Source organism: Sinomonas halotolerans (genome assembly GCF_039615075.1).
GTDB classification, from domain to species: domain Bacteria; phylum Actinomycetota; class Actinomycetes; order Actinomycetales; family Micrococcaceae; genus Sinomonas; species Sinomonas halotolerans.
On the sequence record NZ_JBDFRB010000005.1, the window covers coordinates 1 to 54,603 of the forward strand.

The 54,603-nt window shown below is 72.7% G+C and carries 57 protein-coding genes and 3 rRNA genes (1 of these 60 only partly in view); 24 read left to right on the plus strand and 36 right to left on the minus strand.

The window, feature by feature from the left end; all coding sequences use genetic code 11:
• Positions 1-170 precede the first annotated feature (170 nt).
• The 6 genes from ABCQ75_RS07080 to ABCQ75_RS07105 all read left to right on the plus strand — a co-directional run bounded on the left by ABCQ75_RS07080 (position 171) and on the right by ABCQ75_RS07105 (position 7,875).
• Positions 171-1,692: ribosomal RNA gene (locus ABCQ75_RS07080) — 16S ribosomal RNA — on the plus strand.
• Positions 1,693-2,188: 496 nt separating this feature from the next.
• A 23S ribosomal RNA gene (locus tag ABCQ75_RS07085) occupies positions 2,189-5,333 on the plus strand.
• A 167-nt stretch (positions 5,334-5,500) separates the two neighbouring features.
• Positions 5,501-5,617 (plus strand): 5S ribosomal RNA (gene rrf / locus ABCQ75_RS07090).
• The 16S, 23S and 5S rRNA genes sit together here, the layout of an rRNA operon.
• Before the next feature lie 432 nt (positions 5,618-6,049).
• Entirely contained in the window at positions 6,050-7,216 is a 1,167-nt protein-coding gene (locus ABCQ75_RS07095) for a WD40/YVTN/BNR-like repeat-containing protein (RefSeq protein WP_345884248.1), read from the plus strand.
• A gap of 2 nt (positions 7,217-7,218) precedes the next feature.
• Positions 7,219-7,503: a MoaD/ThiS family protein gene (locus tag ABCQ75_RS07100; protein WP_345884249.1), complete on the plus strand. Its 285-nt coding sequence runs from the start codon at positions 7,219-7,221 to the stop codon at positions 7,501-7,503.
• Positions 7,504-7,686: 183 nt separating this feature from the next.
• Entirely contained in the window at positions 7,687-7,875 is a 189-nt protein-coding gene (locus ABCQ75_RS07105) for a hypothetical protein (protein WP_345884250.1), read from the plus strand.
• On the opposite strand, the gene ABCQ75_RS07110 is transcribed toward ABCQ75_RS07105, so the two are convergent.
• Positions 7,872-8,873: an IS481 family transposase gene (locus tag ABCQ75_RS07110; protein ID WP_345884251.1), complete on the minus strand. Its 1,002-nt coding sequence runs from the start codon at positions 8,871-8,873 to the stop codon at positions 7,872-7,874. The two genes, ABCQ75_RS07105 and ABCQ75_RS07110, sit on opposite strands and share 4 nt — an antisense overlap.
• 274 nt (positions 8,874-9,147) lie before the next feature.
• Between ABCQ75_RS07110 and ABCQ75_RS07115 the strand changes: the two genes are divergently transcribed.
• Positions 9,148-9,633: a VOC family protein gene (locus ABCQ75_RS07115; protein WP_345884674.1), complete on the plus strand. Its 486-nt coding sequence runs from the start codon at positions 9,148-9,150 to the stop codon at positions 9,631-9,633.
• A 32-nt stretch (positions 9,634-9,665) separates the two neighbouring features.
• On the opposite strand, the gene ABCQ75_RS07120 is transcribed toward ABCQ75_RS07115, so the two are convergent.
• The 3 genes from ABCQ75_RS07120 to ABCQ75_RS07130 are packed head-to-tail and all read right to left on the minus strand — an operon-like array spanning position 9,666 to position 11,558.
• Positions 9,666-10,106: a hypothetical protein gene (locus ABCQ75_RS07120; protein WP_345884252.1), complete on the minus strand. Its 441-nt coding sequence runs from the start codon at positions 10,104-10,106 to the stop codon at positions 9,666-9,668.
• Positions 10,099-11,079, minus strand: a complete 981-nt coding sequence (locus tag ABCQ75_RS07125) for a hypothetical protein (RefSeq protein WP_345884253.1) — start codon at positions 11,077-11,079, stop codon at positions 10,099-10,101. The genes ABCQ75_RS07120 and ABCQ75_RS07125 overlap by 8 nt, the downstream gene beginning before the upstream one ends.
• On the minus strand, positions 11,076-11,558 hold the full coding sequence (locus ABCQ75_RS07130) for a hypothetical protein (RefSeq protein WP_345884254.1): 483 nt from the start codon (positions 11,556-11,558) through the stop codon (positions 11,076-11,078). Before ABCQ75_RS07130 ends, ABCQ75_RS07125 begins: the two co-directional genes overlap by 4 nt.
• Before the next feature lie 190 nt (positions 11,559-11,748).
• Here ABCQ75_RS07130 and ABCQ75_RS07135 point away from each other — a divergent pair, with 190 nt between their 5' ends.
• Positions 11,749-11,991, plus strand: a complete 243-nt coding sequence (locus ABCQ75_RS07135) for a hypothetical protein (RefSeq protein WP_345884255.1) — start codon at positions 11,749-11,751, stop codon at positions 11,989-11,991.
• Here the strand turns inward: ABCQ75_RS07135 and ABCQ75_RS07140 are convergent.
• On the minus strand, positions 11,958-12,641 hold the full coding sequence (locus ABCQ75_RS07140; protein WP_345884256.1) for a hypothetical protein: 684 nt from the start codon (positions 12,639-12,641) through the stop codon (positions 11,958-11,960). The genes ABCQ75_RS07135 and ABCQ75_RS07140 overlap by 34 nt on opposite strands.
• A 137-nt stretch (positions 12,642-12,778) precedes the next feature.
• Between ABCQ75_RS07140 and ABCQ75_RS07145 the strand changes: the two genes are divergently transcribed.
• The 5 genes from ABCQ75_RS07145 to ABCQ75_RS07165 all read left to right on the plus strand — a co-directional run bounded on the left by ABCQ75_RS07145 (position 12,779) and on the right by ABCQ75_RS07165 (position 17,442).
• Positions 12,779-13,624, plus strand: a complete 846-nt coding sequence (locus ABCQ75_RS07145) for a hypothetical protein (protein ID WP_345884257.1) — start codon at positions 12,779-12,781, stop codon at positions 13,622-13,624.
• A gap of 127 nt (positions 13,625-13,751) precedes the next feature.
• Positions 13,752-15,047, plus strand: coding sequence for a hypothetical protein (locus tag ABCQ75_RS07150; protein ID WP_345884258.1), 1,296 nt, complete (start codon positions 13,752-13,754; stop codon positions 15,045-15,047).
• Positions 15,044-15,394: a hypothetical protein gene (locus ABCQ75_RS07155; RefSeq protein WP_345884259.1), complete on the plus strand. Its 351-nt coding sequence runs from the start codon at positions 15,044-15,046 to the stop codon at positions 15,392-15,394. The genes ABCQ75_RS07150 and ABCQ75_RS07155 overlap by 4 nt, the downstream gene beginning before the upstream one ends.
• Before the next feature lie 53 nt (positions 15,395-15,447).
• Positions 15,448-16,467: a hypothetical protein gene (locus ABCQ75_RS07160; RefSeq protein ID WP_345884260.1), complete on the plus strand. Its 1,020-nt coding sequence runs from the start codon at positions 15,448-15,450 to the stop codon at positions 16,465-16,467.
• Between the two features lie 30 nt (positions 16,468-16,497).
• A complete protein-coding gene (locus tag ABCQ75_RS07165; RefSeq protein ID WP_345884261.1) occupies positions 16,498-17,442 on the plus strand; it encodes a hypothetical protein in 945 nt (314 codons plus the stop codon).
• Here ABCQ75_RS07165 and ABCQ75_RS07170 read toward each other — a convergent pair.
• Genes ABCQ75_RS07170 through ABCQ75_RS07210 form a run of 9 tightly spaced genes read right to left on the minus strand, consistent with a single transcriptional unit; the run spans position 17,415 to position 25,241 of the window.
• On the minus strand, positions 17,415-17,666 hold the full coding sequence (locus ABCQ75_RS07170; protein WP_345884262.1) for a carbon storage regulator: 252 nt from the start codon (positions 17,664-17,666) through the stop codon (positions 17,415-17,417). The two genes, ABCQ75_RS07165 and ABCQ75_RS07170, sit on opposite strands and share 28 nt — an antisense overlap.
• 33 nt (positions 17,667-17,699) lie before the next feature.
• Entirely contained in the window at positions 17,700-19,757 is a 2,058-nt protein-coding gene (locus ABCQ75_RS07175; protein WP_345884263.1) for a flagellar biosynthesis protein FlhA, read from the minus strand.
• An 8-nt stretch (positions 19,758-19,765) separates the two neighbouring features.
• Positions 19,766-20,938 (minus strand): EscU/YscU/HrcU family type III secretion system export apparatus switch protein, encoded by a 1,173-nt coding sequence (locus ABCQ75_RS07180; RefSeq protein WP_345884264.1) that lies wholly within the window; start codon positions 20,936-20,938, stop codon positions 19,766-19,768.
• A gap of 16 nt (positions 20,939-20,954) precedes the next feature.
• Positions 20,955-21,713 (minus strand): flagellar biosynthetic protein FliR, encoded by a 759-nt coding sequence (locus ABCQ75_RS07185; protein WP_345884265.1) that lies wholly within the window; start codon positions 21,711-21,713, stop codon positions 20,955-20,957.
• An 11-nt stretch (positions 21,714-21,724) separates the two neighbouring features.
• Complete coding sequence (gene fliQ / locus ABCQ75_RS07190; protein ID WP_345884266.1) at positions 21,725-22,000, minus strand: flagellar biosynthesis protein FliQ; 276 nt, start codon at positions 21,998-22,000, stop codon at positions 21,725-21,727.
• Entirely contained in the window at positions 21,997-22,977 is a 981-nt protein-coding gene (gene fliP / locus ABCQ75_RS07195) for a flagellar type III secretion system pore protein FliP (protein ID WP_345884267.1), read from the minus strand. The genes fliQ and fliP overlap by 4 nt, the downstream gene beginning before the upstream one ends.
• On the minus strand, positions 22,974-23,573 hold the full coding sequence (locus ABCQ75_RS07200; protein WP_345884268.1) for a flagellar biosynthetic protein FliO: 600 nt from the start codon (positions 23,571-23,573) through the stop codon (positions 22,974-22,976). The genes fliP and ABCQ75_RS07200 overlap by 4 nt, the downstream gene beginning before the upstream one ends.
• Before the next feature lies 1 nt (position 23,574).
• Positions 23,575-24,372, minus strand: a complete 798-nt coding sequence (fliN, locus tag ABCQ75_RS07205) for a flagellar motor switch protein FliN (RefSeq protein WP_345884270.1) — start codon at positions 24,370-24,372, stop codon at positions 23,575-23,577.
• A 2-nt stretch (positions 24,373-24,374) separates the two neighbouring features.
• Positions 24,375-25,241 (minus strand): flagellar motor switch protein FliM, encoded by an 867-nt coding sequence (locus ABCQ75_RS07210; protein WP_345884272.1) that lies wholly within the window; start codon positions 25,239-25,241, stop codon positions 24,375-24,377.
• Positions 25,242-25,481: 240 nt separating this feature from the next.
• On the opposite strand from ABCQ75_RS07210, the gene ABCQ75_RS07215 reads away from it, so the two are divergent.
• Positions 25,482-25,874 carry a hypothetical protein gene (locus tag ABCQ75_RS07215; protein WP_345884274.1) on the plus strand — a complete coding sequence of 131 codons (393 nt, stop codon included), beginning with the start codon at positions 25,482-25,484 and terminating at the stop codon, positions 25,872-25,874.
• Between the two features lie 92 nt (positions 25,875-25,966).
• A complete protein-coding gene (locus ABCQ75_RS07220; RefSeq protein ID WP_345884275.1) occupies positions 25,967-27,610 on the plus strand; it encodes a signal peptidase I in 1,644 nt (547 codons plus the stop codon).
• Here the strand turns inward: ABCQ75_RS07220 and ABCQ75_RS07225 are convergent.
• From ABCQ75_RS07225 to ABCQ75_RS07315, 19 genes are all read right to left on the minus strand, one after another.
• Positions 27,536-28,345: a flagellar motor protein MotB gene (locus ABCQ75_RS07225; RefSeq protein ID WP_345884277.1), complete on the minus strand. Its 810-nt coding sequence runs from the start codon at positions 28,343-28,345 to the stop codon at positions 27,536-27,538. The genes ABCQ75_RS07220 and ABCQ75_RS07225 overlap by 75 nt on opposite strands.
• Positions 28,342-29,121 (minus strand): motility protein A, encoded by a 780-nt coding sequence (locus ABCQ75_RS07230; RefSeq protein WP_345884279.1) that lies wholly within the window; start codon positions 29,119-29,121, stop codon positions 28,342-28,344. Before ABCQ75_RS07230 ends, ABCQ75_RS07225 begins: the two co-directional genes overlap by 4 nt.
• Position 29,122: 1 nt before the next feature.
• On the minus strand, positions 29,123-29,383 hold the full coding sequence (locus tag ABCQ75_RS07235; protein WP_345884280.1) for a flagellar FlbD family protein: 261 nt from the start codon (positions 29,381-29,383) through the stop codon (positions 29,123-29,125).
• A 132-nt stretch (positions 29,384-29,515) separates the two neighbouring features.
• Positions 29,516-30,688, minus strand: a complete 1,173-nt coding sequence (gene flgF / locus ABCQ75_RS07240; protein WP_345884282.1) for a flagellar basal-body rod protein FlgF — start codon at positions 30,686-30,688, stop codon at positions 29,516-29,518.
• Between the two features lie 77 nt (positions 30,689-30,765).
• A complete protein-coding gene (locus ABCQ75_RS07245; RefSeq protein ID WP_345884284.1) occupies positions 30,766-31,221 on the minus strand; it encodes a flagellar hook assembly protein FlgD in 456 nt (151 codons plus the stop codon).
• 88 nt (positions 31,222-31,309) lie between these two features.
• On the minus strand, positions 31,310-32,644 hold the full coding sequence (fliK, locus tag ABCQ75_RS07250; RefSeq protein WP_345884286.1) for a flagellar hook-length control protein FliK: 1,335 nt from the start codon (positions 32,642-32,644) through the stop codon (positions 31,310-31,312).
• Positions 32,641-33,435, minus strand: coding sequence for a C40 family peptidase (locus ABCQ75_RS07255; protein WP_345884288.1), 795 nt, complete (start codon positions 33,433-33,435; stop codon positions 32,641-32,643). Before ABCQ75_RS07255 ends, fliK begins: the two co-directional genes overlap by 4 nt.
• On the minus strand, positions 33,432-33,911 hold the full coding sequence (locus tag ABCQ75_RS07260) for a hypothetical protein (RefSeq protein ID WP_345884290.1): 480 nt from the start codon (positions 33,909-33,911) through the stop codon (positions 33,432-33,434). The genes ABCQ75_RS07255 and ABCQ75_RS07260 overlap by 4 nt, the downstream gene beginning before the upstream one ends.
• A complete protein-coding gene (locus ABCQ75_RS07265) occupies positions 33,908-35,353 on the minus strand; it encodes a FliI/YscN family ATPase (protein WP_345884292.1) in 1,446 nt (481 codons plus the stop codon). Before ABCQ75_RS07265 ends, ABCQ75_RS07260 begins: the two co-directional genes overlap by 4 nt.
• Positions 35,350-36,012, minus strand: coding sequence for a FliH/SctL family protein (locus tag ABCQ75_RS07270; protein ID WP_345884295.1), 663 nt, complete (start codon positions 36,010-36,012; stop codon positions 35,350-35,352). Before ABCQ75_RS07270 ends, ABCQ75_RS07265 begins: the two co-directional genes overlap by 4 nt.
• Positions 36,002-37,033 (minus strand): flagellar motor switch protein FliG, encoded by a 1,032-nt coding sequence (fliG, locus tag ABCQ75_RS07275; RefSeq protein ID WP_345884297.1) that lies wholly within the window; start codon positions 37,031-37,033, stop codon positions 36,002-36,004. The genes ABCQ75_RS07270 and fliG overlap by 11 nt, the downstream gene beginning before the upstream one ends.
• Positions 37,030-38,646: a flagellar basal-body MS-ring/collar protein FliF gene (gene fliF / locus ABCQ75_RS07280; protein WP_345884298.1), complete on the minus strand. Its 1,617-nt coding sequence runs from the start codon at positions 38,644-38,646 to the stop codon at positions 37,030-37,032. Before fliF ends, fliG begins: the two co-directional genes overlap by 4 nt.
• Positions 38,646-38,951, minus strand: coding sequence for a flagellar hook-basal body complex protein FliE (gene fliE, locus ABCQ75_RS07285; RefSeq protein ID WP_476749545.1), 306 nt, complete (start codon positions 38,949-38,951; stop codon positions 38,646-38,648). The genes fliF and fliE overlap by 1 nt, the downstream gene beginning before the upstream one ends.
• A gap of 32 nt (positions 38,952-38,983) precedes the next feature.
• Positions 38,984-39,376: a flagellar basal body rod protein FlgC gene (locus tag ABCQ75_RS07290; RefSeq protein WP_345884302.1), complete on the minus strand. Its 393-nt coding sequence runs from the start codon at positions 39,374-39,376 to the stop codon at positions 38,984-38,986.
• Entirely contained in the window at positions 39,373-39,717 is a 345-nt protein-coding gene (locus ABCQ75_RS07295) for a flagellar basal body rod protein FlgB (RefSeq protein WP_345884303.1), read from the minus strand. The genes ABCQ75_RS07290 and ABCQ75_RS07295 overlap by 4 nt, the downstream gene beginning before the upstream one ends.
• A 102-nt stretch (positions 39,718-39,819) precedes the next feature.
• On the minus strand, positions 39,820-40,149 hold the full coding sequence (locus tag ABCQ75_RS07300; RefSeq protein ID WP_345884305.1) for a hypothetical protein: 330 nt from the start codon (positions 40,147-40,149) through the stop codon (positions 39,820-39,822).
• Entirely contained in the window at positions 40,142-40,543 is a 402-nt protein-coding gene (gene fliS / locus ABCQ75_RS07305; protein ID WP_345884307.1) for a flagellar export chaperone FliS, read from the minus strand. Before fliS ends, ABCQ75_RS07300 begins: the two co-directional genes overlap by 8 nt.
• The gene (gene fliD, locus ABCQ75_RS07310) at positions 40,540-41,931 is read right to left on the minus strand and encodes a flagellar filament capping protein FliD (RefSeq protein WP_345884309.1); all 1,392 of its coding nucleotides are present in this window, start codon (positions 41,929-41,931) and stop codon (positions 40,540-40,542) included. Before fliD ends, fliS begins: the two co-directional genes overlap by 4 nt.
• Positions 41,932-42,087: 156 nt before the next feature.
• The gene (locus tag ABCQ75_RS07315; RefSeq protein WP_345884311.1) at positions 42,088-42,924 is read right to left on the minus strand and encodes a flagellin N-terminal helical domain-containing protein; all 837 of its coding nucleotides are present in this window, start codon (positions 42,922-42,924) and stop codon (positions 42,088-42,090) included.
• 156 nt (positions 42,925-43,080) lie between these two features.
• On the opposite strand from ABCQ75_RS07315, the gene ABCQ75_RS07320 reads away from it, so the two are divergent.
• Positions 43,081-43,281, plus strand: coding sequence for a ribbon-helix-helix protein, CopG family (locus tag ABCQ75_RS07320; RefSeq protein ID WP_345884313.1), 201 nt, complete (start codon positions 43,081-43,083; stop codon positions 43,279-43,281).
• Positions 43,278-43,652 carry a type II toxin-antitoxin system death-on-curing family toxin gene (locus ABCQ75_RS07325; RefSeq protein WP_345884314.1) on the plus strand — a complete coding sequence of 125 codons (375 nt, stop codon included), beginning with the start codon at positions 43,278-43,280 and terminating at the stop codon, positions 43,650-43,652. Before ABCQ75_RS07320 ends, ABCQ75_RS07325 begins: the two co-directional genes overlap by 4 nt.
• A 10-nt stretch (positions 43,653-43,662) precedes the next feature.
• Here the strand turns inward: ABCQ75_RS07325 and ABCQ75_RS07330 are convergent, their stop codons facing one another.
• Entirely contained in the window at positions 43,663-44,451 is a 789-nt protein-coding gene (locus tag ABCQ75_RS07330; RefSeq protein ID WP_345884315.1) for a sigma-70 family RNA polymerase sigma factor, read from the minus strand.
• Positions 44,452-44,656: 205 nt separating this feature from the next.
• Between ABCQ75_RS07330 and flgN the strand changes: the two genes are divergently transcribed.
• The 3 genes from flgN to ABCQ75_RS07345 are packed head-to-tail and all read left to right on the plus strand — an operon-like array spanning position 44,657 to position 47,509.
• Entirely contained in the window at positions 44,657-45,157 is a 501-nt protein-coding gene (gene flgN / locus ABCQ75_RS07335) for a flagellar export chaperone FlgN (RefSeq protein WP_345884316.1), read from the plus strand.
• A 13-nt stretch (positions 45,158-45,170) separates the two neighbouring features.
• The gene (gene flgK, locus ABCQ75_RS07340) at positions 45,171-46,631 is read left to right on the plus strand and encodes a flagellar hook-associated protein FlgK (RefSeq protein WP_345884317.1); all 1,461 of its coding nucleotides are present in this window, start codon (positions 45,171-45,173) and stop codon (positions 46,629-46,631) included.
• The gene (locus tag ABCQ75_RS07345) at positions 46,628-47,509 is read left to right on the plus strand and encodes a flagellin N-terminal helical domain-containing protein (protein WP_345884319.1); all 882 of its coding nucleotides are present in this window, start codon (positions 46,628-46,630) and stop codon (positions 47,507-47,509) included. The genes flgK and ABCQ75_RS07345 overlap by 4 nt, the downstream gene beginning before the upstream one ends.
• Before the next feature lie 25 nt (positions 47,510-47,534).
• Here ABCQ75_RS07345 and ABCQ75_RS07350 read toward each other — a convergent pair whose 3' ends face one another.
• Together ABCQ75_RS07350 and ABCQ75_RS07355 are read right to left on the minus strand one after the other, a co-directional pair.
• A complete protein-coding gene (locus tag ABCQ75_RS07350; RefSeq protein ID WP_345884321.1) occupies positions 47,535-48,740 on the minus strand; it encodes a type II toxin-antitoxin system HipA family toxin in 1,206 nt (401 codons plus the stop codon).
• Positions 48,740-48,937 (minus strand): helix-turn-helix domain-containing protein, encoded by a 198-nt coding sequence (locus ABCQ75_RS07355; protein WP_345884322.1) that lies wholly within the window; start codon positions 48,935-48,937, stop codon positions 48,740-48,742. Before ABCQ75_RS07355 ends, ABCQ75_RS07350 begins: the two co-directional genes overlap by 1 nt.
• A 295-nt stretch (positions 48,938-49,232) precedes the next feature.
• Between ABCQ75_RS07355 and ABCQ75_RS07360 the strand changes: the two genes are divergently transcribed.
• From ABCQ75_RS07360 to ABCQ75_RS07375, 4 genes are all read left to right on the plus strand, one after another.
• The gene (locus ABCQ75_RS07360; RefSeq protein ID WP_345884324.1) at positions 49,233-50,525 is read left to right on the plus strand and encodes a Re/Si-specific NAD(P)(+) transhydrogenase subunit alpha; all 1,293 of its coding nucleotides are present in this window, start codon (positions 49,233-49,235) and stop codon (positions 50,523-50,525) included.
• The gene (locus ABCQ75_RS07365) at positions 50,525-50,875 is read left to right on the plus strand and encodes an NAD(P) transhydrogenase subunit alpha part 2 (protein ID WP_345884326.1); all 351 of its coding nucleotides are present in this window, start codon (positions 50,525-50,527) and stop codon (positions 50,873-50,875) included. Before ABCQ75_RS07360 ends, ABCQ75_RS07365 begins: the two co-directional genes overlap by 1 nt.
• Positions 50,872-52,254, plus strand: a complete 1,383-nt coding sequence (locus tag ABCQ75_RS07370; RefSeq protein WP_345884328.1) for an NAD(P)(+) transhydrogenase (Re/Si-specific) subunit beta — start codon at positions 50,872-50,874, stop codon at positions 52,252-52,254. The genes ABCQ75_RS07365 and ABCQ75_RS07370 overlap by 4 nt, the downstream gene beginning before the upstream one ends.
• 143 nt (positions 52,255-52,397) lie before the next feature.
• Positions 52,398-54,603: the 5' portion of an HAD-IC family P-type ATPase gene (locus ABCQ75_RS07375; protein WP_345884330.1), read on the plus strand. The gene runs 479 nt beyond the window's last position; 2,206 of the gene's 2,685 nt are visible here — the first part of the coding sequence; it begins with the start codon at positions 52,398-52,400; its stop codon lies off the right edge, out of view.

Below are 54,603 nucleotides of genomic sequence, written 5' to 3' on the forward strand. Positions count from 1 at the left end.
TCTGTTGTTTGAGAACTCAATAGTGTGCCAAGTTCGTTGATGCCATTTTTTTGGTTGATACATTGGGCGGCCTGCCCACCCCCGTGGGTGTGGTCGTCTTGTTTTTGCCAGTTTTGGATTTGCTGGCCGGGGTGGGCGTTTTCCCGTCTGTCCGGCTGGTTTCTGTTTTTTTGACGGAGAGTTTGATCCTGGCTCAGGATGAACGCTGGCGGCGTGCTTAACACATGCAAGTCGAACGATGAAGCCCTTTCGGGGGTGGATTAGTGGCGAACGGGTGAGTAACACGTGAGCAACCTGCCCTTGACTCTGGGATAAGCCTGGGAAACTGGGTCTAATACCGGATAGTACTCCTCATCGCATGGTGGGGGGTGGAAAGCCTTGTGCGGTCTTGGATGGGCTCGCGGCCTATCAGCTTGTTGGTGGGGTGATGGCCTACCAAGGCGACGACGGGTAGCCGGCCTGAGAGGGTGACCGGCCACACTGGGACTGAGACACGGCCCAGACTCCTACGGGAGGCAGCAGTGGGGAATATTGCACAATGGGCGGAAGCCTGATGCAGCGACGCCGCGTGGGGGATGACGGCCTTCGGGTTGTAAACCCCTTTCAGTAGGGAAGAAGCGCAAGTGACGGTACCTGCAGAAGAAGCGCCGGCTAACTACGTGCCAGCAGCCGCGGTAATACGTAGGGCGCGAGCGTTATCCGGAATTATTGGGCGTAAAGAGCTCGTAGGCGGCTTGTCGCGTCTGCTGTGAAAGCCCGGGGCTCAACCCCGGGTCTGCAGTGGGTACGGGCAGGCTGGAGTGCAGTAGGGGAGACTGGAATTCCTGGTGTAGCGGTGAAATGCGCAGATATCAGGAGGAACACCGATGGCGAAGGCAGGTCTCTGGGCTGTAACTGACGCTGAGGAGCGAAAGCATGGGGAGCGAACAGGATTAGATACCCTGGTAGTCCATGCCGTAAACGTTGGGCACTAGGTGTGGGGGCCATTCCACGGTTTCTGCGCCGCAGCTAACGCATTAAGTGCCCCGCCTGGGGAGTACGGCCGCAAGGCTAAAACTCAAAGGAATTGACGGGGGCCCGCACAAGCGGCGGAGCATGCGGATTAATTCGATGCAACGCGAAGAACCTTACCAAGGCTTGACATGTGCCGGACCGTCCCAGAGATGGGGCTTCCCTTCGGGGCCGGTTCACAGGTGGTGCATGGTTGTCGTCAGCTCGTGTCGTGAGATGTTGGGTTAAGTCCCGCAACGAGCGCAACCCTCGTTCCATGTTGCCAGCACTTCGGGTGGGGACTCATGGGAGACTGCCGGGGTCAACTCGGAGGAAGGTGGGGACGACGTCAAATCATCATGCCCCTTATGTCTTGGGCTTCACGCATGCTACAATGGCCGGTACAAAGGGTTGCGATACTGTGAGGTGGAGCCAATCCCAGAAAGCCGGTCTCAGTTCGGATTGGGGTCTGCAACTCGACCCCATGAAGTCGGAGTCGCTAGTAATCGCAGATCAGCAACGCTGCGGTGAATACGTTCCCGGGCCTTGTACACACCGCCCGTCAAGTCACGAAAGTCGGTAACACCCGAAGCCGGTGGCCCAACCCCTTGTGGGAGGGAGCCGTCGAAGGTGGGACTGGCGATTGGGACTAAGTCGTAACAAGGTAGCCGTACCGGAAGGTGCGGCTGGATCACCTCCTTTCTAAGGAGCCCCTCGCATCTGGGGTGCCGGCCTGCACAGGCCGGTGCGTCCGGTGCCAGGTGAATGCCCGCTGCGGGAGCGCATGTCTTCCGGTGGGTGCTCATGGGTGGAACGTCAACGGATTCGTGGCCCGTGCCCTGCACGGTGTGCCCTGTGCGCCAGTACGCCCTCCCCGGCCTTGTCGGGGTGGGCTGGAGAGCGCGGGGGTGCCCGGGTGGGGGTGGGGTCCTTGGCACGCTGTTGGGTCCTGGGGCAACAGCCCTGGTGGCTGCCTTCCTGGGCTGCGGTGCGCTGTGCGCGCGCCGTGGTGCGGGTCGAGTGGTTTGTTGTTTGAGAACTGTATAGTGGACGCGAGCATCTAGCAATTTCTTCTGCCGCGTCGCCGTTTGTCCCTGTTCCCGGGCGTGTCCCGGGGCCGGGGCGGGGTGGCGCGGTGTTGTTTTGCCGAATTGAATTTGTAGGGCGCCCCGTGTGGGTGTCCTTGGTTTTCTTCTGTGTTGAAGTTTCCAAGGGCGCACGGTGGATGCCTTGGCATCGGGAGCCGATGAAGGACGTGGGAATCTGCGATAAGCCTGGGGGAGTCGATAACCGGACTGTGATCCCAGGGTGTCCGAATGGGGAAACCCCGCCATGCGCCGAGAGGTGGTGTGGTGACCTGCCGTTGAACGCATAGACGGTGTGGGGGGAACGCGGGGAAGTGAAACATCTCAGTACCCGCAGGAAGAGAAAACAACAGTGATTCCGTCAGTAGTGGCGAGCGAACGCGGATGGGGCCAAACCCGGCGTGCGTGATACCCGGCAGGGGTTGCGCGTCGGGGGTTGTGGGGCTCTGCTTCGGTCATCTGCCGGTGGCCGGGGGTGTGGTGCAGGAGTGTAGGCGAACGGTCTTGAACGGCCGGCCGGAGAGGGTGTGAGTCCCGTAGCCGTAACGCTTGTCTGCCGCCCTTGCGGATGTCCCCAAGTAGCACGGGGCCCGAGGAATCCCGTGCGAATCTGTCAGGACCACCTGATAAGCCTGAATACTACCCGATGACCGATAGCGGACCAGTACCGTGAGGGAAAGGTGAAAAGTACCCCGGGAGGGGAGTGAAACAGTACCTGAAACCGTGCGCCTACAAACCGTCAGAGCCGGCTGCGCCCTTGGGCGCTGTACCGGTGATGGCGTGCCTTTTGAAGAATGAGCCTGCGAGTTAGTGCCATGTCGCGAGGTTAACCCGTGTGGGGGAGCCGTAGCGAAAGCGAGTCTGAACAGGGCGTTCAGTGGCGTGGTCTAGACCCGAAGCGGAGTGATCTACCCATGGCCAGGTTGAAGCGACGGTAAGACGTCGTGGAGGACCGAACCCACTTCAGTTGAAAATGGAGGGGATGAGCTGTGGGTAGGGGTGAAAGGCCAATCAAACTCCGTGATAGCTGGTTCTCCCCGAAATGCATTTAGGTGCAGCGTTGCGTGTTTCTTGCCGGAGGTAGAGCTACTGGATGGCCGATGGGCCCCACAAGGTTACTGACGTCAGCCAAACTCCGAATGCCGGCAAGTGAGAGCGCAGCAGTGAGACTGCGGGGGATAAGCTTCGTAGTCGAGAGGGAAACAGCCCAGACCACCGGCTAAGGCCCCCAAGCGTGTGCTAAGTGGGAAAGGATGTGGAGTTGCCCAGACAACCAGGAGGTTGGCTTAGAAGCAGCCACCCTTGAAAGAGTGCGTAATAGCTCACTGGTCAAGTGATTCCGCGCCGACAATGTAGCGGGGCTCAAGCACACCGCCGAAGCCGTGGCAGTCCCACGTGAACCCTAGCCTTCGTGGTTCAGGGGTGGGGCTGGGTAGGGGAGCGTCGTGCGGGCAGCGAAGCCGCCGGGTGACCGAGTGGTGGAGGCCGCACGAGTGAGAATGCAGGCATGAGTAGCGAAAGACGGGTGGGAAACCCGTCCGCCGGATGATCAAGGGTTCCAGGGTCAAGCTAATCTGCCCTGGGTAAGTCGGGACCTAAGGCGAGGCCGACAGGCGTAGTCGATGGACAACGGGTTGATATTCCCGTACCGGCGAAGGACCGCCCATGCCGGACAGCCGATGCTGACCGCCCAATCCCCCCCACCGCGGGTCCTTCGGGACCTGCACCGGGGGGTGCGCGCGGGACCCAGAGCTGCGAGGCAAGCGTATTAACAGGTGTGACGCAGGAAGGCAGCCCGGCCAGGCGATGGTAGACCTGGTCCAAGGATGTAGGGCGCGCGGCAGGCAAATCCGCCGCGCACGAAGCCTGAGATCTGACGGGACCCCCTCACGGGGGGATCGGGTGATCCTATGCTGCCGAGAAAAGCATCGACGCGAGGTCCCAGCCGCCCGTACCCCAAACCGACACAGGTGATCAGGTAGAGAATACCAAGGCGATCGAGAGAATCACGGTCAAGGAACTCGGCAAAATGCCCCCGTAACTTCGGGAGAAGGGGGACCCCAACCGTGAACCGCACGCGCTGCGGGGAGCGGGTAGGGGTCGCAGAGACCAGGGGGAAGCGACTGTTTACTAAAAACACAGGTCCGTGCGAAGTCGCAAGACGATGTATACGGACTGACTCCTGCCCGGTGCTGGAAGGTTAAGAGGACCCGTCAGCTCTTCGGAGCGAAGCGGAGAATTCAAGCCCCAGTAAACGGCGGTGGTAACTATAACCATCCTAAGGTAGCGAAATTCCTTGTCGGGTAAGTTCCGACCTGCACGAATGGAGTAACGACTTCCCCGCTGTCTCGACCGTGAACTCGGCGAAATTGCACTACGAGTAAAGATGCTCGTTACGCGCAGCAGGACGGAAAGACCCCGAGACCTTCACTATAGTTTGGTATTGGTGTTCGGAGCGGCTTGTGTAGGATAGGTGGGAGACTGTGAAGCCCGGACGCCAGTCCGGGTGGAGTCATCGTTGAAATACCACTCTGGTCGCTTTGGACATCTAACCTCGGCCCGTGATCCGGGTCAGGGACAGTGCCTGATGGGTAGTTTAACTGGGGCGGTTGCCTCCCAAAGGGTAACGGAGGCGCCCAAAGGTCCCCTCAGCCTGGTCGGCAACCAGGTGTCGAGTGCAAGTGCACAAGGGGGCTTGACTGTGAGAGAGGCATCTCGAGCAGGGACGAAAGTCGGGACTAGTGATCCGGCGGCACCTCGTGGAAGGGCCGTCGCTCAACGGATAAAAGGTACCTCGGGGATAACAGGCTGATCTTGCCCAAGAGTCCATATCGACGGCATGGTTTGGCACCTCGATGTCGGCTCGTCGCATCCTGGGGCTGGAGTAGGTCCCAAGGGTTGGGCTGTTCGCCCATTAAAGCGGTACGCGAGCTGGGTTTAGAACGTCGTGAGACAGTTCGGTCCCTATCCGCTGCGCGCGCAGGAAATCTGAGAAGGGCTGTCCTCAGTACGAGAGGACCGGGACGGACGAACCTCTGGTGTGCCAGTTGTACCGCCAGGTGCACGGCTGGTTGGCTACGTTCGGATGGGATAACCGCTGAAAGCATCTAAGCGGGAAGCCCGCTTCAAGATGAGATTTCCATGGACCTCTGGTCCGAGAGGCCCCCAGCAGACCACTGGGTTGATAGGCCGGACGTGGAAGCAAGGACTGAAGACTTGCGAAGCCGACCGGTACTAATAGGCCGACAACCTCAACACACCACCCCCACACCCGGGGGTGCGGAGAGAACACTGCCACGCGTCCACTCTACGGTCCCCAGACAACAAACCCCCCGCCCCCCGGGGGAGCCGCCACAACCGAATACAGTCCGACCACGGACCCACACGCTTCCCACCCCGCCACCGGCGGGGACGGGACACAGGGTTACGGCGGTCATAGCGTGGGGGAAACGCCCGGTCCCATTCCGAACCCGGAAGCTAAGACCCACAGCGCCGATGGTACTGCACCCGAGAGAGTGTGGGAGAGTAGGACACCGCCGGACAACCATTCACGAGGACCCCCACCACACGGTGGGGGTCCTCACCACTTAACCAACCCACCACCCGCAACACGCCCCCGGTGACACGGCCCCGCCACCCGAGGCAGGGCACAGGAAAGCCCCGGAGCGCGAAATTGGGGGGGTACGCGCTCCGGGGCGGCTCCGGGTGCCCGCTGCGACGCCTAGGACGCATCCGCTTGGTGGTAGGGCCCTTGCCGGGACCTATTCCCCTTGCGGTGGGACACACCTGCACAGTACAGCCGGGCCCGCCCCCGCGCCAGTAGCCGGAGCAGTCCGTCGCACTGTGTCGCCCCGCCGGGGTCGCCCTCGCACTGCTTCGTCCCACCGGCGGCTCGCCCCGGTTCCGCCGCCCCACGCCGCGCGAGGCGAGTCGCCTGCCCGAGCCCTTGCCCGGCGTCGTGCGCCAATGCTCGAATGGGCGCCATGGAATCCCCCCAGTACGTCCTGGCCATCGGCACGAAGAAGGGCCTCTGGCTTGCCACAAGCAGGGACCGCACCACGTGGACCCTCGGCGAGCCGCAGTTCCTCATGCAGGAGATCCCCTCGGTGGGCATCGACACCCGCGGGGGGCGGACCCGCCTCCTGGCCGGCGTGCGCTCGGAACACTTCGGACCGACGGTGGTCCACTCCGACGATCTCGGGGCCACGTGGTCGGAGCCCGAGAGCGGCTCGGTGGTCTTCCCCGAGGGCACGGACGCGGCGGTCGAGAGGATCTGGCAGATCCGCCCCGACGCCGAGCACCGTCCCGGAGTCGTCTGGGCAGGCGCCGAGCCCATCTCGGTGTGGAAGTCCACGGACGGCGGGGAATCGTTCGAGCTCAACCGCGCCCTGTGGGGCCACTCGGACCGGGACCAGTGGGGCGCGGGAGCGGGCGGCGCGGCCGTGCACACGATCGTGCCGGACCCCGACGACGACTCCTTGGTCCACGTGGCCATGAGCTCCGGCGGCGTGTACCGCACCACGGACGCCGGCGCGTCCTGGACAGCCCGCAACCACGGCATCTCGGCCTACTTCCTGCCGGACCCGAACCCCGAGGTGGGCCAGTGCGTCCACAAGATCGCCGCGGACACTGACGGGCGCCTCTACGCCCAGAACCACCGTGGCGTGTACCGCAGCGATGACCGCGGGGACACGTGGGTCTCGATCGCGGACGGGCTCCCGGCGGACTTCGGCTTCGTCATGCTCACCCACCCGCGGCGGAGCGGGACGGCGTGGGTCGTCCCGCTCGTCTCCGACTGGGAGCGCGTGGCCCCGGAGGGGCACCTCGCCGTGCATCGCACCGACGACGCGGGAGCCACGTGGCGCATCCTCGACGCCGGCCTCCCGGCCCGCGACTACAACACGGTGCTCCGCGATGCGGCCTCGGTGGACACGGCCGATCCCGTGGGCGTGTACTTCGGCACGCGGGGCGGCTCCGTCTACGCGAGCGCGGACGAGGGCGAGACCTTCCACGAGGTCGCCGCCCGCCTCCCCGATGTGCTGTGCGTGCGCGCGGCGGTGGTCGCAGGCGGGCGCGGAGCGGCGCAGGACGGGGCGGGCGCTGGCGCGCAGGGGGCGCACGACGCCGGTCCGGTGGCCTAGGCGTGGCCGTCACCGTCGTGGTCCCCTCGGTCCTCGCTGCAGCCGCGGGCGGACGGAGCTCACTCGAGGTTCCCGCCGCCGAGGCGAGGACCGTGGGGGAGGCGCTGGACGCCGTCGGGCGCGAGTACCCGATCCTGGGCCGCCGGCTCCGGAACGAGCGGGGGACCCTGCGCCGGCACGTCAACGCCTACGTGGGGGGCGAGGATGTGCGCCGCCTGGAGGGGCTCGCGACCCCGGTGCGGGACGGACAGGAGGTCCTCGTCGTGCAGTCGATCGCGGGCGGGTGACCGCGGATACTACAGTCCGGCGTCTTGACCGAGATGTCATGCATAAAAACCCGCGTCATGAATGTCATATTTGCAGCCCGCTCCGGCTGTACCCCCGGGTAGTGGTGTGAGTCACTGCCGCCTCGGGCTAGCGTGGTGACCCAGGGGTTCAGTCCATCCATCGAGGGGCAAGGGGGTTGCATCATGTTCGAAGTCCACAGCGACCCGGGGGTGCCGGAGCATTACCGCATCAGGTTCACGTGCTCGGAGGGCACTGTCCTGGCCGAGCTGGGGCCGTTCCCGACCATCGAGGCGGTCAAGGCGGCCATCTCGCGGATCCGGGAGATGGCCGCGCAGGCGCACGTCGTGGACCTGACCGCGCGCGTCGCCTAGATGTATGAGGCCATGACGTTGGTGACGGCGGTTCGGGCCTTGGCGGCTGGTGGCCGGTTTCCGACGGCAGTATGCGGTCGATGGTAGTTGTAGTGGACGTTCCAGACTGACAGGGCTTCGGCGCGCTGGTGTTCTGAGATCCATTCGCGGGCGTAGAGGAACTCCTCGGCCAGGATCCGGTTGTAGCGCTCGACCTTGCCGTTGTGCCTGGGCGTGTAGGGGGTGATGCGCTGGTGGCGGGCGCCTTGGAGGACGTGGGCGAAGTCGTGGGCGCGGTAGCAGGAGCCGTTGTCGGTGACGATGCGGTGGATCCAGGTGATCCCGTGCGCGGCGAACCATGCTTTGGCTCGGGTGATGAAGCCGATCGCGGTGGTGGCCTTCTCGTCGGGCAGTTCCTCGGTGTAGGCGATGCGGGTGTGCCCGTCGACGGCGGAGTGGAGGTACACGTACCCGCCCTTGGCGCCCCGGGTCTTGGCCCGGTCGGCAGCCTTGGCCTGGGCGCTGCCGCGGCCGTGGACGCGGTGCCCGCCCCCGTCGGGGATGCGGCCGACCTTCTTCACGTCCACGTGGACCATGTGCCCGGGCCACCGGGCGTGGATCTTGCGTGGTTCCCGGTTCGATTCCCCGTTCGGGTCGATGAATCGGCGCCGGTTCAGGCCCAGGGCATCCAGGTGCCGGGTCACACTGCGGGTGCTGATGCGGGTGCCCTCGGTGCCGAGCTCGTGGGCGATCCGGGACGCGGACCACTTCCTGCCCCGGCGCATGGCCTCGATCCGGGCGATCACCTCGGCAGGAGTGGCGGTGGGCTGGCGTTTCGGCGCGGACGGACTGTCCCGGAGGCCGACCTCGCCATGCCGGCGGTAGCGGTTGACCCACTTCGAAGCGCAGGCGCGGGAGATGCCCATCTCCGCGGCGACATGGGCGATCGGGCGGTTCTCGCAGCGCTGGACGAGGCGCCGGCGCCCCTCGATGGACAGCGGGGCGTTACCGTGGGTCATAGACGGGTCTTCCTTCGGTCAGGCGAGTTTTTTGGCGATTACTCATCCTGCCGTGGAAGACCCTTCCTCCATCACGCTGGCACGCGTGCGGGCGTCAACAACCTCATGACCCGCAACACCTAGACAGCTCGACCAAGGGGGCGCGAAGGCGCGTCGCAGAGGGAGTCCGTCCGGAGGTGGGCGGGGCCCTTCCCGCGCAGCGCCGCCGGCCGTAGGCTTCCCCGTGTCAGTGCTCGACACGGCCCCGAAGGGCCGCCACGACGAAGGAGTCGGTGTGCCCGCCATCCTCAATCCGTACCTGAGCTTCCGGGACAACGCCCGCGAGGCGATGAACTTCTACCAGTCAGTGTTCGGGGGCGAGCTGACCATCAGCACGTTCGGCGAGTTCCAGCCCGAGGAGACCGGCGCGGACCTCAGCGGCGAGCACGGCCAGCTGGACCCGGACAAGGTCATGCACGCGATGCTCGTGGCGGGCAGCGGTCTGGTGCTCATGGGCGCGGACACCCCGCCGGGCATGCCCTACACGCAGGGCAGCAGCATCTCCGTCTCGCTCTCCGGCGACGACGAGTCCGAGCTGCGCGCCTACTGGGACCGGCTCGCCGACGGGGCCGCCGTGGCCGTGCCGCTCGAGAAGGCCCCGTGGGGTGACACGTTCGGCATGCTCACCGACCGCTTCGGCACGGCCTGGCTCGTCAACATCACCGGCAGTGCAGAAGGCGACGGCGGTGCGGGCGACGGCGGGGAGGCGCCGGGGGCGTAGGCCGGCAGCCGCGCGCGGGCTGGCCGGGCTGGTCAGTCCTCCCCGCGGGACTGGCGGTCAAGGGTCTGGTCGATGATGTCCCGGATCTCGAGGAGCGTCTCGGGCGAGAGGCCGCTCGTGAGGGTGCGCGCGGCGAAGCTCTTGGCCTCCGCCTCGCGCAGGGCGCGCAGGAGTTCGAGCTGCGCCGAGACGCGGACCGGCATCTCGGCGTCAGCCTCGGTGAGGAAACCTACGGGCACCCCGAAGAAGTCGGCGAGGGCCTCGAGCAGCTTCGCGTCCGTGGTCATGGGGCCCGTGCCGGCGCGCATGTAGTGCCAGCGCTGCCGGGAGATGTGGACGCCGCGGGCCTCCATGGCCTCCTTGATCTGCGGGAACGTGTACCGGCTGCCGCCCTCGGCCTCGACCACGTCGAGAAGGGTCGTGAGCCGTTCGGCGAGGAGCACCTCGGGCCGATGGGAGGGATGCTCAGGCATAGAGGGCCCCTTCTGTCTTGCGGATGAGCTCGGCGTCCCGGGGACGGAGGAGCTGGCTTTCGGCGACGAGGTTGCTGTCGAGGATCTCCACGAGCGCGCGGTGGAGGCGCGCCCTGGGGTTGGGGCTCATGGCGCCCCGGAGCGGGGCCACGCGGTCGATCACGACCCTCGTGTCCGCCGTCCGGCACCACAGCCGGTGCAGGCGGACCAGGCGGTACCGCTCGTAGACCTGCCACTGGGCCACGCGGCCGGAGAGGGAGGGGAGCATGAGGCCGACGGAGAGGAGGACGGCGACCGCGGCCTTGAGGGCGTCGAAGGCCGCCTCGAGCGCGGGCCCGTGCTCGAGGCCGATGAACGTCAGGACGGCCACCTGCCGCAGGAGCTTCGCCGTGAGGGCCACGACGGCGAGCCCGCAGCCTGCGGCCACTGCCGTGAAGCCGACCCTGAACAGGCCCGAGGCCATGTCCGGCAGGTACCTGACGCACACCGCGCACACCTCGGCCGCCACCGCCATGAGGAAGACGCACATGGTGGCCATGAAGACGAACACGCCCACATCGCTCACCGCGCCGGCGTCGAGCGGGAGCTTCGACGCGCCGGGAGCGGGCGTGAGGGATCCGGCGAGGGCCGCGCACACGAAGGAGACGCAGAAGACGGTCACAGAGGCAGTCGTCTGGAGGAGCCCACGGTGGAGGATCTGGTCCTGCTCTTCCTCTGCCACCACTGCCCTGACGATCGCGGACCGGAAGAGCCCGAAGCCCACCATGATGACTGCGCCGCTGAGGAGCGTGGCGAGGCCGGGCATTCCCGTGCCCCGTTCGATCGCCGCAGCCACCGTGGGGTGGTTGGCCGTCGCGGCGAGGGCCGAAGGGAGCGCGACCATGAAGACGGCATCGTGGCGGCGCCGCAGCGCGGCGCGCAGCCGGGACGCCGCGAGCAGCCAGGGGGCGAGGACGGCGATCGTCGCGATCATCCGAACACGCCCCGGAAGTTGAGCGGCTCGTCCCGGCTGGCCCTGCGGGTGCGGGCGATCGCCGCGGCGAAGAGGTCTGCGAGGGCCTCCGCGGCGACCTCCTCATGCGAGTGGTCCTGGCAGCGCGCGAGGCACCGGGCCACTACCTCCGGGTCGAGCTCGGGCAGGAGCGCGGCGAACTGGGTCCCGTCCTCGCGCAGGCCGTGGTCGAGGACCATGTGGGCGAATTCGTGCAGGATGATCTGCTGGCGGTGGAGCTCGGATGCCGTCTCGGCGTGGAGGATGAGGTCCGTCCGCGGGAGGGAGAGCCATAGGCCCGAGACGCGGTCCTGGCCCAGATGCCTGACGGGCCGGATGACGATCCTCTTGCCGCGGTCCTCCTCGAGGAGCTCCCGGAGGGACTCGAAGGTCACGGAGTCTGGTACCTCGAGGTCGCGGAACGCCGCGACGGCCTGGCCGCGCAGGTCGTCTATGTCCATGACACGCTTCCTTGGTCTCTGTCCGGAGAATCTGGCTCAACCCTACCAGCAGTTGGACATGTACAAATCGCGCCAGCACAAGGATCGCGGCGCGCCGCAGCCAAACGTTGGACATGTACAACGTCTCATGTTTCACTGCTCCAAGAACGCAGCCGGCGCACCGCCGGCGCTCTCTCGGAAAGGGGAGACCATGGCGATCCGATCCTCCGCGGCCACGACCCTCGTCTGCGACGGCCGGGGCCACGGCTGCCCTGCGTCCCGGGAGCTCTCGCTCCCGCTGCCGGCGCATGCGGCCTGCAGGCGGGCGGTGGGGCTCGGCTGGCGCGTTTCCGAGGAGGTCCAGTGCCCGGACTGCCGGGCACCGCGGGGACGCATCGGCCTGGGATCCCCCGCGCTCGGTCAGACCGCCGCCGGGCCCGCCATCATCCTGTAGGACCCGGGCTCCACGCTGTTGTTGGCCACATGCCGGGCGATCCGCCCGTCATCGAGCGACTCGCCCGCGACCACGCGCCGAGCCCGGTCCACCCACAGCTGCCCGTCGATGAGCACGAAAGGGTCCTCGTGGCCGAAGAACTCGCGCCGGCGGTGGACGGCGAACCGCACCGCGGCGGCGGTGATGCGGAAGAAATCGTCCGCCTCGACGGGCCCGAGGCCCTCCCGGCCCGCCAGATGCGCCTTCAGGAACTCCGCCGCGCGCGCCCGGCCTGTTCCGGCCGTGGCGAGCAGCTCGGCGGCGAGGGGTTCGAGCGGCTTGCGGACCGCGGCGAGCCCGAGGTCCGCGCGCACGTCTCCCTGGGCCGGCTGGACGAGGTCCGCGAACGATTCCGCGTTCCCGAACGGCTTCCCGTTCGGCAGCAGCACGCGGCCGTCCCGGACCGTGAGGGAGCGCCACGGGTCCTCGGGGTCGAGGGTCGCGACGAGGTCCGAGATGAAGCCGGCGGCGTAGGCCGCCCACCAGTGCGGGGCGGCGCCCACGAGGGCGGCCACGTGGTGGTCGATCTCGGCCCGGTCCTCGGTGTCCACGAGCGGGTCGACGAGGCAGACCGCCCACCGCGAGACCCAGGCGGAGTCAATGGTGCTCATGCGGCTGCTCTCCGGGGCTCTGTGCTGTGGTGGGGGTATGGCACCCATAGTGCACGAGACGGCAGGGCTCCCGCCAGCGGCACCCGTACCAGCGGGCCGCGCATAGACACCGTCCTCCCGGCGCGGCTGGGCGCACCATGACGGCACTCGTCGGGGCCGCAGCGCCCGTCCCCACGCTCGAGGAGGTCGCCGACGCGCGGGGCGCCGGACGGCGCGAGCTGGTCGAGGCATTCCTGCGCGGGCGCTGGACCCAGTTCGGGCAGATTGCCCGCTGGCTGTGCCGCAACTTCGGCGTGGACCCGGCCGTCTACGCCGAGGACTTCCACTCGATGGTCTCGATAGAGGCCTACGCGATGCTCATCGAGCAGCTGGATCCGGAGGACGCTCGCGAGCGGGTCGTGAGCTTCGACGGGCTCCTGCGCGTGCGCGCCCGCGCCGCGGTCCGCTCGTGGCTCGACACCGAGGCCGCGCCCGCCTCCCACATGTCCACGGCCCTGCGCCGGCGGCGCATGCTGGGTGCAGTGCGGGACGAGCTCCGCGCGGCCCGCAACGAGGAGCCCGCGGACAGCGAGGTGGTCCGCGAGCACAACCGCAGGATGGCAGAGACCCGCTCGGACCCCGCCCGCCAGGGCGTCCTCGCCACGGTCGCGGACCTCGCCGTCACACGCCGCACCGAGGAGCTCCCCGAGCGCGAGCCCCCCTGCCCCGAACCGGACTGGACGCTCCACCCGGCGGAGGGGCCCGCCATCGTGCGCCGCATCATTGCCCGTGCCCACGAGCACGGTCCCGCGCTGGGCCACACGGCCGAGCTCTGGCTCAGCCCCCTCTACAGCAGCACCGGCCCGGGCGAGCCGCTCGAGGTGCCCGTGATCGCGGCCGCCCTCGGCCTGTCCCGCACTGCGGCCCGCGCACGCCTCGCCCGGCTCCGCACCCTGGCCGCCGAGGTGGCCGCGCACGAGTTCGGCATCACCGGAACGCGCTGAAAGCGAGCAGGCCGGCACGCCGGCATTCCGGAAGACCGGCATTCCGGCACACCGGCATTCCGGCGCAAGCGGTCCCGCCCGAGGCGGGGTGTGGAGGGATCGCGCCCGGGCCGCACACCTACAGGGTGTGCGAACACCACAGGACACGGACAGCGCATGCCGCGCCGCCGCGGAGGCGTGGGCAGCGGGAGGGTGCAGCGAGGACGAGGCGCGGGCCGTCGTCGTGGGCCGCCTCGTGCGCGCTCGGATCGCCGCGGCAGTGGCGCGCGAGGCCGTCGTGGCGGACGTGCAGTTCCGCGAGGACCTCGCGGACGAGCTCGAGCGGCTCCTCGTGGGCAAGGTGCTCGGCGGGGGCGAGGGCGGCTACGACCTCGAGCGTGCGCGGACGGCCTCGGCGACCGGCTGGGCGCGGCAGTTCCTGCGGGCAGCCCGCCGCAGCGCGGCCCGGAACGTGCACGCGAGGGGGCTCGCCAAGGCGATCCCCGTGGACCCGACGCAGGCCGGCCCCGAGGAGGGCGGCGCGCCCGGCGTGGCGCGCGCCTGCTTCCACCGCGCGGCTGCCCCCGAGACCGGCTGGGCCGCGGACGCTGTGCCCATGGACGAGGCGCTCGACTGGTTCACCGCCCGCTCGCGGCACCTGCGGGACGCCTCCCGCCTCGCAGCGCAGGCGGCGGGCCTCCGGCACGCGTACGGCCTCCCCGAGCCCGTGCGGCCCCGGCCCGGTGAACGGCGCCGGCTCGCGGCGCTCGTCGCGGACGCGCCCCAGCTGGCGCGGGACTCGGCGGAGGCGATGCACGCGATCGTGGCGGGGGAGCACACTGCCGGGCAGCGGCCGACGGCGGCGCGGGCGTGCGACGACGGCCTCCTGGCCCTGTGGGACAGCTTCAGCAGGGCGGACATGGAGGCGCTCCTGGAGGCGCCCGGGCTCGTGGGGCTCACCCTCGTCCGGGCCGCGGTCGCGGACCGTCCCAAGCCGGACCGGAGCACGACGGCGTCCTTCCGCGCCGCCGTGCGCGCCGAGGGAACCGGGCGCGGATGGACCCGCGCGGCCGACGCACTCTCGGCCGTGTTCCTGGCCCTCGAGTTCGAATCCTCGTCGGCGTTCGACACGACCTCCGAGCACTACCGGCGCGACCGTGCCGAGGAGCGCGCGGACCTGTGCGCCAAGGCCCCTGCCGCATTCGATACCGTGCTCGCCCACCCCGGCCAGCGTCTCGGCCGCACGCACGAGGAGGTCTACGACCGCCTTGCCGAGCTCGCCGCCGAGGTGGCGGGCCCCTGTGTGGCACCGGCGGGGATCCCTGCTGCCGCCAGATGGACCGGTGCAGCCGGGACTCGTTCAGCCGGGACCGGTTCAGCCCGGACCCGTGCGGCCGGGGCCCGTGCGGCCGGGGCCCACGCGTCGATGGCGGGGGTGGCGTGATGCGCACGCGCGGGACGCCGGCCCCGGATCCCGCCTCGGGCGAGCCCGTCATCTCCGCCGCCCTGCGCGCCTGGGCGGAGAGCCCCGAGGCGCCGCTCACGGTCGTGGCCGGCCGGCCGATCGCGTCTCCGCGGGGCGGTGCCCCCGGGCAGGTCCCGGACGACGCGGCGACGGCGGCCGCCGTGGATGCCCTGTTCGGCCCCGGCACGGCGGCCTCGCTGCTCGCGGCCGGCGGACGAGTCGCGACCCGGCTGCGGCACCGGTCCGCGGGGCTCGGGGTGACGGCAGGGGAGGCGCACGGGGTGCTCTGGCTCCGCTTCACGCCCATCGCGCCGCCCGCGGACTGAGATTCCCGCCGCTGCCGTAGTGCGCGCGCGGAATCCCCGCACACAGGGAGGGCATGAGCACTTCAGCGCACGCTGGCCGGGCCGACGCCGGCCAGTCCCGCCTCGGCCAGTCCAGCCCAGACGGCCAGTCCCGCCTCGGCCAGTCCCGCCTCGCGGGCGTGGACGCCCCGTCCATGCTGCGCATGGCCCGCGAGTCCGCCTCGTACTGGGAGCGGCGGCACGGCCTCGCCCGGCGCACGGCTGCGGTCGACGCCGATGACCTCGCCCAGGAGGCGCTCGTCCAGGTCCTCACCCGGCTCGAGGGCGGAGGGCATGCAGACGACCTCCGCCAGCTCATCAACGCGGTGGCCGCGAACATCGCCGTGCGCGCGGCGGACCCGGTGTTCCGCGCAGAGGACCGGCGCGCCCGCCGCGAGCTCGCGCGCAAGGTCGAGGCCTTCGGGGCGAGCCACCTGCGCAGCCCCTCGCCGAGGGAGCTCGAGGCGCTCGCGAGGGAGGTCGACGCCGAATGGCACGACCCGCGGCACCGCCCCTCCCGCGGATGGGAGGTCCCCCCGCGCCCGCTGCTCTCGCTCGACGCCCCCGTGGAGGGGGCCGACGGCACGGCCCTCGGCACCCTCGTGCCCTCGGCCGTCCCCGGCGGCGGCGAGGGGCACCTGCGGCGCGGTGCGGACGGGGGCCCGGGAGGCGCCGTCGAGCGCTTCCTCGAGGCGGACGAGGCCCCGGGGGCGGCGATGCGCGCGCAGGCCCGCCGCCTCGCGTGGAACGGGCTCGCGGCGCTCGAGGGCGTTCCCGAGGCGGTGGAGGGGCTCCTCTCCCAGCGGCAGGTGACGAAGAGCCGGGCCATCGTGGCCGCGTGCGGCGTGCTCGCTGCGTGCGAGGACTGGCGCCGGGACCTCGACACGGACGCGAGGGCGGCGCTGTTCGCCCCCTTCGGCCCGCTCGGGTTCGCGGACGAGGAACGCGTGGTGGAGTGGCTGGACCGCTTCTCCGAGGACCGGGCGTTCGCACTCTGGGACTCGGCGCTCGGGTACGCGAACCGGCGGCTCTCCCTTCCGCGGAATGCCGCCTGAACACGGGCTGGCTCCGGGCGCAGGATTGGTGTGGACACCCGCGCGGCGGCGCGGATAGAGTTCGAGCAGTCAGTCTTCCAGCGGTCCGACGCGCCACCCGCACCCGGCCGTCCCGCTGTCCTCGCGAGGCAGGTAGAGATCAACAAGGCGTCCCAGTTCTTCGGCGTCATGGCGGCAACGGCCGCCCTGACGTTCTGCGGTGTCTCCGCCCTCCAGGCCAGTGTCAACGGGCGCCTGCATGCCTTCGGCCAGGAGGCCGAGGTGAAGCGGGCGCTCGCCGCCTCCGGGCCGCGCGCGCTCGCCGTTCCGACAGGTCTGGAACCCGCCATCACGCTCGTGGCCGGGAGTGGAGCCGGAGCAGATGCCGAGCCCGCCGGAGTCGTGCTGGCAACGGATGTCCCCTACGGGTCCTCCGTCCCCTCAACAGTTGACTCCCCGCGGTCTTCCCGTGCGCGGGACCTGGCCGGCGGCGCAGCGGCTGGCAGTGCTCGGGGCGACCGTGCCGCTGCTGGCGGCCCACAGTCCAGTGGTGCCGCGGCTGGTGGCGGAGCAGCCAGTGCCGCTGAGGGTGCCGCCCCGGCCGACGCCGACGCGGTCGCAGTCGCCGCAGCGTTCGAGCGTGTCCCGCGGATCAGCCTCCGTCCCGGGATCGGCAGGGGCTCCGAGCAGGGCCACGGCGGCCAGGGGCACGGCTACGGCCCCAGCCCCGTCGTGCCGGCCGCGCCGGGCCGTCCCGCGGGCGGTGTCCCCGGGGAGGGCGGGACCGCGCCGGCCGGGAGCGTGCAGGCCGGCGGCCACCACGGTGCGGGCTCGGCCGGGAGCGCCCCGCTCGCCGAGGGCTCCCTCAAGGGCGGTGCCCCCGCCGGGACCGCGACGGGCAGCGGCTCGCAGAAGGGCCTGGGCAGCAGCACCCCGGGTGGCGGCCTCCAGGGCGGCCCGGCCGCCGGTCAGTCCCCCAAGGGCTCGGCGGGCTGAGCCTGCTGCTGCTCGGCGAGCAGCATGACCGCGTCGCGGAGCAGCGCCTCGTCGTGGCCAGCGGCCGCGGCCATGGCCTCCACGACCTCGCCCCGGCGGATCTGCACGGACTGCGGCGCCTCGATCCCGATGCGCACCGAGTCCCCGGACACCCGCTGGACGGTGAGCACAATGCCGTCCCCGAGGTGGATCGACTGGCCGGACTTGCGGGTCAGCACGAGCACGGGAGCTCCTTTCGTGGAACGGCGGGCGGCTGGTCAGATCCGGGCCGGCTGCGCATCGCGGACCACCCCCACGGTGCGGACCCTGAGCTGGGCGCCGGGGTGCGTCGCCTCATCATAGGAGAGGACCGGGACCTCCGCCGACTGCTCGGCGAGCAGCCGGTGCACGGCGGGCCGGAGGGCCGGCGCGCACACGAGGACGGGCGCGGTCCCGGCCGCCCCCGCCTTGGCGGTGAGCTCCCGCAGCGAGCCCGCGATCCGTTCCACGGACTCGGGCGGCAGGACGATCCGGGAGCCGCCTTCGCCCGGCCGCAGCGCCTCGAGCATGGCCTGCTCGAGGGCCGGGTCCAGCATGAGCACGTCCAGCACGCCGTCCTCGGCGCGGCGCTGCGCGATGACGGGACCGAGGCCCCGGCGCGCGGCCTCCACGAGTCCCTCGGGATCGGTCGAGACGCGCGCCCGCAGGCCGAGCGATTCGAAGATCCGGCCCAGGTCGTTGAGCGGGACCTCCTCGGCGAGCAGGGCCTGCAGGACCCGCTGGACCTCGCCGAGCGAGAGCGGGGACGGGGTGAGCTCCTCGACCGCCGAGGCGTTCACGGCCTTGAGGCCCTCGGTCAGCACGCGCACGTCCTCACGCGTGAGCAGGCGCGGGGCCTGCGCGATGACGATCCGGTGCAGGTGCGTGATGAGCACCGCGGCCCGGTCGATCACGGTCGCACCCGAGAGTTCGGCGCTGTGCCGCAGCTCGGCAGGGATCCACTTCCCCGCGAGCCCGTACACCGGGTCCACGGTCGGTGTGCCGGGCAGGGCGCCGATGTCCTCGCCGAGCGCGAGCATGCGCCCCGAGGGCGCCTGCCCCCGGCCGGCCTCCACCCCGCCCACGAGGATCGCGTACGTCCCGGGCTCGAGGTCCGCGGAGTCCCGCGTGCGCACCTGCGGGAACACGAAGCCGAGCGAGAGCGCCACGCTGTGCCGGAGGGACTTGATGCGCCCCAGCAGGTCGTCGCCCGGGTCTCGGACGAGGCCCACGAGGTCGGTCGCGAGGAGGATCTCGAGCGGGGAGACCTGCATGTCCTCGTGCAGGCGGCGGGTGGGGTCGTCGTCGGCCGTGCCCGCTTCTGCGGCAGCGGCGGCCTCCTTCGCCGCCGCCGCGGCGTCCCGGGCCCCCGCAGCCCGGGAGAGCAGGAACAGGACTGCCCCGACGGCGAGGAAGAGGACGAGCGGCATGCCAGGGATGAGACCCATGAGCACGGCCCCGGCTGCGGCGATCCGCAGCGCGGTGCGGGACTGCATGAGCTGCCCGGACGCGGTCCCGCCCAGATCCTCGTCCACAGCGGAGCGGGTCACGATCATGCCGGTCGAGACGGCCATGAGCAGGGCCGGGATCTGGGTCACGAGCCCGTCCCCGACCGTGAGCAGCGAGTAGGTGTTGACCGCGTCCATGAGCGGCAGGCCGTGCTGGGCCATGCCGATCGCGATCCCGCCCACGAGGTTGATGACGATGATGACGATGCCCGCGATCGCGTCGCCCTTGACGAACTTGCTCGCGCCGTCCATGGCCCCGTAGAAGTCGGACTCGGCGGCGACCTCCGCCCGGCGCTCGCGGGCCTGGGACTCCGTGATGGTGCCGGCGTTGAGGTCCGCGTCGATCGCCATCTGCTTGCCCGGCATCGCGTCCAGGGCGAACCGCGCCCCGACCTCCGCCACGCGCTCGGCGCCCTTCGTGACCACGACGAACTGGATGACCACGAGGATCAGGAAGATCACGAGCCCGATGATGAGGTTGCCGCCCACCGTGACCTGGCCCATCGCGTCGATGACCTGGCCCGCGTGGCCGTTGCCGAGCACGAGCCGGGTCGAGGCCACGTTGAGGCCCAGCCGGAACAGGGTGGCCACGAGCAGCAGCGAGGGGAACACGCTGAAGTCCAGCGGCTTCGCGGCGAACATCGAGGTCAGCAGGATGAGCAGCGAGAACAGCACGCTGCACACGAGCAGGACGTCGAGCAGGCCCGCGGGGATCGGCACCACGAGCAGGAGGATGATCCCCACGACCCCGAGCGGCACCGCGAGCTTCGCGGCGGGGAAGGTCTTCACGTCTCCTCCTATGCGTTCTGGTCCGGGACGGCGGGCACGACGGCGGCATCCGGCGGATGCGCGAGCGCCCGCCGGGGCGGGGGCTGGGCCGTGCGGGCAGCGGCCCGCTTCGCCGGGAGCACATGCAGCCCGCCGGCGCGGCCCTTGGCCTTGAGCGCCATGACGAAGGCCAGGACTGCGGCCACGGCGGCGAAGTGCTCGGGCTGGATCTCCTCGCCGAGGCGGCACTGGGCGTGCAGGGCGCGGGCAAGGGGGATGTCCCGCACGAGGGGCACGCCGTGCTCCTCGGCTTCCGCGCGGATGCGGGCGGCGAGGTGGTCGGCGCCCTTGGCGACGACGCGCGGGGCAGCCTTCCCGGGCTCGTAGGCGAGGGCGACGGCGACGTGGGTGGGGTTGACGAGGACGACGTCGGAGCCGCCCACCGCCGCGATCATCCGGCTGCGGGAGAGCGCGAGCTGGCGGGAGCGGCGCTGGGACTTCACGAGCGGATCGCCCTCGGCGCTCTTGGCCTCGTCCTTGACCTCCCGCTTGGTCATGCGGGTCTGCTTGCGGTTGGCGCGCAGCACCATGAGGACGTCCGCCCCGGCCACCGCGATCCCGGCCGCGACGGCGAGGACGACGAGCAGGCCCACGGTCTCCCCGGCGGCGGCGACGAGCGCCGCGACGGGCCGGGAGCCCGAGGCGAGGACGGAGGGCATGGCTGCCTGCACGGCCCACGCGAGGACGGCCCCGACCACGGCGGTCTTGAGCACGGTCTTGGCCGCGTTCCACCACGCCTGCCCGCCCAGGAGCCGCTTGGCCGCGGTGGCCGGGGCCGCGTGGGCGAGCGTCGGCCTGAACTTCCGGAACCGGATCCCGCCCTGCAGCGCCGCGCAGGCGAGCACGGCGACGGCGGCGACCGTGAGCAGGGGCGTGAGGACGCCGGGCAGCGCGCCGAGCCCCTCGGCGAGGATGCGCAGGGCGGTGGCGGGCTCGGGGGTGAGCGCCGCATCGGCGACGGACGCGAAGAGGGCCCGGCCGGCGTCGGACGCCCTCTGGACCGTGGAGGGGACCATGGCCGCCGTGGTGCCCACCGCGATCCACGCGGTGAGGTCCTGGGAGCGGCGCAGCTGCCCCTTCTCCCGCACCTCCTTGAGCCGCTTCTCGGTGGCCTGCTCCGTGCGCTCCTGTGCGTCAGCCACCGGTTGCCTCCCCCATTCAGCCCACGCCCGTCAGCGCCCGTGCCGCCTGCCCCGCGAGGGCCGCGACCACGGCGGGGAGGGCCAGGAACAGCGTCCCGGCGAGCAGGAGCGTGAGCAGGACCTTGAGCGGGAAGCCCATCTGGAACGCGTTGAGGGCCGGGTCGATCCGGGTCAGCAGGCCGAGCCCCACGTCGGCGAGGAAGAGCACCGCGAGCAGCGGACCGGCGATCTGCAGCGCCGCGACGAGCAGGCCCGAGGACGCGGCGAGCATCGCCTCCACCGGGCGGGCCAGGTCCAGCTGCCCGCCGAGCGGGACGGCGTCGAACGAGCCCGCGAGCCCCGCGAGGACCAGCTGGTAGCCGTCCGAGGAGATGAGCAGTGCGAGGCCGGCCATGTGCACGAGCCGCGTGAACTGGGCGCCGTTGACGAGCGAGCCCGGGTCGTAGACCGTGGCCATCTGCAGGCCGGCGAAGAGGTCGATGAGCGAGCCTGCGGACTGGAGCGCCGCGAACGCGAGGTAGACGAGGAAGCCCAGGACCAGGCCCGTGAGGGCCTCCGCGGCGATCGCGCCGAGCAGCGCGGCAGTGTCCAGGGCGGCCCGCCCGGAAAGGCCCGGCCGTGCCGCGATCGCGAGCCCGAGCCCCACGCCGAGCATCGCCCGGATGCGCATCGGGAACGAGGAGTGGCTGAACGGCGGCGCGATGACGATGAACGCCGTGACGCGCACCGCGCACAGCAGCACGGTCTCAAGCCACGGACCGCCCGGGAGCTCCACCGCCCGGCCCCTCAGCCCGCCCCGAGCAGGCTCGGGATCCTGTCGAAGAGCTGGGACGTGAAGTCCACCGCCTCCGCGATCATCCACTGCCCGGCCACGACGAGCGCTACGGCAACCGCGGCCGCCTTGGGAACGAACGCGAGCGTGGGCTCCTGGATCTGGGTGGCGGACTGGAACAGGGAGACCGCGAACCCCACCACGAGGGCCGTGACGAGGACCGGGGCGGACAGCTTCGCGGCCAGCCAGAGCGCCTGCACGGCCAGGTCCACGACCGCCGCGGTGGTCACGCGCCACCCCCGTAGGAGCGGACCAGCGCGGTGACGATGAGGCCCCACCCGTCCACGAGCACGAACAGCAGGATCTTGAACGGCAGCGAGACCATGACGGGCGGCAGCATCATCATGCCCATCGACATCAGGGCCGAGGAGACGACGAGGTCGATCACGAGGAACGGCACGAACACGACGAAGCCGATGATGAACGCCGCGCGCAGCTCCGAGAGCATGAACGCGGGGATGAGGGTCTGCAGGGGGGTGGACTCCGGGGTGTCCGGGTTCCCCATCCCGGCCGCGCGGTGCATGAGCGCGATGTCCTCCTCGCGCGTGTGCCCGAGCATGAAGTGCTGGAGCGGCCCCGTGGCTGCCGCGGCGGCGTCGCCGAAGGAGAGGGTCCCGTTGAGGTAGGGCTGCACGCCGAGGTCGTTCATCTGGGTCAGCACGGGCCACATGATGAACAGGGAGAGGAAGAGGGCCAGGCCAGCGAGGACCTGGTTGGGCGGGACCGAGGGCAGGCCGATCGCGTTCCGCACCATGGCGAGCACCACGAAGATCTTGGTGAAGGACGTGGTCATGAGCAGCAGCGCCGGCGCGACCGAGAGCAGCGTGACCGAGAGCAGCGCGGTGATCGCGCCGGCCGGAGTGCCGTCCACGCCGTTGAGCTCGAGCTGCAGCCCGCCCGGGCCCGCGGGCTCGGCGGGGCTGGCCGGGGCGGCTGGCGCGGCCGGGCCCGGTTGGGGTGCGGGTGCCGGTTGGGGTGCCGGCGCGGGGGCAAGGGGTGCCGGAGCGGGCGCAAGGGGTGCGGGGGCCGGTGCAACGGGCGTGGGGGCGAAGGGGTCGGCGGGAGTCGCGTGGGCGGTACCGGCACCGGACAGGAGCACGACGGCGGCCAGCACCGCCGCGGCCAGGAGGACCGCCGCGGCGCCCACCCTGCGCACGACGCGGGCACGCACCGTGACACCCGTGCTCACCGTGACACCCGTGCTCACCGGGACACCGACCTCCGGCGCCGCACACGGGGAAGGGGAAGCGTGAGGGGAGCTGCGCCGTCGTGGGCATCCCCACCCTGGGCCGCCGGATGAGTGTCTGCCGCACCGCTGTCTGCCGGACCGGGTGCCTCGGTGCCCAGCCCGATGCCCGACCCCATCGACTCCGCGAGGGACGCAGCGAGCACCGACGGGAAGCCCGCGCTCGCCGGGGCAGCCGGGGGAGCCGAGGGCGCGGCGGCGGGCTTCGGAGGGATGCCCGCGCCGGGCTCGCCCGGCGCAGCGGTGCCGGGCGCCAGCACAGGCCGCTGGCCGAGGACCTGCACGCCGGCGTCGGTCACGCCGAGGAGGTAGCGCTCGCCGTCGGCCTCGACGAGGACGAGCGAGGCGGTGCGGGAGAGCCCCCGCCGGGCCACGACGTCCAGCGCGGGGGCCGGGGCGGGGGCCGGCCGCGCGGCAGACCCCACCGCGCCCCAGGGAAGGCGTGCCCAGGGGAGCGGCCCGGTCTCGCCGGTGAGCCGGCGGCGGAGCCACCACATGCCCGCGAGCACTGCCGCGAGGGCGAGCGCCGCGCGGGCCAGGAGGAGGACATCCTCCATGTCAGACGGCCTGCGAGGGGTCGAGGATGCGGGTGATGCGCACGGCGTAGTCGTTCTCGAGGACCACCACCTCGCCGCGGGCCACGAGGCGGCCGTTCACCAGGACGTCCGCAGGGGCGCCGGCGGAGCGGTCCAGCTCGATCACCTGGCCGGGCTCGAGGCCCATGATGTCCCGCACGGCAAGGCGCGCGCGCCCGATCTCCACGGCCAGGCCCAGCTCCACGTCCTTGATGCGGTGCAGGCGCGGCGCGAGGTCGGCGAGGTCCGCAGGGCGGGAGGGGGACGCGGCGTCGGCCTCCTGGACCAGGACGTACCCGGCCGTCTCGCCGGAGGCGACGAAGAGGTGCACTGGCGCGTCCGGCCCCGCCTCGGGTGCGTGGCCCGCCGGGAGGGGCGACGGCGTGCCCGGCCCGAGCACCGCGGCGGCCGCCGCGAGGGCCGGCTCGAGCTGCGCCCGGTCCGGTGCCGCCAGGCCCGCGGCGCCGGCGGCGGCGAGCAGGAGGTCCTCGCGCACGACGACGCGCACCGCGTACGTCGGCGACCCCACCACGAGGGCCTCGACCGTGAGCGTCCGGCCGAGCTCGCCCACGGCGCCGAGCGTGCCCGGCGCGAGCGTCACGGCCGCACCCGTGGGCAGGCACGTGAGCGCGGCACGGGCGGCGTCCGTGTGGGCGGCCGGGAGCTGGGCATGGCCGACGGGTCCGGCGCCGATCTGTGCCTGCCCGATCTGTGCCTGCCCGATCTGTGCCTGGCCGTTCGCCTGGCCGGGCTGTGCGGGGTCCTGCTGGGGCTCTGTCATGGTCAGTCCTCCTCGATGGCGATGATCTGGGCGGCCGCGCGGGTGCGGGCGGCAACGGGGTGGGCGGTCGCGACGCGCAGGCCGTCCACCGTGACGTCATAGGGCCGCCCCACGGGATGGGGGAGCCGGAGGATGTCCCCCACGGCGAGGCCGAGCACATCGGCCGGTCGCACCGAGACGGATGCGAGGCGCACGCCGACATCGAGGGGAAGCAGGACGGTCTGGGCGAGCGCGTTCTGCGGGGCGTCCTCCGCGGCGGCCACGCGGTTCGCCGCGCCGAGGCCGGAGAGGACGGTCTCCGCGGGGATCGCGATGGTCGCGGCGCAGTGGGACTCGCCGACCCGGATGGTGAACGCCGCCACGATCATGAGCTCTCCCGTGCCGGCCGCCTGCGCGAACTGCGAGTTGTAGGAGATCGACTCGATGGCGAGCCGGGCAGGGAGGGTCGAGCCGAGCGAGTAGCGCAGGGCCTCGGCGGTCTCGGTGATTGCGCCCGTGATGAGGCGCTCCTCGATCGGGGTGTACTTGCGGTCCTCCGCCTCGGTGTCCGTGCTCGCGCCGAGCATCCGCGCCACCCATGAGAGGGACGCCGCGGTGGGGAACTGGACGACCATCCTCGAGTCGGTGCCCTCGAGGGCGAAGAGGACCATCGTGGTCGCCGCCGGGAGGTCCGCCGTGTAGTCGTCATAGGTGCGCAGGCTGACGTGCTCGCTCGTGACCGTGGACTTCGCGCGGACCCGGGCCGTGAGCTGCGTGGCCCACTGCCGCGCGAACGTCTCGAAGGCGTTCTCGAGCACGCGCGAGTGTTCGCGCGCGAGCGTCGTGGGCCGGCGGAAGTCGTACGGCACCGCGGGGGAGGAGACGGTCATGCCCCCTAGGTGTGCGGAGGCCGCCGGATCGCTCCCCGCCTTGGCTTCCGCCGCCGGATTCGCCCAGCGCACCGCCCCCTGTTCCGCAGGAACCCGGTATTCGCCAAGGCCTTCCGCAGGTGTATGCAAGGACGGGCCGTTGGGGCCAGAGCGCTCCCTACCGTGGAATCACCGGGTCAGGAAGCTACGGCCCTCCTCAATTCAGGCGCAGTGCGCCAGCATCAGAAAGAGAAACACTCTATGCGCAAGTCCCACAAGATCCTCCTGGCCGCCGGCCTCGGCATCGCGGCTGTCGCCGGCGGCTCCGCCTTCACCGGCACCGGCCTCGCGACGACTGCGGGCGCCACCCAGTTCGTCGGCGGTACGGTGAACCAGACCGTCACCGGCGCCAGCCTGGCCAGCGTGACCTACGGCTTCGCCGACGCCCCGGGCAACACGCAGGTCAACAAGATCGACCTCAAGTTCGCCGACGCCACGGGCGGCAAGACCCCCACCGTTTCCCTCAACGGCGGCGCGGGCACCTCCTTTACCTGCACGGCGGTCAACGCAGCCACCTTCATCGCCTCGTGCACGCCGACCACGGCCGGCACCTCGCAGACCGGCCTCACGGGTCTGGACGTCACCGTCAGCTAGTGACGTGAGGGATGGCCCGCCCCAGCTCCAGGGCGGGCCATCCCTGTCTCTCCCACACGCCTGATCACTCCCGCCACGGAAGGACCGCCCCGATGACCCTGCGCCGCCGCATCCTTGCCGGCTCCATGGTCGTCGTGTCGCTCCTCTTCGCGGCCGTCGTCCTGCTCCTGGCCAGCGGCCAGAACGCGGTCGTCGTCACGCACGGCGTGAGCATGAACCCCGTCTACTACCAGGGCGACCTCGTGGTCGTCAGCCGCTCCGCGGTCTACGAGGTGGGCGACATCGTCGCGTACCGCCTCGCGTCCACCAGCGAGATCGCGCTGCACCGGATCATCGGCAGCGACGCCCACGGATTCACGATCAAGGGCGACAACAACGTCTCGATCGACGTGGACCACCCCACGAATGACGCGATCGTCGGCGAGGCCGTCCTCCATGTGCCCCAGGGCGGCACGTGGCTGCGCACCCTCACGAGCCCGCCCGTCCTCGCGGCCGCCGCCTTCCTCCTCCTGGGCGGCGGCACCACCGCACTCACCCGCCGCGCGCGCCGTCGTGCCCGTAGGAAGCAGAAAGCCATGTCCCGCCACCTCGAGACCTCGTCCCGCCCGCGCGCCGTCCCAGCCGGTGCCGCCGGTGCCGCCGCCGCGGAGGGTCGGCGCAGGAGCGCGCGCAAGGCCGCCCCGGCCATGCTGAAGGCGCCGTACCGCGCGTGGACGGCGACGGCCGCGGGCCTCGCCGCCCTCGGCGCGGGTCTGGGCATCTGGGCCTGGGGTGGGCCCACCGAGCTGCCCGCCGCGGACCTCAAGGCCGGCCAGCAGGCCCGAGTCGACTTCTCCTACAGCTCGGATGTCCGTCCCTCCGCCGCCTACGACGGCACGAAGGTCGTGGACCCGGCACCCGTGTTCCGCCGCGTGGTGGACACCGTCGACGTGCACTACGCCTATCGCGGGCCCTCCGGGACCGTGAGCGTCGCGGCCGAGCTGTCCACGCAGGAAGGCTGGCGCACCACCGTGCCCCTCGCGCCCTCGGCCCCGGTCGAAGGCGGTGCCCACGAGGGCACCGTGCGCCTGGACCTGGCCGCCCTCGAGAAGAAGGCGAAGGCCGCCGCGGAGGTGACGGGGCTTCCGCTGAACACGGTCAAGGTCGCGGTGGTGCCCACGATCGCCGCCGGCGGCTCCGAGTTCGCCCCGAAGCTGGCCTTCACCCTCTCCCCGCTCCAGCTCACGCTCGACTCAGCGGACGCGCTCACCGCCTCGCAGGGCCAGGCCGTCCCGGCCGCCGCTGCGGGCGCCCGCACCCTCGCCCTCGGCGTGTGGTCGCTCGACGCCGCGGCCGGCCGCTACCTCTCGGTGCTCGGCCTCGCGGGCGGCCTGCTCGCCCTGGCGGCCATCGCCGTGCAGGCCCGCCGACGCCCCGAGGACGAGAACGCGCAGATCCACCGCCGGTGGGCCTCGCTCCTCGTGCCGGTCCAGCCGATCCCCTCCGCCGCCGGCCGCATGACGGTGGACGTCGAGGCCTTCGCGACGCTGGCACGGCTCGCCGAGCGCTACGGGCTCCTGGTCCTGCACTGGTCCCGCAGCGGCGTGGACACCTACCTCGTGCAGGACGAGAACGTGTCCTACCGGTACCGGCGCGGAGCCGCGGCCCCGCACAGCGAAGGGTCAGCGCTTCCTCTCGACCGCGATCGCCTTGAGGGCGTCGGGGATGAAAGCCCGGACCTTCTCGGGCTGGTCTGACAGGATCACGATGTCCACCCGCCGGTTGCGCTCCATGAGCTCCTCGGTGGAGTCGTCCGTCACCTGCCGCGCCGAGCCGTAGGCGACGGCGCCCACCTTGCCGCGCGCCACGCCGTCGTGCTCCACGAGCCGGCGCAGCACGCCGATGGCGCGCGCCCCGGACAGCTCCCAGGTGGACGGGTACGCGGTCACGCCGTGCGCCGCATGCCCCTCGACTGAGACCTCGAGGCGGGAGGCGCGGATGACGGGGCCGACGACGTCGATCACCTGGGCTGCGCGCGCGGTCAGTTCCGGGCGGTCGGCGAGGAAGAACGTCTGGGCGCCCACGAGGCGCACGCTGAGCCCCCGCTGGTCGATGGTCAGCTCCACGTTCCGCGCGAGGCCCTTCGCGCCGAGCCCCTTCTCCATCGCGGCCTTGAGCGCAAGGAGCTTCTCGGCCTCCTTGCGCGCGAGCGCGAGCTCCGAGAAGCCCTCCGCGTCCTTGCCGGCGTCCTCGGCCCTCACCACGGTGCCCGTCGCCGTGTCCACCTTCCCCACCTCGGTCTGGCCGAACCCCGTCGCGAGCGAATTGCGCAGCTTCTCGAACTTCTGGGCGTCCACGCTGGACATCGCGAAGAGCACGATGAACGTGATCATGAGGACCGTGACCATGTCCGCGTAGGAGACGAGCCAGCGTTCGTCGTGGCCGTCCTCCCCGTGCCCACCGCCTCCGCGGCGCCGGCGCCTGCTGCTCACGCCGCGGCCTTGCCCGCCCCGCGGGACGGGGCCGTCTCCGGCGCGAGGGCGCGTAGCCGGTCGGCGAGGAGCACGGGCTGGGCGCCCGCCTGCAGGGCGAGCGCGCCCTCGAGGATGATCGTGAGGCGGTCCTCCTCGAGGTCCGCGAGCCGGTTGAGGCGCTGGGCGATCGGCAGCCACAGGAAGTTGGCCGAGAGCAGGCCCCACAGGGTCGCGACGAACGCCGAGGCGATGAGCGGGCCCAGCGCATCCGGCGTGGAGAGCTTCTCGAGCACGTGCGTGAGCGAGACGACCGTGCCCACGATCCCGATGGTGGGGGCGTAGCCGCCGAGGCTCTGGAAGAAGCGGGCCGCACTGCGCTCGGTGCGCTGGCGGGCGGCGATCTCGTCCTCGAGCATCGTCCGCAGGTCCTCGGAGTCGGTCCCGTCCGCAAGGCTCTGGAGCGCCTTCGCGAGGAACGGGTCCTTCGAGTCCGCGGCCTGGCTCTCGAGGGACAGGAGGCCCTCCACGCGGGCCTTCTCGGCGAGGGAGACCATCGTCTCAATGGTGCTGCTGGTCTGCGGACGCCGCCCCGCGAAGGCCTTGGGCAGGGCGCGGAGCGCGCGGAGCGTGTCCTTCATCGTGGAGCCCGCGAGCCCCACCGCGAGCGTGGCGCCGAACACGAGGATCATCGGCGCTGGCAGAAGGAGCGCCTCGATGTGCGCCCCCTCGAGGGTCACCGTCGCGTAGAGGGCGCCGAAGGCCAGGACGATGCCGATCAGGGTTGCCGGATCCATGTCAGGTGTTCTCCTCGGTCAGGGGCGAGACCGCCCTCAGATGCGTGCGGTCGGGCCCGGGCGTGCGGAGCTCGGACGCGAGCGCGAGGACGTGCGCCCGGGCCCGGGCCACTGCCTCGATGACCTCGCCGACGCTCTCCTGGACCACGTAGCTCGCCCCGCCCACCATGAACAGCGTCGTGTCCGGGGTGGCCTGGACGCGCTCGAGCAGGTCCGGGTTGAGTGCGAACTGCGAGCCGTTGAGGCGGGTGACGACGATCATGTGTGGTCCTGGGGGCCGGGGGACTGGGTGCCGGAAGCGCGGCGGGGGTGGTGCCGCACAGTCCCTGATCGGCAGGCGGGAGCCGACGGTGAGGCGGCGCGCTCGAGGCGGCCCGCGCCGCTGCCGCCTGGCCTACCTCTTGAGCTGGACGAGCTCGCCGAGGACCTCGTCGCTCGTCGTGATGACGCGCGAGTTGGCCTGGAAGCCGCGCTGGGCCGTGATGAGGTCCACGAACTCCTGCGAGAGGTCCACGTTGGACATCTCGAGCATGCCCGCGGACAGGGTTCCGGCCTGGCCCTCGCCCGCGGCGCCGATGACGGGCTCGCCCGTGTTCGCCGTGGCACGGTACGCCGAGCCGCCCGCCTTCTCGAGGCCGGCGGGGTTCGCGAAGGTCACGAGCGCCACGCGGCCCACGGCCTGGCGGGCGCCGTTGGAGAAGGACCCCATGACGATCCCGTCCGGGCCGACCGCGAACGCGTCCAGCGTCCCCGCCGCGTTGCCGTTCGCGCCGCCTACCGTCACCGTCGCCGGGCCCGCGTACCCGGTCAGGGCGGAGAGGTCCACGGCGACCCCGCCCACCGTGAGCGTCGTGGCACCCCCTGAGGGGCGCCCGTCCGTGAAGGCGACCGACGCCGACCCGGTGCTCGCGCCGTCGTCGCCCGCCACGTCCCACCCCGCCGCCGTGCGGGTGAACGTCACGGCGAGCGTGCGGGCGGTGCCCGTCGCGTTGTAGGCCTGCACGTCCCGCACCAGCTGCGTGCCGACCGCGGCGCCGTCCGGGAGGTTGCCCGACGCCGCGGCGCGCGTCGTCGCGATGGCCGGGGACGTCGTGGCCGTGTCGAGCCGGATCGGGGCGAGCTGCCCGCCCTGCTGCACGACGCCGTCGACCGCCGGCCAGCCCGTCAGGAGCGCGCCGTCCGGGGTGACCAGACGGCCGTCCGCGTCGAGGTCGAACGCGCCGGCGCGCGTGTAGAGGGTCTCGCCGCCGCGCGAGACCGCGAAGAAGCCGTTGCCGTTGATCATGAGGTCCGTGCCGCGGCCCGTGGTCTGGCCGGCGCCCTGGACGAAGTTCAGTGTGACGCCCTGGACCTTGACGCCCAGGCCGATCTGCGCCGGGTTCATGCCGCCCGCCTCGGCCTGCGGGCCCGCGGCGGCCTGCGTGAGCTGCGAGAGCGTGTCCTGGAACTGCACCGTGGACGACTTGAAGCCCGTGGTGTTGACGTTCGCGATGTTGTTGCCGACGACGTCCAGCTTGGTCTGGTGCGTGCGCAGGCCCGAGATGCCGGAGTACATGGAGCGGAGCATGGCTGCCTCTTTCTCGAGGGTATGGCTGTGGGTGGCTGTGGTCTGGGCTGTGGTCTGGCGGGCGATCGGGGCTTGCGTCAGCGGACGCCGGTGACCGAGGCGAGCGGCACCTCGGTGCCGCCGACGCTCACGGAGGCGACGCCGTCGCGCACCGTGACGTGGTCCGCCCGGCCGGAGCCCGGCACGCCGTCCGGGCCGGCGAACTCGACGGTGCGGCCGATGAGCGCCGCCGCCGAGCCGAGCGCCTGCGCCGCGGCCGAGGACTTCGCCGTGGCCGCGAGCTCCGTGAGCTTCTCCATCTGGGCGAGCGAGGCCGTCTGCTCGATCATCTGGGTCGTGTCCATGGGCGAGGACGGGTCCTGGTTCTTCAGCTGGGTGACGAGCAGCTGCATGAACAGCTCCCCGTCCATCTCCTGCTTGGGCGAGCGGGCGGGGCCCTGGCCGATTCCGGCGGCGCCGGTCGCGGGGGCGAGGGGCGTGGCGCTCGGGGCGGCCGGGGCCAGCAGGGTCTGCGTCAGCGGGGTGATCGGCACGGTGGTCCTTTCCGGTGGTCCTGGGGCGGGGGTGGTGGGTGCGGGGGCGGCGGGTGCGGGTCGGGGGGGCGGCGCTGCGGGGTGGCGGTCAGCCGCGGACGTCGAGCCGCTCGGACCCCGGTGCGGCGGGGCCTGCGGTGAGGGGCGCGCCCGAGCCCGGAGGGCCGGCGTCGTGCGCGGGGGCACCCGGGCGAGTCCACCCCGACGAGGTGCCGTCCCGCTGGCCCGTGCTGCCCTGGCCCGTGCTGTTGTGGCCGGCACCGTTCTGGCCGGCGCCGGGGTTCTGCTCGCCGTGCGGGGAGCCGGGCCCGGCCGCGCCGCCGGGTGCGTGGCCGCCGGGATGGCCGACGCCGACCGGCCCCAGCGCCGAGGCAGCCGCGGTGTGCGCGGTCCCCGGCAGGGCGAGGTCGAGGGTGGCGGTGAGGCCGGTGGCCGCGAGGTCCCGGCGCAGGTCGGGGAGTGCGGCGCGGAGGGCGTCGCGGGCCGCGGTGGTCGGGGCGTCGAGGTGGACGCGGACGCCCTGGGCGCTGATCGTCGCCTGGACGGTGACGGGCCCGAGGCCTTCCGGTGCCACGCGGACGCTCACGGTGTGCTCGCCGGGGCCGGCGGAGGCGATGCGGGCGATCGGCTGCCCGAGCTGCGCGGCGAGCGGAGCCGGCGCCGCCGACGCCGACGCCGAGATGGGGGACTGGGCCGGCGAGATGGGGGACTGGACCGCCGAGATGGGGGACTGGACCGGCGAGATGGGGGAGTGGACCGCTGAGATGGGGGTCTGGGCGGGGGAAGGGAGTGAGGGTGACCCCGACCCCGGATCGTGGTCCGTCGAGGTGGGGGGGCTGACCGCCGAAATGGGGGACTGGGCCGGCGACATGGGTGAACTGTGTGCCGAGACCGGGAGTCCTGGAACTCCGGCGGTCGACCGGGAGTGGAACGACCGGCGTCCTGGTGCGTGGTCTTCTGAGGCGCTGCCGAACAGAGGGGAGGTCTGGCCGGACTCAGAGGGGGCACCGCCGTCGACGGGCGGGGCGAACTCAGCATTGATGCGTTCGAGAGGGGCGGGAGCCAGCTGCGCACCGAGAGCGAGATCCCCCATCTCGGCGGTCAAGTCCCCCATTTCGGCGGTCAAGTCCCCCATTTCGGCGGTCAGGCCCCCCATTTCGGTGAGGGCCGCCATTTTGGATGCCGAGGCCGCCGTTTCGGTCGCCAGGTCCCCCATGTCGCTGGTCAGGTCCCCCTTTTCGGCGGGTTGGGGGGCGGGCGGGGCCGTGAGGAGCGTGAGGAGGGCGTCGAAGCCCGAGGAGGCCTCGGCGTCGTCCGCCTGGCGCCCGCGCCCGGCAAGCGCACCCGGCCCACCAGCGGGGGCCACGCCGGAAGCCCCGCCGGCCTGGCGCGCGCCCGCCCCGATCAGGCCCGGCGCGCTCATGCCGCCGCCCCGGGCACGATCCGGCGGATCTGCATGAGCCCGGAGTGGGCCTCCCATGCGTCGCGCACCTGGATGGTCTTGCCCGGCACGGGGGCGTCGATCGCCTTGCCGTCGCCGAGGTAGATCGCGATGTGGTCCCCGCCGAACGAGACGAGCAGGTCGCCGGGCCGCGCCTCGGCCAGCGACGGCACGGGCGTGCCCTTGGTCATCTGGTCCCGCACCACGCGCGGCAGCTCGATCCCGAGGTCCCGGTACACGTGCTGCACGAACGACGAGCAGTCCAGCCCCACCGCCGGGTCGTTGCCGCCCCACACGTACGGGATCCCGGTGTACTTGCGCGCCTGCGCGGCCACGTCCGCACCCGTCACGCCGCCGGTCCCGCGCGGCCCGCCCGCGTTGGCGGACGACGCCGGCCCCGCGCCCTGCGCCGCCTGCGTCGCCGTGGCGGCGGCGAGGCCGGGGAGGGACGCGGGGGAGCCGGCCGACCCGAGGGAGCCGGCGGCTCCGAGAGCTCCCGACCCGCCGAACTGGCCGAGCCCGCTGAGCCCGCCGAGCCCGCCGAGCTGGCCCGGCCCGCCCGGACCGCCTGCCCAGGCCATCCCCGCTGCGCCGGCGAGGGCGTTCGCGAACTCCTCGGCGGCGGCAGCGCTGGCCGGGGCCTCCGCAGCCTTCGCCGCGGACGTGCCCGCGGTGGAGCCCGCGCGTGAAGCCGCGAGCGCGTCGGGATCGGCGAGGGAGACGATCGTGTGGCGGATCTCGCCGATCCGGCCGAGGGCCTCCGTGAAGGTCATGCGTGGCGTCCTTCCCGCCGGGCCGGGCGGCCTCCGGCGATGTCGTCGAGCGCGGTCTGCTCCGCGCCGAGCTCTGCGGCTTTGGCCGCGGTGCGGTGGCGCTCCTCGAGCCTTTCGAGCCGCGCGGCCTCGAGCGCGGCGGCCTCATACTCGGCGGCGAGGGACTCGGCCTCGGCCTCGCGCTGGGCCACGAGGCCTGCGAGGTCCGCGAGCAGGCGGGACTGGGCACCCCTGGCCGCCGCAACCGCCCGGAGCGCGGCCGCCGCCGTCAGGGCGGCGCCGTCGTCCGTGTCCTCCGGGGCGGCCGTGCCGGTCGCACGGCCGAGTCCGCCCCGTCCGTCCTCGGCACGTCGTGCCTCGAGCTGCGCCCGCGCGTCGCCGAGGGTGGCCCGCGCTCCGGCGAGCCGCCCCGCCGTCTCGTCGCGCTGCGCCTGTCGGATCCGCAGGAGCCCCTCGAGGCGGAACAGCGGGCTCATGCGAGGACCCCCGCCGGTGCGCCCGTGAGCGTCTGCGCGAGCCCCGCGAGCCGGGCCCACGCCTCGGGCGCGGGCGTGGACTCGTCCATGCCCTGCCGCAGGAACGCGTCGATCGCGTCCTGGTGCGCGAGCGCCGCGTCCACGAGCGGGTTGGCCCCGGCCTGGTACGCGCCCACGTCGATGAGGTCCTGCGCATCCCGCCGCGCCGCGAGCACCCGCCGCAGGGCGGCGGCCGCCGCGCGCTCGCCGGGCCCTGTGACCTTGGCCGCGACGCGGGAGACCGAGCCGAGCACGTCGACGGACGGGAAGTGCCCGGCCGTTGCGAGCCGGCGGTCCAGGACGACGTGCCCGTCGAGGATGGACCGGGCCGTGTCCGCGATCGGCTCGTTGTGGTCGTCGCCGTCCACGAGCACCGTGTACACGCCGGTCACCGACCCGGTGCGGTCCGTCCCGGCCCGCTCGAGCAGCCCGGCGAGGACGGCGAAGACCGAGGGCGGGTAGCCGCGCGTCGCGGGCGGCTCGCCCGCCGAGAGGCCGATCTCCCGCTGGGCCATCGCCACGCGCGTGAGCGAGTCCACCATGAGCACCGCGTGGCGTCCCTCGTCGCGGAACGCCGCGGCGATCGCCGTGGCCGTGAATGCGGCCCGGCGCCGCATGAGCGCCGGCTCGTCCGCGGTCGCGACCACGACCACCGAGCGGGCGAGACCCTCCGGCCCCAGGTCGTCCTCGAGGAACTCGCGCACCTCGCGCCCGCGCTCGCCGATGAGCGCGATGACGTTGACTTCCGCCTCCGTCCCGCGGGCCACCATCGACAGGAGCGAGGACTTGCCCACACCCGAGCCCGCGAACAGGCCCATGCGCTGCCCCCGCCCGAGGGTCGTGAGCGTGTCGAGCACGCGCACGCCCGTGGCGAGCGGCTGGGTGATGCGCTCGCGGTCCAGCGGGTGCGGCGCGGGGCGCTCGAGCGGGGACCGGCCGGCGCCGCGGAGCGGTCCGAGCCCGTCCACCGGCTCGCCCAGCCCGTTGAGGATGCGGCCCAGCACGGCGGCCCCCGTGGGGACGGTCGGCGTCGAGCGCCGCAGCCGCGCGGGTGCGCCGGGGCGCAGGCCGGGTGCCGCGGTGACGGGGACGCAGTCGGCGCGCGCGGACGACGACGACACGACCTCCGCCTCGACCGCACCTGCCGCTGCACCCGGCATTCCGGCGCCCGGGACCCCGGCACCAGGCAGCGCTGCCCCCGCTCCAGCGCCAGGCACCCCGGCCGGCTCGCCGAGCAGTACGCGGTCCCCCACGGCGCACTCGAGCCCCGCGACCTGCAGGCCGAGCCCGTGCACGCGCGTCACCTCGCCCACGCGCTCGGGCGCCGCCGCGGCGACGGCCTCGGCCCAGCGGGCGGGCACGGCCCAGCGCGCGGCGGGGGCCGGGGCGGCCGGCGCGCTCATGCGCCCTCCCCGAGGGCGGCCCGCGCGCGCTCGAACGCCGTGGCGATGCGCGCGTCCAGGATCCCGGCGGGCAACTCGGCCACGGCGTCGCCACGGCCCAGGGCGGGGTCGACGACGAGGGTCCGCGGCGCCTCGTCCGCACCGAGGGCCGCGGTCACCGCGTCGAAGTCGTCGGCGCTCACCCGCACCCGGAGGGGGACCTCCGCGGATGCCCCCAGCCGGGCGAGGACGGAGGCGGCCGCGGCGTCGTCCCGGGAGAGCTCGTGGCCCACCACGGCGCCGGCGAGCTCGAGCGCGGACCGCACCACGGCGTCCTCCGCCTCGGCGAGGACCGGGGCGGCGAGGGCCCGCGCGGCGGACGCTGCGGCGTCGAGCGCGCCGACCGCGTGGGCGAGGGTGCCGCGGGCCTGGACGAACCACGCGGCCTTCTCCTCCTCGAAGGCCGCGAGCCGGACCTCGAGCATCTCCTGCGCCGCGCGCATCCCCGCCGCATACCCGGCGGCGTGGCCGCGGGCCCGGGCCTGGGCCTCCTCCCGCACGGAGGCGGGGGACTCGCCGAGCACGGGGTACTGGACCGCGGCGTAGGCGGGGAGCGCCCCAGCGGGGGACGCACCCGCGGCGGGCGCGAGCGATGTGCTGACTGCGTGCTCAGTAGACAAGGTCGTCCTCCTCGCCGCGGCGCACCGTGATGGTGCCCTCGGCCTCGAGCTGGCGGACGCGGCGCACGATCTCCGCCCGCGCCTCCTCGATGTCCTTGGCCCACACCGCCCCGAGCGCGGCGGTGTCCGCCTCGAGCATGGTCTTCTTGCGCTCGGAGATGTTCGCCTGGACCGCGAAGGCCACGGCGGGCGGCGCATTCTTGAGGGCCTTCGCGAGCACGCTGGTGTCCACGTCCTGGAGCACCGACTGGAGGTCGCGGCGCTCGAGCCGCACGATGTCCGCGAACGTGAACATGCGGGAGCGGACCTCCTCGGCGAGCTCGGGGTCGAGTCCCTCGAGCCCGTCCAGCACGGTCTTCTCGGTGGCGGCATCGGTGCGGTTGATGATCTCCACGAGCGGCTGCACGCCGCCCACGGCCTCGGGGGCCTCCTTCGCCGCGCCCACCGCGCCCACGCGGAGGCGCAGCTGCTCCGCGACCACCTCGATCGCGTCCGGGTTGGGCTGGGTCATGGTCGCGATGGCGAGGGCCACGGAGGCGCGCTGCTCCTCGGGCAGGCCCGCGAGCACCGCCGAGGCGCGGTCGGGGCGCAGGTGCGCGAGGACGAGGGCCGAGGTCTGCGGGAGCTCGCCGTCCAGGAGCGCGATCACCTGGGACGCGTCCGAGGCCTCGAGGAACTCGAACGCCTTGCCCGCCATGGTGTTGGCCATGCGGTTCAGGAGGGTCGCGGCGCGGTCGCTTCCGAACGAGGCCTCGAGCAGCTCCACGGCGAAGTCCCGGCCGCCGCGCGCGGGCCCGCGCCCCGCCACGGCGATCTGGTGGAACTCCTCGATCGTGGAGGCCACGGTCTCCGGCGGGACGCTGCGCAGGCCCATGATCTCGGCGACGATCTGCTCGGCCTCGGACTCCGTGAACTGCTGCAGCACGCGTGCGGCGTGGAGCTGGTCCATCTGCATGAGCACCACGGCGGCCTTCTGGATGCCGGTGAGCCTGGTCGCGGCCCGGCCGCCCACGGGGCTCACTGGGCCGCCCCCTCGTCGATGAGGTTGCGCAGGAGGCCCGCGGTCCTGCGCGGGTCTGCGGCGGCGAGCTGGCCGATCTGGAGGCGCTTGCGCTCGAGCTCGAGCGCGTCCCCCTCGGGCCCGGGCAGCGGTTCGATCTCGGGCTGGGCGGGCGGGGCCTCGATGGCGTCCATCGCCGTGGTGGTCGGCTCGGGCTCGGAGATCATGGCGTAGTCCTCCGGGTAGGGCAGTGCGGCGAGCTCGGCCGCCTTCGCCGCGGCAGCCCGGCGTCGTGCCCTCGCAGCGAGCACGACGCCGACCAGCAGCAGGGCGAGCAGCGCGCCGGCCGCGATGATGAGGGTGCGCAGGAGGTCCGCTTGGGCGGCGGCCTCGCGGGCGGCCTTCTCCTCGGCGAGGGCCGAGGCGGCCTCGTCCGCCTGGGCGGTGGAGAACGCGACCGTGCGGACGGTGACGACGTCTCCGCGCGCGGTGTCGGCGCCGGCGGCGGCCGAGACGAGCGCGGTCAGGGCCGGGACGTCGACCCCTCCCGCGTTGGCGTCCACGGCCACCGAGATGGATTGGCGGCGCAGCTCCCCGGCGGGGATGGTGCGCTGCTCGGTGGTCTTGTCCACGGCGTTGTTGCGGGTGGTGGTCGTGGACTCGTACTCGCCGTCGCCGTTGGCCCCGCCGGGCACGGCGATGTTGTCCGGGCCCAGGACGCCCGCGGCGCCGCCGCCTCCCGAGCCGCTGTAGTTCTCGGATTCGGTCTGCTCGGCGAGCGGCTGGGCGGCCTGGCCCTTGCCGAACGTCTCCGTGGTGCGCTGTGCGGACTGCTGGGTCATGTCCGCGGACACGGCGGCGGTGGCCTTCCCGGGCCCGACGACGCGGTCCAGCACCGCCTGCACCGCGGCCTGGGTGCGCACCTCGTAGGCGGTGGCGCGCCGGTCGGCGCTGCCCGCGGTGCCGCCGGCGGCCGAGAGGACGGCGCCGGCCTGGTCCACCACGGTGACCTTCCCCGGCGCGAGCCCCTCGACCGCGGAGGAGGTGAGGTGCACGATCGCGTCCACCTTCTCGTCCGTGAGCGGCTCGCCGGGCGCGGTCTCGACGAACACGGAGGCCGTGGGCGGCTCGGCGCGGGCCGTGAACACGGTCTTCTCGGGGATGGCGAGCTTCACCGAGGCACCGCGGATCCCGTCCAGGTGGGAGATCGTGGTCTCGAGCTCGCCCTCCACGGCGCGGCGGAACGTCACGTCCTGCTGGAACTCGGAGGCGGTGACGCCGAGCTTGTCCAGGAGCGTGTACCCGCTCGGGGCGGCGGAGGGCAGGCCGGCCGCAGCGGCCTTGAGCCGCTCGTCGTAGACGTGGGCCTCGGGGACGAGGATCGTGCCACCGCCGGCCGTGAGCTCGTACGGGACGCCGTCCTTGCGGAGCTGGTCCACCACCGCGTTGGCGTCCGCGGGCGCGAGCCCCGAGAAGAGCGGGGTCATGGCCGGGCGCGTGAGCCACAGGCCGAGAGCCACCGTGCCCACCACGAGGATCGCGACGCCGAGCACGCCCAGCGCCTTCTGCGCCGGGGTGAACGCGGCGGCCGCGGAACGGGTGCGGCCCAGCAGGGCGAGCAGCTGGGGAGGCATCAGGCCTGCATCCTCATGATCTCGTTGAAGCCCTCCACAGCCTTGTTCCGCACGGCCGCGGCCAGCTCGAGGGTCACCTGGGCGCGGGTCGCCGCGATCGTCGCGTCATGGACGTCGGTGAGGCTTCCTGTCACGGCGCGCACGCCGAGCTCCTTCGCCGTGGACTGGAGCTGCTGGAGGCCGTCGACGGCGCCGGCCAGCGTCGCGGCGAACGCCTCGCCGCCCGCGCCGCGCACCGGCGTCGTGCCCTGCGTGCCGGGGGTGACTGCGGCACCAAGGGTGGTGGGCGCCGTGCCGCGGACCATCGCGCCCACGGCCGCTCCGATGGGTTCGATGCTCACTGCTGGCGTCCGATCTGCAGGGCCGACTCGTACGTGGCGCGAGCGCGGTCCACCACGGCGGCGTTCGCCTGGTAGCCGCGCTGGGCGAGGATGAGGTTGCCCATCTGCTCGCCGAGGTCGATGTCCGGGTAGCGGACGTAGCCGTCCTCGTCCGCGAGGGGATGGTCCGGCTGGTGCACGATCCGGCCCTGGCCGTCTCCGAGCTCCACCGAGCGCACGAACGCCCCGTGCTCCTGGCCCTCCTGGGCGAGCACGTAGCGGGCCCGGAAGGCCTCGCCGCCCATGGCGCTCGCGGTGTTGACGTTGGAGAGGTTGTCCGCCGTCGCGTCGAGGTAGCGGCGGTGCAGGTTCATGCCGGTCCCGGCGATCCCGAGCGCGTCGAACGTCATGACGTGCTCCTCATCGCGGCGCGGAGGGCCGCAGCCTCGCCGCCCACGGCCTGCGCGGCGAACTGGTAGCGCAGCACCGTGTCGATGTTGGAGACCGTCTCGGTGTCCAGGTTGACGTTGTTCCCGTTGAGCTGGGTGGGCTCGAGGGAGCGGGCCTCAGCGGGCCGCACGGTTCCGGAGCCGGCGGACACGGCGGCGCGCAGCGAATCCTCGAAGAGCACCCGCTTGGCCGTGTAGCCGGGGGTGTTGACGTTGGCGATGTTGTCGGCAATGGCGCGCTGGCGCGCGGCAAGGCCGTCGAGCGCGCTCTGCAGCGCAAGCGAGGAGACCGAGTCGAACACGGTGCCTTCCCTGGGGGGTCGGGGACGTCTGCACTCGCCTCTATGCGTGACGTTCCGTGACGGCTGCAGTCAGCCGTCGGCCCCCTTCAGCCCCGGCAGGTGTCAGCCGCGCTCGTCGAGGTATACCGCGCCGGCCCGGGCGGCGCCCCGCACCGGCTGGAGCTGCCTGAGCTCGGCGCCCACCGCGTCCCGGCGCTCGGTGAGCCGGGTCCGCAGGCGGTCCTGCTCCACCACGAGGTGCTGCGCGCGGGCCCGGAACCGCTCGGGCAGGGGGCCGAGGTCTTCGGGCAGCTCCCACAGGTAGCCGGGACCGCCGGTCCAGGCCGCTCCTGCCCATTCCTCGCCCGCCCGGTCCAGCTGGACCTGCGCCGTGAGCAGGCCGTCCTCGATCCGGTCCAGCACCGCAGCCCAGCGGCGGTCCGGCTCACCCACGGCCATGCCCCGCGGCAGCGGCCTCGGCCCACGCGTCGCGCAGCGGCTCGAGGCATTCGGTGCACTCGGCCACGAGTGCGGGGTCCAGCGTGGAGCCGGCGCGCAGGAGCGTCGACGAGACGTAGGTGTAGATGGCCTGGAGGTTCTCTGCACCGTCCCAGAGCTCGGGGCGGAGCGAGGTGGAGAGCGCTCCGATGATCTCCTGGGCGTGCGAGAGCTGCTCGCCCGCCTCGGCACGGCGGCCGGCCGCGAGGTGGTCGTGGGCGCGGGCGAGGTCGGCGAGGAGCCGGTCGTAGAGCATCACGAGCAGCGCAGCGGGGCTCGCGGTGAGCACGGCCTGGCGCTGGAGCTCGCGGGCCTGCTTGGCGTAGGGGGAGGGTGCGCTGGCTGTCATGATTCACTCCCGGAGCTGGCGGTGAGGGCGGCGAGGGATGAGGAGAGGTAGGCCTGCTGGCTGTTGAGTCCGCTGATGGCGGTCTCGAGCCCGGCGTAGATGCGCGTGAGGGTGACGCGGCGCGAGTCGAGGCGCGTCTGCCAGGCCTCGATCTGGTCGTTGTACGTGCGGGCCAGGCCCTGCTGGGACTGGATCTTGAGGGTCAGCGAGCCGTCGAACCGGTCCGAGACGGACTCCGCTGCCGCGGCGACGCGGGCTGAGAGCGCCTCGAGCTGGGCCGAGGCGGCCGCGGGGTCGGCGGCGTAGGCGGCCTCGAACTTCGCCTCGTCGAACAGGAGCGTCCCGTCCTTCTGGACCTTGATCCCGATCTCGATCGGGGACTTGCCGCCCACCGGGTAGGAGGCGGCCTCGAAGAGCGTGCGCTGCACCGTGCGGACGGTGGAGTCGCCCACGAACCTGCCGGCCGTCGTCGTGCCCGTCGTCGCGTTGGAGGAGACCGCGGAGCCGGAGTTGATCGTGGAGAAGACGCCGTTGAGCCCGTCCACGAGAGCCTTGGCCGACGCCGAGACGGCCTTCGCGTCCGGCGTCACGGTGAGCGTCACGGCGGTCGCGGAGACCGCGCTGACCGTCGCGTCGAGGCCGGGGAGGAGGTTGGCGAACGTGTTGCCCGAGGAGGTGAGCGTGGTCGCGGCGCCCGTGCCGGGGTAGAGCGTGACCTGGGCGTCCTGCCCCTGGCTGACGATCGCCGCGCCCGGGGCCGCGAAGAGGTCCGGCGCGATGCCGGCATCGGTGTCCGCGGCCGTGCCGCGGTGGACGGTGAAGGCCCCCGCCGCGCCCTGGGACGTGGCCGTGAACTGGAGGCGGTACTGCTGCGTGCCCGAGCCGTCCACGCCCGCGGCGACCTTGACCGCCGTGACGCCGGCCCCGGCGGCGTTGACGGCGGTCACCATCGCATCGAGGCTCCCGCTCGCGGCCGTGACCTCGTGGCGCACGCCGTCCGTGCCGGTGATGGTGATCGTCGCGGGGGAGTCCGGCCAGCCGGTGCTGTTCGAGTACGCCGCGGTGACTGCGGTGTGCGTCTGCGCGAGGGCGTCCACGGTGAAGGAGACCGAGCCCGCCTGCGCGGTGGGGCGGGCGACGCCGGTCGCGGCCGTGCCGCTCGAGGCGACCGCGAACGCCGTGGTCCCCGTGGGGGTCGCGGTCTTCGCGGCAAGCGTGGCGAGGTCTGCCACCTTCGTGTTGAGGGACTGGAGCGCGCTGATGAACTGCTCGATCCCCGCGGCGCGGCGCTTGAGCACCTGCTGCGGCGCGGCCTCGACGCCCATGAGGGCGTTGATGATCGAGGTTGTGTCGAGGCCCGTGGCGAGGCCGTCGATCGACATGCCCATGGCGGGCCTCCTTTGGCGGTGGGTCTGGCAGGTTGTGGGAGCCGTGCGGTGAGAACTGCCGAGGTGCGGGTGGAAGGCGACCCCGGCCCGGGTGCCCCGATCGCCGCCGGGGGGCGTCGGTGCGGGCGTCAGGGCCGGGGTCGCCGGTCAGGTGTCCTAGCGCAGGAGCTGCAGGACGCCCTGGCCCGTCTGGTTGGCCTGGGCGAGCATCGCCGTGCCGGCCTGCGAGAGGATGTTCGACTTGGTGAACTTGACCATCTCGCCGGCCATGTCCGTGTCGCGGATGCGGGACTCGGCAGCGGAGAGGTTCTCCTGCGAGATCGCGAGCGAGCGCGACGCCGACTCGAAGCGGTTCTGCGCCGCACCGATCGTGGCGCGCTCGGTGGAGATCGACTTGATCTGGGCGTCGACTGCCGTGATCGACGCCGCGGCGTTCGCCGCCGTGTCGAACGTCAGGGCCGCGACCGCAGTGCCGACGGCGCTGACGTTGGCCGTGGTCATGTTGACGGCGATCTGGTCCTCCGCTGCGACGCCGCCGGCGCCGACGTGGAAGGTCATGTTGGCCTGGGCGCCGCCGTCGAGGAGCTTGATGCCGTTGAAGTTGGTGCTGGCGCCAATGCGGGTGAGCTCCGCGGCGAGCTGGTCGGACTCCTTCTTGATGGCCGCGCGGGAGTCGGCGTTGTTGGAGTCGTTGCCAGCCTGGACTGCGAGGTCGCGGACGCGCTGGAGGATCGAGTGGACCTCGGTGAGCGCGCCGTCGGCGGTCTGCAGCACGCTGATCGCGTCCTGGGCGTTGCGTGCGGCGACACCCGAGCCGTTGACCTGCGAGCGGAGGCCCTCGGAGATGGCGAGGCCGGCGGCGTCGTCCGCGGCGCGGTTGATGCGCAGGCCCGAGGAGAGCTTCTCCATCGACTTCGAGATGTCGTTCTGGGTGTTCGAGAGGTTCCGCAGCGCGTTGTTCGCGAACAGGTTGTTGTTGATGATCATGCCCATGGTGATTCCTCCATGATGGTCGGGCTTCGGTCAGAGGCGGCCCGTCCCTGGGCCATCCGCAACCCCCTGTCGGCAGCCGGCCAGATTTGGTGAGCCGATTTCGGTGAACCGCGGATCCCGCGGTTGATACCAATTCGGTACCATGGGCGAGTGGCTATGACTCTGCGTCTCCCTGAAGAACTCGACCGCGAACTCGAACGGCTCGCGGCCGAGAAGCACATGTCAAAGAGCGCGCTTGTGGTCGAGGGCGCGCGGCAGCTCGTCGAACGGAGCCGCCGGGAGTCCCTGATCGAGCAGGGGTTCGCGTTCGCGCTGTCCCATGACCGAGAGGCGCTTCAGCGGCTGGCCGACGCGTGACCGCGTTCCTTGAGCTTGATGACGCCCTCCTCCTCGTCTCGAGGATGGGCTTCCACGTGCGTGATGCAGGCCTGCTCGGCTCGGCTTTAGCCCGTCCAGGCACTGTGGTCATGGGCCGGCCCGCCTACCCGACGCTGCCTCTCCAGGCCGCTGCCCTGCTGGAATCCTCAGCCCGGAACCACCCGCTGGTCGACGGCAACAAGCGCTCCGCGTGGGTCTTCGTCGTTGTCTTCCTTGCCCTGAACGGCTTCGAGCACGATATGAGCGCCGATCAGGTCTTCGATCTCGTGGTGGGCGTTGCTGAGGGCAGCATCGACCTGGGCGCTTCGGCTGAGATCCTGGCTTCCCATTTGCGTCAGACTGGAACCTGACGGTCAGGGGTCACCCCGCCCGGGCCAGGCTCCTCGTGAGGCCGCCCGCGGTCGCCTCGCCCACGGCGTCGAGGTACTCCGCGACCCGCCCGGCTGAGCCCTTCGCGGTCGGCGCGGCGCTGCTTCCCTCGTAGTGCCGCGCGAGCGCGTCGTGCAGCATGCGCAGGGCCTCGCGCCGCAGGTGGGAGACGGCCGACGCCGTGGTCCCCAGTTCCGCGGCGAGTTCCGTCACGGTGCGGTCGCCGAAGTAGACCTCCGCGACCACGTGCCGCATCCGCTCGGGCAGGGCGGCCACGGCCGCGCGCACGTACCCGTCCCGCTCCCCGGCGACCGCAGCCCCCTCCGGCGAGGGCCCGGCGTCGTGCAGGGAGTCCGCGAACGCCTCGTCGAGGGACTCCACGGTGCGTGCCCCGTCCGCCCGCGCGGCCTCCACCTCGGCCCGGTCCACGCCGAGGGCGGAGGCGAGCTCATCCACGCTCGGCACGCGCCCGAGCTCCCGCGTGAGCCTCTCCTCCGCCGCCCGGGACTCCTTGATGCGCCGCCTCGCCCCGCGCGTTGCCCAGTCAGAGGAGCGCAGCTCGTCCGCGACCGCCCCGCGTATGCGCTGTCGGGCATATGCCCCGAACGGCACGCCCAGGGTGGGGTCGAAGGAGCGGGCCGCGGCAGTGAGGGCCACCGCCCCGGCGCCGGCGAGGTCCTCGCGCGGCAGGTGGGGGGCGCGGGCGCACGTCTCGTTCACGATGTACCCGACGAGCGGGAGGTGCTCGAGCACGAGCTCGTCCTGGGCGGAACGGGCCACGGCGTCTCTCCTTCGGTCACGGCCTCGGGCGGGACGCTCACGCACGCCCCGATGGCTCCTATGCGCCCGGACAGCGCCCCGGCTGCAGGGCACGGGACTCCGCCCGCCCGCCTCACCTCCGGCACCGCGCTGCCGACAGGGGACCGCGAGAACTTCACCGCCAGACCCGACCGCGAGGAATCCGGCCCGACGCAAGGAGGCAGACGTGCACCCAGCTCAGACGCTCTCGACGCTCCTGTGGCGCGAGCGCGAGCTGCTCGACCGCCTCACGTACCGGCTCGAGACCGAGCAGCTGCTCATCTCCAGCGGGCACACGCGCTGGATCGGGTTCGCGACCGAGGAGGTCGCCGCCGCCGTGGCCGCCGTGCGGGACGCGGCCCTCGAGACGCAGGCCTCCGCCAGCGCGCTCGCGGGGCTGTGGGGCCTCCCGGACGACGCCGGTCTCCCGGCCCTCGTGGGCGCCGCACCGGAGGACGGGCCGTGGCGCGAGGTCCTGACGGGCCACCTCGAGGCCCTGACGGCCCAGGCCTCCGAGGTCGAGCTCCTGCGGGACGCCAACGCGAAGCTCCTCCGCGCCGCGACGCGGGACGTCCAGGAGACCCTCGCGCAGGCCGCCCCGCAGCAGGGCCCCACGGGCGCGGGCTACGACGCCGCGGGCCACGCCGCGCGCCCCGCCTCCCCCCACTTCCTCGACCAGCGATCGTGAGGACCAGGACCCCATGACGAGCACCTTCGCCACCCTCGGGACCGCGCTCTCGGGCCTCGACGCGGCCCGCACCGCGAACTCCGTGGCCGGCCACAACACCGCCAACGCGGGCACCGCCGGGTACACGCGCCAGCGCGTCGAGACGTCCTCGGCCGCCGCGCCCGCCCGCACCGGCATCGTCGTGGCCCCCGGCGCTGCCGCGGGGCAGGGCATCCGCACCGACGGGGTGAGCCGCCTCGGCGATCCGCTCCTCGACGCCGCCGTGCGCCGCGCCGCAGGCCAGACCGGCGCTGCCGCCGTCCGCGCGGACGCCTTCGCGGGCATCGAGGCGACCCTCCGCGAGCCCGGCCCGGACGGGGTCTCCGCGAAGCTCGCCGACTTCTGGGCGGCGTGGGAGGGCGTGGCCAACCAGCCCGGTCAGGAGCCTCCCGCCGAGGGCCTGCTCCGTGCCGCCGGGGACCTCGTGCAGCAGCTCGCGGCCGGCCGCGCGGAGCTCGAGGGCCAGTGGTCAACGGCCCGCGCGACCCTCGTGCAGGACACCGCCCAGCTCAACGCCATCGCCTCCCGCATCGCCGAGCTCAACCTCGCCGTCCGCTCCGCCGCAGCGGCCGGCCACCCCGCGCTCGAGCTCGTGGACGAGCGCGCGGTCCTCGCGGAGAAGGCCGCCTCCCTGGCCGGCGCCACGGTTCGGCCCGCGGCGGACGGCACCGTGGACGTTCTCGTGGGCGGGATCGCGCTCGTCACGGGCGGCACGGCCCGCAGCCTCGCGGTGGTCGGCGCGGACAGCCTCGACCGCCTCGGCCAGAGTGGCAGTGTCCAGGACGGGCCGGTCCGGATCGAGTGGACGCACCGTCCCGGGGTGGACGCGGCGGTCGACGGCGGCCGCCTCGCCGGCGCCGTCACCGTCCTCGCGCCGGCGGTCGCCACGGGCAGCGGCGTGGGCGGCGGGGGCCCGCTCGCCGAGGCCGTGGCGCACTACGACGCCCTCGCAGCCGACCTCGCCTCCCGCGTCAACGACGCCCACCGCGCGGGCTGGACTCCGGACGGCGCCCCTGCAGGGGACTTCTTCACGCTCGCGCCCGGGCTCCCTGCCGCCGCCGGGCTCACCGTCGCGGTCGTCTCCGCGCGGCAGCTCGCCACCGGGACCGCGGGCGCCGGGCCCCTCGACGGCTCGAACGCCCAGGCCCTCGCCCGCCTCGGGGAGGGCGCCGGCTCCCCGGACGCCGGCTGGAACGCGGGCGTGACGCGCATCGGTGCGGCGTCGTCGTCGGCCGCCTCCCAGGCCTTCCTCGCCGAGGCGACCTCCGCCGCCGCGAAGGGCGCCCAGCTCGCCGGGTCGTCGGTGAGCCTGGACGAGGAGGCCGTGGCGCTCGTCGCCGCGCAGCATGCATACCAGGCCTCGGCCCGCGTCCTCACGGCCGTGGACGAGATGCTCGAGATCCTCATCTCCCAGACCGGAAGGGTAGGCCGATGATCCGCGTCACGGGCCAGACCATGATGCTCTCCGCCCAGCGGGGCCTCGCCGCCTCGCAGGGCCGCCTCGCCGAGCTGCAGGAGCGCTCGCACACGCTCCGCCGCGTGGAGAAGGCCTCCGACGACCCGGTCGCGGCCGCGGGCGCCATGGCCGTGCGCGCCCAGCAGACCGCCTCCGCGCAGCACGCGCGCAACATCGACGACGGCCGCGGCTGGCTCACCACCGTGGACTCCTCCCTCTCCGCCGCCGAGGACATCCTCCAGCGCGTCCGCGACCTGACCGTTCAGGGCGGCGGCAACGGCGCCCTCAACGCCCAGGCCCGCGAGGCCATGGCGATCGAGCTGGACGGCCTCCGCTCCGAGCTCCTCGTCCGCGCCAACACGCAGTACCTGGGGCGCAGCGTGTTCGCCGGCACGTCCGACGCCGCCTCGGCCTTCGCCGCCGACGGCACCTTCGCCGGGGTCCCCGGGACGAGCGTCGAACGGCGCGTCGGGCCGGGCGCGCCCCTGCGTGTGGACGCCGACGGCGCCGCCGCCTTCGGGTCCGGCGCGGGCAGCGCCTTCGAGCTCATCCGCGCGATCGCCGCGGACCTCCGGGCCGGCGTGCCCACCGCCGGGCGGATCGCCGAGGTGGACGCGCGCCTCAAGGCCGTCCTCGACGCCCACGCGGACGTCGGCGTGCGCCACGCCGCCCTCGAGAAGGCCGCCGCCGCCCAGGCCGAGGCCGCCGCACACCTCGAGCACCGCCGCGCCAACCTCGAGGACGCGGACCTGAGCCAGACCATCCTGGACCTGAAGATCCAGGAGACCTCGTACCAGGCCGCGCTCGCGGTCACGGCCAAGGCCCTCCCGCAGTCCCTCCTGGACTTCCTGCGCTGAGCTGGGCCAGGGCGCGCGGCGCTGCTCAGCCGGGCAGGGGCTGGACCCGTTCCAGCTCCTCGTGACGGGTGCGCAGCTCTCGCTGTGCCCGGTGCAGCCGGGTTCCTGAGAAGGGGAGTGCCCCGAGGTCCGCGGTGCGCGCGGCGCGTGCGGCCAGCGCGGCGGCCGAGCGCGCGGCCTTCTCGGGCAGCCCGATGTCCGCGGCGAGGCTCTTCCAGTGGGAGGCCTTGAGCTTCCGGGTCACGCCACCGATCGGCAGGGCCATGGTCTCGTCGTCGTAGAGCAGCGTGCACGGGATGTCGTAGATCGGGGCCACGGAGCCCTTCCCCGGCCGGTCCCACAGGACAGAGATGTTCTTGGCGTGCAGGTCGCCGTTCCCCGTGAGCCAGGCGAACAGGAATTGCATGTACAGGTTCCGGAGCGCGACGGGGCGGGCCGCACAGGCGTCTGCAGCGGCCACGATCAACTGCTCCGTGTCCACCGCGTACTTGGAGGCGGGCAGGACGCCCAGCAGCTGGGCGCCGTCCTCGAGCGGAAGCCGCCGCCACCCCCCGTCCTCGTCCGGTGCGCGATCGAAGCGCCGCACGAGCAGTCCGGGACGACCGGCTGCGTCGTGGTGGACTGAGTGCGCGGCCACCGGCAGGCGCATCTCGGCGGCGGCGCGCAGGTGGAGGGACTCGTTCAGGACCAGATGGCGGTGCTGCGGAGGGTCGAGTTTTAGGATGTACCGACCCTGCCGCGCGGCCAGCGGGGCTGTGAGCATAGAGGCGCTGACCTTGTCCTGCACCCCCGGGAGCCCGTGGAGGTCGAGGGCGACAGCGAGGGCAGAGAAGTCCAGGGCCGCACCGTCGATCTCGGCAAGCACGGGCGGCTCCTCGGGGGCCTGTCCAGCAGGGACGATCTGGACGTCGCCGGGGACGTCGGCGCCGACAGCGAGCAGGACGGTCAGCTCGTCGTCGGGACTGGTCTTGACGGCATTGCGCAGGACGGTGAGGCGGTGTCCCTCGGGAAGGAGCCCGGCGAAGAATGGTGGAAGGCCAACGTGGGCGACGGTAGCCGTGCCCACCGGGAGGGTGGACGCGACCGCAGTTCCCCCGCCCTCGGCGTAGGCGGGGCTGTAGGAGAACTGGATGGCGCCCTGTGGGGTGCGGGAGAGCTGCCCAGCGAGGGTTCCGTTCTTGTAGACGTCAGCCGCAGGCACGAAGCGGAGACCCGCCAGGTCCGGTGCCATCAAAGAGCCGCCAGACGCAGGCCGAGGGCGTTTGCAGCCGCGGAGACTGCGGCGAGGCTGCTGGACCCGCTGCCTGATTCGATGCTGCGCACGGTGCGCTCCGAGATCCCTGCGAGCTCGGCGAGGACCTCCTGGCTGATGCCGGACTCCTTCCGGGCGGCTCGGATGGCGGCACCGATGGCCTCTGGGTCGCTCATGACTGTCCTTTCCGGCAGGATTTCGCCGGTCGAGTTCACGCTGCTGCCCATTCTGGCATCCCAGCACAGATATCGGCAATATTTTGCCGATCTCGGGTCGGATCCGGAGCTTGACGACGCAGCGAGTCCCTGACAGGAAGGATCCTGCCGGCCCATGCTGATGGCCCATCCTGACAGCCCATGCCGCCGCCTGCCCCGAAATGCATCCTCGCCCCCAGCGCGTCCCCGGCATAGACTCGGCCTCACGGGCGGCACATTCGTCACAGGAACACCGCCGCCGGAGCGGAGGCGGAACGTGAGGATCGGCATCGCGAGGGAGCGGCGCCCGGGGGAGCGGCGGGTGGCCGCCACGCCGGAGTCCGTCCGGCACCTGATCGGGCTGGGGCTCGAGGTGCTCATCGAGTCCGGCGCGGGCGAGGCGTCCGGGCACCTGGACGCGGCCTACAGCGAGGCCGGGGCACACGTCGTCGGCCGTCTCGCCATCGCGGAACTGGACCTGCTCGCGCACGTGCGCCCCCTCGACCCCGCCACGGCCGCGGAGCTGCGGAGGGGAACGGTGAGCGTGGGGCTCGCCTCGCCGTCGTCCGAGCTGGCCACCGTGCGAGCGCTCGCCGCGGCGGGCGTCACGGCGTTCTCGCTCGAGCTCGTGCCCCGCATCTCCCGCGCCCAGTCCATGGACGCGCTCACCTCGCAGGCCCTCGTGGCCGGGTACCGCAGCGTGCTCGAGGCCGCCCTCCGCCTGCCGCGCTTCTTCCCGCTCTACATGACCGCGGCGGGGACCATCCCGCCGGCCCGCGTGCTCGTGCTGGGCGCCGGGGTGGCCGGGCTGCAGGCGATCGGCACGGCGAAGCGGCTCGGCGCGCGCGTGTCCGCGAACGACATCCGGCCGGCCTCCGCGGACGAGGTCGCCTCGATGGGCGGCACGTTCATCCGCCTCGACGTGGAGGGGGCCGAGGCCACCGTGGCCGCCGGCGGCTATGCGCGCGAGCTGGCCGCGGACCGGGGCGAGCTCCAGCGCCGCCTGCTCACCCCGCACGTGGCTGATGCGGACGCGCTCATCACCACCGCCGCCGTCCCCGGCCGCCGCGCGCCCCTGCTCGTGACGCTCGAGATGGTCGCGCAGATGCGCCCCGGGTCCGTGGTGGTGGACCTCGCCGCGGAGTCCGGCGGGAATGTCGAGGGCACCGTGGCCGGGCAGGACATCGCCGTGCCCACCGCGGACGGGCGCGGGCACGTCACGCTAGTGGGCCTCGCCGACGCCGCCTCCGCCCTCCCGGCGGACGCCTCCCGGCTGTACGCGAAGAACGTCGCCAACCTCGTGGAGCTCGTCGTGCGCGAGGGGCAGCTCGTGCTGGACTTCGGCGATGAGGTCGTGGCGGGCGCGTGCCTGACGTACGACGGCGTGGTGCGGCACCCGCCCACGGCCGAGGCTCTCGAGGCCCTCGCCGCGGCGGAGGCGGCGCTGCCGGGGGACCACGCGGCCCAGGCAGAACAGACAGCACAGGCTGGGGAGAGGGCGCAGGCCGGGGAGACAGCACACGCCGGGGAGACGGCACAGGCCGGGACGCGCGAGGAGGGAGCTGGCTGATGGGCGGCGTGGAGCTGCTGACGATCACCGTGCTGGCGGTGTTCGTGGGCTTCGAAGTGGTCTCGAAGGTGTCCAGTACCCTGCACACCCCCCTCATGTCCGGTGCCAACGCGATCCACGGCATCATCCTCGTGGGCGCCATCATCGTGGCCGGGCAGGCCGAGGAGCCGTCCGTGCTCGCGGTGGCGCTCGTCGCGGTCGTCCTCGCGACCGTGAACCTCGTGGGCGGGTTCGTGGTCACGGACCGGATGCTGGAGATGTTCCGCGGCCGGAAGCCGGGACCCGCAAGGGGCGGGCCGGCAGCGCCCGGCGGCGGGGCCGGCGTCGGCCGTCAGGAGGCCTCCAAGTGAGCGTCCTCGACCCGGCCTGGACCGCGCTGCTCTACCTCGCCGCGGCCGTCTGCTTCGTCCTGGCCCTCAAGGGACTCTCCTCGCCGCGGCACGCGCGCCGCGGCAACCTCGTGGGCGCGGCCGGTGCGGCGCTCGCGGTGGTCACCGTGTTCCTCTCCGCACGGCTCGAGAACATCCCGTGGATCCTCGCGGCGGTCGCCGTGGGCTCGGCCATCGCGGCGCCCGTGGCACGCACGGTCAAGATGACCCAGATGCCGCAGCTCGTGGCCCTGTTCAACGGGGTGGGCGGCGGGGCGGCAGCGCTCGTGGCGCTGCTCGAGCTCCCGCATGCTGCCGGGGCTGGGGACGTGTGGATGCGCCTCGCGATCGTCTTCACGCTCCTCATCGGCGCCGTGTCCTTCGCGGGCTCGGCCGTGACGTTCGCCAAGCTGCAGGAGCTCATGACCACCCGGCCCGTCCTGTTCCCCGGCCTGCCCGTGGTGATGGGCGCGGTGCTGGTCGGCGCGCTCGGGTGCGCGGCCGCCGTCGTGCTCCTGGGGAGCTACCCGCTCGCGCTCGCGCTGCTGGGGCTGGGGCTCGTGGCCGGCGTGCTGCTCGTGCTGCCGGTGGGCGGGGCGGACGTGCCGATCGTCATCTCGCTGCTCAACGCGTTCACGGGCCTGGCCGTCGCGGCGAGCGGGCTCGTGCTCGGGAACGTGCTGCTGGTCGTGGCCGGCACGCTCGTGGGCGCATCCGGCACCATCCTCACCCGCGCCATGGCGGCGGCGATGGGCCGCAGCGTCTCCGGCATCCTCTTCGGCGCGTTCAAGGGAGGCTCGACGGCGGGGTCCACCGCGGTCTCGGACCGCCCCGTCCGCTCGGGGAGCGCGGAGGACGTGGCCGTGCTGCTGGGGTACGCGCAGCGGGTGATCATCGTGCCCGGATACGGCCTCGCCGTCGCCCAGGGCCAGCACACCGCCGCCGAGCTCGCCACGGCGCTCGAGGCCCGCGGCACCGAGGTCGCGTTCGCCATCCACCCCGTGGCCGGGCGCATGCCCGGGCACATGAACGTGCTCCTCGCCGAGGCGGACGTGCCGTACGAGGCCCTGCGCGAGATGAGCGAGATCAACGGCGACTTCAAGCACGCGGATGTCGCGCTCGTCGTCGGCGCCAATGACGTGGTGAACCCGGCCGCGAAGTCCACCCCCGGCTCGCCCATCTACGGGATGCCCATCCTCGAGGTGTCCGAGGCGCGGCAGGTGGTGTTCCTCAAGCGGTCCATGCGCCCGGGCTTCGCCGGGATCGAGAACGAGCTGCTCTACGAGTCCCAGACCACGCTCCTGTTCGGCGACGCGAAGGAGTCCCTCGCCAAGGTGCTCGCGGCGGTCAAGGGGCTGTAGCGGCCCGGCGGGGCTGGCGCTGCAGGCACGTGACCTTCGCCTCTGTCAGACCCGCACGGGACCCCACAAGGCTGGATTCGGGACCCCACAACGGGAGGGACGGGACCCCACAACGGGAGGCGGGGAGAGGCGGAGGGGGAGCGGTGAGCGAGAACCACCACCACGGACTGAGCGTGCATGAAGTGGTCCTGCTCCTCGAGACCGACCCCCACCGGGGCATCGCCGAGGAGGAGGTGCTGCGCCGCCGCGCGCAGTTCGGCCCCAACGAGCTCCCCGGCGTGCGCGGCCACGGGGTGCTGCGCCGCATCTTCAGCCAGCTCAACAGTCCCCTCGTCTACGTGCTCCTCGCCGCTGGCGCGGTGACCACGGCGTTCGGCAAGGCGGTGGACGCGACGGTGATCTTCGCCGTCGTGCTCGTGAACACCGTGGTGGGGTACATCCAGGAGTCCCGTGCCGAGTCCGCGCTGGACGCCCTGCGCACCATGGTGACCACCCCGGCCACGGTGGTGCGGGAGGGCCGGCGCCAGACCGTCCCCTCCGAGGACCTCGTGCCCGGGGACCTCGTGCTCCTCGAAGCGGGGGACAGGGTGCCCGCGGACGCCCGGCTCGTGGGGCACGCCGAGCTGCGCGTGGACGAGTCGACGCTCACGGGCGAGTCCGAGCCGGTGGCCAAGGACGAGACCGTCCTGCCCGTCCCCACCCCGGTGGCGGACCGCCGCAACATGGTCTACAGCGGCACGCTCGTCACGGCGGGCACGGGCGCGGCGGTCGCGGTCGCGACGGGCGCGGAGACCGAGATCGGCCAGATCCACCGCCTCGTCGGCGCGGTCCGCGGCGTCACCACGCCGCTCACCCAGAAGCTCGCACGCTTCAGCGCGTTCCTCACGGTCGCGATCCTCGTGCTCGCCGCGCTCACGTTCGCGGTGGGCGTGGCCCGCGGCCAGCACCCGGTGGACATGTTCACGGCCGCCGTGGCGCTCGCGGTCGGCGCGATCCCGGAGGGGCTCCAGGCGGCGGTGACCGTGACGCTCGCGATCGGCGTGAGCCGCATGGCCCGCCGCCGCGCCGTGGTGCGCAGGCTCCCCGTCGTGGAGACCCTCGGCAGCACCACGGTGATCTGCTCGGACAAGACCGGCACGTTCACCGAGAACCAGATGACCGTGCGCCACGTGTGGACCCCCGCCGGCACGTACCTCGTCGCGGGAGCGGGGCACGCGCCGGAGGGGGCGGTCACCGACGCGGGAGGGCGCGCCGTCGTGCTCGCGGCGCACGACGACGGCGGGCCGCTCCGCCTGGCCCTCGCCGCCGCCGCGGTGTGCGGGGATGCGACGCTGAGCAGGCACGACGGCGGGTGGCACCTCTCGGGCGACCCCACCGAGGCGGCGATGGTCGTTGCGGCGGCGAAGGCCGGGCTGACCCGGGAGGCGTGGGAGGCGGAGCGGCCGCGGACCGGCTCGGTGCCGTTCAGCTCGGAGCGGCAGTACATGGCCACCGCGCACCGGGACCCGCTCACGGGCGGCGGGACAGTGTTCGCGAAGGGCTCGGTGGAGGCGATCCTGCGGCTGTGCTCCGGGCAGCTTGCGGCGGACGGCTCGGTGGAGCCCCTCGACCCCGACGCCGTGCACGAGGTTGCCGCCGAACGCGCCGCGGAGGGCCTGCGCGTCCTCGCCACCGCCGTGCGGTGGCAGGACGGGGCCGGCGTCGACGAGGCCTCGCTGCCCGGGTCCATGGTGCTCACGGGCCTGTTCGCCATGCAGGACCCGCCGCGGGAGGCCGCCGCCTCCGCCGTGCGGGCGTGCCACGAGGCCGGGATCGCGGTGAAGATGATCACCGGCGACCACGCCGCGACCGCCACCGCGATCGCCCGGCACGTGGGACTCGCGGACGGCAGCGTGCTCACCGGCCCGCAGCTCGCGGTGCTCGCTGGCATCGACTTCGACGACGCCGTGGAGGACGCGCGCGTGTTCGCTCGCGTCTCGCCGGAGCAGAAGCTGCGCCTCATCGAGTCCATGCAGTCCCGCGGGCACATCGTGGCCATGACCGGCGACGGCGTCAACGACGCCCCTGCGCTGCGGCAGGCGGACATCGGGATCGCGATGGGACGGGGCGGGACCGAGGTGGCCAAGGAGGCCGCGGACATGGTCCTCACCGACGACGACTTCTCCACGATCGAGGCCGCGGTCGAGGAGGGCCGCGGGGTGTTCGACAACCTCACGAAGTTCATCGTGTGGACCCTTCCGACCAACATGGGCGAGGGCCTCGTGATCCTCGTGGCGATCATCGCCGGGACCACGCTGCCGATCCTCCCCACGCAGATCCTCTGGATCAACATGACCACGGCCGTGCTGC

Bases quoted from the DNA above. Each gene is read 5' to 3' on its own strand.
- ABCQ75_RS07235 (WP_345884280.1), bottom strand. From the start codon at position 29,383: ATGATCGTCGTCACCCGCCTCAACGGCTCGCAGTTCGCACTCAACCCG.
- ABCQ75_RS07320 (WP_345884313.1), top strand. From the start codon at position 43,081: ATGACTCTGCGTCTCCCTGAAGAACTCGACCGCGAACTCGAACGGCTC.
- fliE (WP_476749545.1), bottom strand. From the start codon at position 38,951: ATGGTCCGCGGCACGGCGCCCACCACCCTTGGTGCCGCAGTCACCCCC.
- fliF (WP_345884298.1), bottom strand. From the start codon at position 38,646: ATGCCTCCCCAGCTGCTCGCCCTGCTGGGCCGCACCCGTTCCGCGGCC.
- fliD (WP_345884309.1), bottom strand. From the start codon at position 41,931: ATGGGCATGTCGATCGACGGCCTCGCCACGGGCCTCGACACAACCTCG.
- flgF (WP_345884282.1), bottom strand. From the start codon at position 30,688: ATGCTCCGCTCCATGTACTCCGGCATCTCGGGCCTGCGCACGCACCAG.
- ABCQ75_RS07105 (WP_345884250.1), top strand. From the start codon at position 7,687: ATGTTCGAAGTCCACAGCGACCCGGGGGTGCCGGAGCATTACCGCATC.
- ABCQ75_RS07315 (WP_345884311.1), bottom strand. From the start codon at position 42,924: ATGGGCATGATCATCAACAACAACCTGTTCGCGAACAACGCGCTGCGG.
- ABCQ75_RS07160 (WP_345884260.1), top strand. From the start codon at position 15,448: ATGAGCACTTCAGCGCACGCTGGCCGGGCCGACGCCGGCCAGTCCCGC.
- ABCQ75_RS07290 (WP_345884302.1), bottom strand. From the start codon at position 39,376: ATGACGTTCGACGCGCTCGGGATCGCCGGGACCGGCATGAACCTGCAC.
- ABCQ75_RS07135 (WP_345884255.1), top strand. From the start codon at position 11,749: ATGGCGATCCGATCCTCCGCGGCCACGACCCTCGTCTGCGACGGCCGG.
- ABCQ75_RS07230 (WP_345884279.1), bottom strand. From the start codon at position 29,121: ATGGATCCGGCAACCCTGATCGGCATCGTCCTGGCCTTCGGCGCCCTC.
- ABCQ75_RS07140 (WP_345884256.1), bottom strand. From the start codon at position 12,641: ATGAGCACCATTGACTCCGCCTGGGTCTCGCGGTGGGCGGTCTGCCTC.
- ABCQ75_RS07130 (WP_345884254.1), bottom strand. From the start codon at position 11,558: ATGGACATAGACGACCTGCGCGGCCAGGCCGTCGCGGCGTTCCGCGAC.
- ABCQ75_RS07210 (WP_345884272.1), bottom strand. From the start codon at position 25,241: ATGACCGTCTCCTCCCCCGCGGTGCCGTACGACTTCCGCCGGCCCACG.
- ABCQ75_RS07125 (WP_345884253.1), bottom strand. From the start codon at position 11,079: ATGATCGCGACGATCGCCGTCCTCGCCCCCTGGCTGCTCGCGGCGTCC.
- flgK (WP_345884317.1), top strand. From the start codon at position 45,171: ATGACGAGCACCTTCGCCACCCTCGGGACCGCGCTCTCGGGCCTCGAC.
- ABCQ75_RS07355 (WP_345884322.1), bottom strand. From the start codon at position 48,937: ATGAGCGACCCAGAGGCCATCGGTGCCGCCATCCGAGCCGCCCGGAAG.
- ABCQ75_RS07255 (WP_345884288.1), bottom strand. From the start codon at position 33,435: ATGACCTTCACGGAGGCCCTCGGCCGGATCGGCGAGATCCGCCACACG.
- ABCQ75_RS07220 (WP_345884275.1), top strand. From the start codon at position 25,967: ATGACCCTGCGCCGCCGCATCCTTGCCGGCTCCATGGTCGTCGTGTCG.
- ABCQ75_RS07215 (WP_345884274.1), top strand. From the start codon at position 25,482: ATGCGCAAGTCCCACAAGATCCTCCTGGCCGCCGGCCTCGGCATCGCG.
- fliK (WP_345884286.1), bottom strand. From the start codon at position 32,644: ATGAGCGCGCCGGGCCTGATCGGGGCGGGCGCGCGCCAGGCCGGCGGG.
- ABCQ75_RS07350 (WP_345884321.1), bottom strand. From the start codon at position 48,740: ATGGCACCGGACCTGGCGGGTCTCCGCTTCGTGCCTGCGGCTGACGTC.
- ABCQ75_RS07095 (WP_345884248.1), top strand. From the start codon at position 6,050: ATGGGCGCCATGGAATCCCCCCAGTACGTCCTGGCCATCGGCACGAAG.
- ABCQ75_RS07260 (WP_345884290.1), bottom strand. From the start codon at position 33,911: ATGAGCCCGCTGTTCCGCCTCGAGGGGCTCCTGCGGATCCGACAGGCG.
- ABCQ75_RS07120 (WP_345884252.1), bottom strand. From the start codon at position 10,106: ATGCCTGAGCATCCCTCCCATCGGCCCGAGGTGCTCCTCGCCGAACGG.
- ABCQ75_RS07200 (WP_345884268.1), bottom strand. From the start codon at position 23,573: ATGGAGGATGTCCTCCTCCTGGCCCGCGCGGCGCTCGCCCTCGCGGCA.
- ABCQ75_RS07365 (WP_345884326.1), top strand. From the start codon at position 50,525: ATGGGCGGCGTGGAGCTGCTGACGATCACCGTGCTGGCGGTGTTCGTG.
- ABCQ75_RS07345 (WP_345884319.1), top strand. From the start codon at position 46,628: ATGATCCGCGTCACGGGCCAGACCATGATGCTCTCCGCCCAGCGGGGC.
- ABCQ75_RS07110 (WP_345884251.1), bottom strand. From the start codon at position 8,873: ATGACCCACGGTAACGCCCCGCTGTCCATCGAGGGGCGCCGGCGCCTC.
- ABCQ75_RS07265 (WP_345884292.1), bottom strand. From the start codon at position 35,353: ATGAGCGCGCCGGCCGCCCCGGCCCCCGCCGCGCGCTGGGCCGTGCCC.
- fliS (WP_345884307.1), bottom strand. From the start codon at position 40,543: ATGACAGCCAGCGCACCCTCCCCCTACGCCAAGCAGGCCCGCGAGCTC.
- fliN (WP_345884270.1), bottom strand. From the start codon at position 24,372: ATGACAGAGCCCCAGCAGGACCCCGCACAGCCCGGCCAGGCGAACGGC.
- ABCQ75_RS07145 (WP_345884257.1), top strand. From the start codon at position 12,779: ATGACGGCACTCGTCGGGGCCGCAGCGCCCGTCCCCACGCTCGAGGAG.